The organism is Solidesulfovibrio carbinolicus, from assembly GCF_004135975.1.
GTDB classification, from domain to species: Bacteria; Desulfobacterota; Desulfovibrionia; order Desulfovibrionales; family Desulfovibrionaceae; genus Solidesulfovibrio; species Solidesulfovibrio carbinolicus.
Genome location: NZ_CP026538.1, coordinates 3,978,235 through 4,034,812, shown reverse-complemented (window position 1 = coordinate 4,034,812; position 56,578 = coordinate 3,978,235). Strand labels below are relative to the sequence as shown.

Genomic DNA, 56,578 nt, shown 5'->3' with positions numbered 1-56,578 from the left:
CAGGCGTCGGTGACCTTGGAGAAGGATTCGATGTCGCCGGTGTAGGGCACCTTGACCACGTCCGCGCCGAGTTCGGTGCCGACCCGGGCGCAGTGGGCCACCACGTCCACGTCGTACTCGTTTTTGACCTTGGGGCCTCGGGCATAGACCATGGCCAGCACGGGCATGCCCCAGTCGGCGGCCCGGGAGGTGGTTTCGCCGAGGTGGGCCAGCATGTCGCGCTCGGTCTCGTCGCCGAGGTTGATGTGCAGGGATACGGCGTCGGCTCCGAGCTTGATGGCGTCTTCGACGGTGCCGACCAGGGTCTTGGCGTTGGGGAAGGGCGACAGGCTGGTGGAAGCGGACAGGTGGATGATCAGTCCGACGTCGCGGCCGCGTCCGCGATGGGAGCAGCGCGGCAGGCCCTTGTGCATGAGCACGGCGTTGGCTCCGCCTTCGGCCACCTGGTTGACGGCGTCGCGCATGTCGATGAGGCCCGAGATGGGGCCGACGGTGACGCCGTGGTCCATGGGGACGATGATGGCGCGGTGGGTGTTGCGATTGAAAATGCGTTCGAGGCGGACGGCTTTCCCAAGCAGCATGGCGTATCTCCTTGCGTTTGGCCCAACCGGCCGCGGCCGCCGGCGACTGGTAATAAAAAAGGGCCGCCGGCGTAATGCCCGCGGCCCTGGAGAGGCTCGTTTGCGATTGACCTAGTTCGACCGCAACCCCCCCAGACCACGGGCGTGGCTAAACCAGTACCAAAAGTAAAAGCCGGTGGTGGGGGTGTGGAGGGTCTGCATGGGCAATACGGGTACGTTCCCCTCTTGCTTCCTGTCAAGGACTATTTTCACAAGCCTTGCCCGGCCAGTTGCGCCCGCAGGCGTCGGGCCGCCGCGACCATGTTGGCCAGGGACGGCGTGACCTCGTCCCAGGCGCGGGTTTTGAGGCCGCAGTCCGGGTTGGCCCACAGCCGGGCCGGGTCGATGAGGGCGGCGGCCCGCCGCAGCAGATCTTCCATTTCCTCGGCCGAGGGCACGCGCGGGCTATGTATGTCGTACAGGCCCGGTCCGATGGCGTTGGGGTAGCCGTCCCGGGCAAAGGCGGCCAGGGGGGCCATGCGGCTGCGGCTGGCCTCGACGCTGATCACGTCGGCGTCCATGGCGGCCACCTCGGGCACGATCTCATCGAAGTCGGCGTAGCACATGTGGGTGTGGATCTGGGTTTCGGCCTTGGCCACGGCGGCGGCCAGGCGGAAGTCGTCCACGGCCAGGGCCAGGGAGGTCTCCCAGTCGCGCCGTCGCAGGGGCAGGCCTTCGCGCAGCCCCGGCTCGTCGATCTGGATGACGCGGATGCCCTGGGCCTCCAGATCGGCCACCTCGTCGCGCACGGCCAGGGCGATCTGGCGGCGGGTCACCTCCCGGGGCTGGTCGTCGCGCACAAAGCTCCAGGCCAAAATGGTCGAAGGGCCGGTGAGCATGCCCTTGACCGGCTTGTCGGTGAGGGATTGGGCGAAAACGGCCAGCCCGATGGTCATGGGGCCGGGGCGCGACACGTCGCCGTAGATGACCGGCGGCTTGACGCAGCGCGAGCCGTAGCTTTGCACCCAGCCGTTTCGGGTGAAGCAAAAACCGGCGAGCTTTTCGCCGAAAAACTCCACCATATCGTTGCGCTCAGGCTCCCCGTGGACCAGCACGTCCAGGCCCAGGGCCTCCTGGCGGGCCACGGCCTCGGCCACCTGGCCGCGCACGAAGGCCTCGTAGGCGGCGGCGGCAAGCTCGCCCCGGCGGAACTTGGCCCGGGTCTGGCGGATCTCCGGGGTCTGGGGAAAGGAACCGATGGTGGTGGTCGGGATCAGGGGAAGCTGCAAGGCTTCGGCCTGGAGCGGCGCGCGGGCGGCAAAGGCAGCCGGGCGGTGGAACATGTCCTGGCTGACGGCGGCCGTGCGGCGGCGCACGGCCGCATCGGCCAGCCGGGGGCTGGCCCGGCGCGATTCCCAGGCCCGGCGGTTTTCGGCCAGGGCGTCGGCCACCTCGGGCCGACCGGCCCCGCTCGGGGCGGCGGCGTCGGCCAGCAGGCGGACTTCGCGGCATTTCTGCACGGCAAAGGCCATCCAGGATTGGATTTCCGGGTCGAGGTCCGTTTCGGCCTCAAGGTCCACGGGGCAGTGGAGCAGGGAACACGACGGGGCGAGCATGAGGCGCCGGGGCCCCAGGCGTTCGGCGGCCAGGGCGATGCGGCTTAGCGCCGCGGCGGCGTCCACCCGCCAGATGTTGCGGCCGTCGATCAGACCCAGGGACAGGGCGGTCTCGGGGGCCAGGGCCTTGGCTGCCAGGGCGAGCTGGCTGGGGTCGCGCACGAGATCAATATGAAGCGCCCCCACGGGGAGGTCGCGCACGAAGTCCAGATTGTGGGCCAGACTGCCGTAGGGCGCGGCCAGCAGCAGGCGGGCCGGGGCGGCGGCCTCGGCCAGGGCGGTCCAGGCCGCCCGGCAGGGGGCCAGGGCGTCAGCCGGCAGATCCTGGCACAGGACCGGCTCGTCGAGTTCGATCCAGGGGCAGGTCTCGGCCAGCTTGGCGAGGAGTTGGCTGTAGGCCGGCAGCAGGCGCGGCAGCAGGGCCAGGCGGTCGAAGGGCTCGCCGGCGCAGGCCCCGAGCATCAGGAACGTGACCGGTCCGGGCAGCACGGCCTTGGGCGTGAACCCGGCGGCCCGGGCCTGGGCCGCCTCGTCGAGGATTGTCGTGCCGACCAGGGCAAAGCTCTGGTCCGGTTCGAATTCCGGCACGAGGTAGTGGTAGTTGGTGTCGAACCACTTGGTCATTTCCAGGGCCGTGACGCGGCCATCCGTGCCGGCCTCGCCCCGGGCCATGCGCCAGTAGAGGGCCTCGTCCGCCGGTCCGCCGGCATGGCCGTAGCGGGCGGGCACGACGCCGAAAAGCACGGCCAGATCGAGCATGTGGTCGTAGAGGGAAAAATCGCCGACCGGCACGAGGTCGATCCCGGCCGCGGCCTGGAGCCGCCAGTGGCGCAGGCGCAGGTCGGCCGCCACGCGGGCCAGTCCTGCGGCGTCGAGGGTCCCGGCGAAGCGGGCTTCAAGGGCGGTCTTGAGTTCGCGGGCCAGCCCCATGCGGGGAAAGCCCAGGGAGTGGGTGATCATGCGAGGTCCTCCTGTTTGCCCGAAGGCGTTTGGGGAGGTCGGCATGTCCCCTTGCGGGGAATGGGGAGACGCGAAAAAAACACCCGTTCCCGGCAGAGGGAACGGGCACGGGTGCGAGAAACGGCCCGGACGTCGCCGATTGCCGTCGCTGGTCACTCCGGCCCTTTGCGCGAGGCCCGAATGCCGACCGTTTTCGAGGCGTCTTCTGGCTTACGGGGCGGGTCGTTTCGACCGGCGGCAGCGGCCTTGTCCTTCCCGGGAACACCCAGTGGAGGTCGGCCAATAACCCCGAATACAGCAGCGCGACTGCGACGGATTCCCACCGTCTTCCGTTTCTCGAAAGGTCCGTCTGCCAAGCAGACAGGGGGGGCAATAGCCGGGAGGAGGCAAGGGCGTCAAGGGCCGGGCCGACGCGGGCGTCGCGGCCTGGGGTGGGGACCTGCGTCGCCGGGTTACAAAAGCCGGGACGTTGGTGAAGACGTCCATGACGCGTCCGGCCGGCCAAGAGGCGGAGGTTTGGCCTGGGGTATCATGCCGTTGTCAAAAAAGTCACAAGAGGCAGGGGGGTTGTAAAGAGGAACCGGGGAAAACCGGGAAAAGGTCTTGCGGGGGTGGGTGGGGTCTGCTAGCTTGGACGGTGCAACCACTACCGTGCATCGTCCGTGACCGGGGTCCCGCCGGGGTCTCCGGGGCCGATTTGTCGGCGCTTTTGGACGGACGTGAAAAAAAGAACATTACCCTTGACTGGGGTTGCGGCGCTTGTTAAACCGATCACAAGCTAACCGCAGGCAGTTCACAAACGGAAGCGATTCCGGGGTTTTGTTGTCGAGAGGCGGTGGGGATGACAAAAATCCCCAAGCCCGGCGGTTGCATAGAACGTCGGCACCAAGCGACGCCGACGCATGAGGGCAAGCCGGAGCCAGGCGCACAATGCGCCACATGGCGACGGCGCGCGGATGTCCCAGGCGTCCAGGCGTTCAGCTCTTTAATGGATTGGGCGCTGGGTGTACAACAACTAAACGTTTGGAGGACTACTTATGCCTACCTTTGTGGATCCGAGCAAGTGTGACGGATGCAAAGGCGGTGAGAAGACCGCGTGCATGTACATTTGCCCCAATGACCTGATGATTCTGGATCCTCAGGAAATGAAGGCCTTCAATCAGGAGCCTTCCGCTTGCTGGGAATGCTACTCTTGCGTGAAGATCTGCCCCCAGGGCGCTATCTCCGCTCGCCCCTACGCTGACTTCGCTCCCATGGGCGGCACCTCGATCCCCATGCGTTCCGCCGACTCCATCATGTGGACCGTGAAGTTCCGCAACGGCAACATCAAGCGCTTCAAGTTCCCCATCCGCACCACCCCCGAAGGTTCGATCAAGCCCTTCGAAGGCAAGCCGGAGCCGGGCGATCTGGAAAGCGAACTGCTTTTCACCGAGACCGCCCTGGTCACCCCCAAGGAAGCCCTTGGCAAGAAGTTCGACGTCACCGGCGCCGACACCGTGCAGTGCTGGTTGGACGGCTTCTGCAAGTAGTCCGTTTCGCCAACTGAATAGCCATCCACCCTACGGAGGACATATATTATGCCGACCATTCCCGTGAAGGACGAGCCCAAAGGCGTTGCCCTTGCCGAGCCGGAACTGATTGAAAAAGATGTCGACATCCTCTTTGTCGGCGGCGGCATGGGCTGCTGCGGCGCGGCTTTCGAAGCCGTTCGCTGGGCCGACAAAGTTGGCGGCGATATCAGCATCATGCTGCTGGACAAGGCCTCCCTGGAGCGCTCCGGCGCCGTTGCCCAGGGCCTGTCCGCCATCAACACCTACCTCGGCAAGAACGATGCTGACGACTACGTCCGCATGGTCCGCACCGACCTGATGGGCCTGGTTCGCGAAGACCTGATCTTCGACCTTGGCCGTCACGTCGACGATTCCGTTCACCTGTTCGAAGAGTGGGGCCTGCCCTGCTGGACCAAGGACGCCCACGGTCACAACCTCGACGGCGCCCAGTCCAAGGCCGCCGGCGTCTCCCTGCGCACCGGCGCCGACCCCGTCCGCTCCGGCCGTTGGCAGATCATGATCAACGGCGAGTCCTACAAGTGCATCGTGGCCGAAGCCGCCAAGAACGCCCTGGGCCAGGACCGCTACCTGGAGCGCATCTTCATCGTGAAGCTGCTCCTGGACGCCAAGCAGCCCAACCGCATCGCCGGTGCGGTCGGCTTCTCCACCCGCGAAAACAAAGTCTATGTCTTCAAGGCCAACGCCATCCTGGTGGCCTGCGGCGGCGCGGTCAACGTGTACCGTCCCCGCTCCACTGGTGAAGGCATGGGCCGCGCCTGGTACCCCGTGTGGAACTCCGGCTCCACCTACACCATGTGCGCTCAGGTCGGCGCCGAAATGACCATGATGGAAAACCGCTTCGTCCCCGCCCGCTTCAAGGACGGTTACGGCCCGGTCGGCGCTTGGTTCCTGCTCTTCAAGGCCAAAGCCACCAACGCCAAGGGTGAAGACTACTGCGTCACCAACCGCGCCATGCTGAAGCCCTACGAGGATCGCGGCTACGCCAAGGGTCACATCATCCCGACCTGCCTGCGTAACCACATGATGCTTCGTGAAATGCGCGAAGGCCGCGGCCCCATCTACATGGACACCGCCGGCGCCCTCCAGGCCACCTTCGCCAACCTGAACGCTGAGCAGCAGAAGCACCTCGAGTCCGAAGCTTGGGAAGACTTCCTCGACATGTGCGTCGGCCAGGCCAACCTGTGGGCCTGCACCGACACCGAGCCCGAGAAGAAGGGCTCCGAGATCATGCCGACCGAGCCGTACCTGCTCGGCTCCCACTCCGGCTGCTGCGGCATCTGGGTCTCCGGCCCGGACGAAGCCTGGGTTCCCGAAGAGTACAAGATCAAGGCCGACAACGGCAAAGTCTACAACCGCATGACCACGGTCAACGGCCTGTGGACCTGCGCTGACGGCGTCGGCGCTTCCGGCCACAAGTTCTCCTCCGGCTCCCACGCTGAAGGCCGTATCTGCGGCAAGCAGATGGTCCGTTGGGTTGTCGACCACAAGGACTTCAAGCCCACCCTGTCCGTCACCGCCGCCGAGCTGGCCAAAGAGATCTACCAGCCCTGGCACACCTTCAAGGACAACGTCGGCATCTCCACCGACCCGATTGTCAACCCGAACTTCATCAGCCCGCATAACTTCATGATGCGCCTGGTGAAGTGCACGGACGAGTACGGCGGAGGCTGCGCCACCCTGTACACGACCTCCAAGACCCTGCTCGACACCGGCTTCCAGCTGCTGCAGTACCTGGAAGAGGACAGCAAGAAGCTGGCCGCCCGTGACCTGCACGAGCTTATGCGCTGCTGGGAACAGTACCACCGCCTGTGGACCGTCCGCCTGCACATGACCCACATCATGTTCCGCGAAGAGACCCGTTACCCGGGCTTCTACTACCGCGGCGACTTCCTGGGCCTGGACGACTCCAAATGGAAGTGCTTCGTCAACTCGAAGTACGATCCGGCCACCAAGGAAACCAAGGTCTTCAAGAAGACCTACTACCAGATCATTCCCGACGCTCAGTAGGAATGACCAGAGCGGCCGCCGGGTTAGCCCGGCGGCCGCTTTTTAACGGTCTTACCCGGGCGGATGGACCGTGCTTGTACGCCTACGGCGGGGGCGGTCTATCCTCGCGGATCAGGCCGTTTTCTTGCTGGCCTTAACCATTGCCGGGAGGTTGCGATGTCGAGCAACGCGATACTGGTCGTCGGCGGCGGCTTCAGCGGCATCACCGCCGCGCTGGAAGCCGCGGAGGTCGGCCACGAAGTCTACATCGTCGAGAAAAACCCCTTTCTCGGCGGCCGGGTGATGCAGCTCAACAAATATTTCCCCAAGCTGTGCCCCCCGTCCTGCGGGCTGGAAATTCAGTTCCAGCGCATCAAGAACAATAAAAACGTCAAGTTTTTCACCCTCGCCGAAGTGACCAAGGTCACGGGCAAGGCCGGTGACTACGAAGTCACGGTGAAAATCAAGCCCCGCTTCGTCGAACCCGGCAGCGTCGATCTCTCGGATACCGCGAAAAAGCTGTCCAAGGACGTCAAAAGCGATTTCGAACTGGGCCTGGGCGACCGCAAGGCCCTGTACATGGACGTGCCCTTCGCCTTCCCCAACCGCTACGTTCTCGACAAGGAACGCTGCACCAAGGAAGACCTGGAAGTCCTGTCCGGCTCCGACGTCATCAATCTCGACGACGCCCCCAAGGAAATCGTCCTCAAGGTCGGTTCCATCGTGTACGCCACCGGCTGGAAGCCCTACGACGTCACCCGCCTGACCAACCTCGGCGCGGGCGACATCGCCAACTGCGTGACCAACATGCAGCTGGAGCGGCTTGCCTCCCCCAACGGCCCGACCTGCGGCAATATCGTGCGCCCCTCGGACGGCAAGGCCCCGCGCAGCGTGGCTTTCGTCCAGTGCGCCGGTTCCCGCGACGAGAACCACCTTAACTACTGTTCCTACATCTGCTGCATGGCGTCGCTCAAGCAGGCCGCCTACGTCCGGGAAGCCTTCCCCGATGCGCGCGTGACCATCTACTACATCGATCTGCGCACCCCCGGCCGTTACGACAACTTCGCCAAGCGCATCCTGGATGATGACCGCATAAACGCGGTCAAGGGCAAGGTGGCCGCCGTGGCCGAGGACGCCGGCACCGGCGACGTCATCCTCACCGTGGAAGACGCCGTTACCGGCATCAAGTCCGACAACCGGTTCGAACTGGTCGTCCTGGCCACGGGCATGCAGCCGAGCATTGCCGGCGAACGCCTGCCTGTGGACGTGCCCGTCGATGAGATGGGATTTATCGTGGGCGGCGAGGAGAAGGGCATTTTTGCCGCCGGTTGCGCCGCCACGCCCCTTGACGTCATGAAGTCGGCCCAGTCGGCCACCGGCGCGGCCATGAAAGCAATCGCTTCGGTGCGAGGGAGGTAGCGGCGATGGCCGAAAAAATCGGTGTGTATATCGACGAATCCAGCGTCGCCCCGCTTCTGTCCGCCGAGGAGTTGGTCGCGTTCGTCAAGGCAAAATGCGCTGGGGCCTGCCCCATCGTCAAGTCGCACAAGCGTTTGTCCAGCCCCGACGGCGTGGCCATGATCAAGGCCGACGTCGAGTCCGGCGAGATCGACGCGGTCATGCTGGCCGGCACCTCGCCCCGCGTGGACTGGGAAGTCTTCGACTTCGGCGACAAGGTCATCGTTGACCGTGTCAACCTGCGCGAGTTCGTGACCCTGTCCTATAAAAACCCGGACGGTTCGGCCCCGGTGGCCGGGCAGCCCGTGCCCCGCGAGCTGACTTCCCTGGTGCAGGACTACCTGCGCATGGGCGTGGTCAAGCTCCAGAAGATGGCCAAGCCCAACCCCGAGATTCCCGAGACCAACAAGACCATCCTGGTCCTTGGCGGCGGCTGGACCGGCATCAACGCCGCCCTGGCTGCGGCCGGCGCCGGCTACTCCGTGGTCCTCGTGGAAAAGGAAGCGGCCCTGGGCGGCAAGGCGGCCAACCTCTACAAGACGTTCCCCCTGGCCTATCCTTACCTGGAAGCCACCGACACCGGCATCGACCGCCTCATCGGCCTGGTTGCCGGCAACAGCAAGATCACGGTCAAGCTGTCCACGACGCTTAAGCTCCTGGCCGGCGCGCCGGGCCTCTACGAGGCCACCCTGGCAAGCGGCGGCAAGGAAGAGACCCTGCCCATCGGCTCCGTGGTCCTGGCCGCCGGCTGGCAGCCCATGGACGGCGAGGCCCTGGCTCCCTACGGCTACGGCACGCTCAAAAACGTCGTGACCTCGGCCGAGTTCGAAGCCATGGTCAAGGCCGGCTCCATCAAGCGGCCCTCCGACGGCAAGGCGCCCAAGACCGTGGCCTTTATCGTGGACGTGACCAAGGCTCTGGAAGCCAAGCCGGCCGCCGTCGCCGAGGACGCCCCGGCCGAAGCGGCCAAGCCCGCCGAGGCCAAGGAAGGCGAGGAAGCCGGACCGGTCTTTACGCCCATCAAGACCCCCAAGCACCTGGCCTACTCCTCGGAGCTGACGAGCCTTGTGGCGCTCAAACAGGCCAACTACGTGCGCGAGAAGCTCGACGACGCCGTGGCCATGATCATCTATGACAACATGATGGTCCCCGGCATCAACGAGCGCTACTACCGCGCCGCCCAGGACAACCCCGGCGTCATGCTCACCAAGGGCACGGTCACCGGCGTTGCCGAGGAAGGCGTGAGCCTGGTGGTCTCGGCCAAGGACACGCTGCTTGGCGGCGACATCAGCCTGGCCGCCGATCTGGTCGTCGTGCCCACCGGCATCGTGCCGGCCACGGCCCTGGATCCGACCATCAACCTGCTCTATCGCCAGGGGCCGGCCTTCCCGGATCTGCAGCTCTTCGACGGCTTTGCCGATTCGAACTACATCTGCTTCCCCTACGAGACCCGCCGCACCGGCGTCTATGCCGCCGGCTGTGTGCGCCAGCCCATGACCATGGCCCAGGCCAAGGAAGACGCGGCCGGCGCGGCGCTTAAGGCTATCCAGTGCATCGAATCCGCCAGCCGGGGCGTGGCCGTCCATCCCCGTTCGGGCGATCTGTCCTACCCGGTGTTCAACTTCGTGCGCTGCACCCAGTGCAAACGCTGCACCGAGGAATGTCCGTTTGGCGCCCTGGACGACGACGAAAAGGGAACGCCCAAGCCCAATCCCACGCGTTGCCGCCGCTGCGGCACCTGCATGGGCGCTTGCCCCGAACGCGTCATCTCCTTTGACAACTACAACGTCGACATGATCGGCTCCCAGATCCGCGAATGCGAGATCCCGCCGAAAATCGAAGACGGCGGACCGCGCGTCTTCATCCTGGCCTGCGAAAACGACGCCTATCCGGCCCTGGACATGGCGGCCCTTCGCGGCAAGAAGTGGAGCCCCTACGTGCGCATCATCCCGGTGCGCTGCCTGGGTTCGGTCAACGCCATCTGGGTTGCCGACGCCATGAGCAAGGGTGTTGACGGCGTCATGATGCTTGGCTGCAAGTATGGCGACGACTACCAGTGTCACTTCGTCAAGGGCTCCGAGATCTGCAACCGCCGCAAGGAAAACATCGCCGAGTCGCTCAAGCGTCTGGGCGTGGAACCTGAGCGCGTCGAGCAGTATCAGGTGGCCATCGACGAATACGACAAGATTCCCGACATGATCGACCAGTTCATGGACATGGTCCTCAAGATCGGGCCGAACCCGTTCAAAGGCTATTAGGAGGGAAGGCTCCATGGCAAACGAGCAGCGTATCAAGCCCGATCTGCAGTTCGTCAAGGACGTGCAGGCGGCCGGTGGCGAAGCCGTCAAGAAGTGCTACCAGTGCGCCACCTGCAGCGTGGCCTGCCCTCTGGCTCCGCCCGAGACGCCGTTTCCCCGCAAGGAAATGGTCTGGGCCCAGTGGGGACTCAAGGACCGTTTCGAGGGCGACATCGACATCTGGCTGTGCCACAACTGCCAGACCTGTTCCGACCTGTGCCCCCGGGGCGCGCGTCCCGGCGACCTCGTCTCGGCCATCCGCAACATCACCTACCGGGATCTGGTCACGCCGACCATCATCGGCAAATGGATGAGCTCGCCCAAGTATCTGCCCAAGCTCATCGCCATCCCGGCCGTGCTGTTCATGCTCATTTGGCTCATCACCACCGGGTTCAAGCTGCCCCAGGGCGAGATCGTCTTCGGCAAGCTCTACCCCGGCGATTACACCATCGACCCCATCTTCATGCTGGTCTCGGCTTTCGTGGCCTTCACGTTCTACAAGGGCGTGACGAAGTTGTGGAAGAGCTTTGAGAAGACCACGCCGACGACCTTGCAGATCGGGACCAAGGCCAAAAAGCCGACCCTGATCGAATCGCTCAAGGCCGTCATCGTGGACGAAATCGGCACCCACTCCAAGTTTAACGAGTGCGGCGTCGACAATACCGAGCGATACAAGGGCCACCTGTCGCTGTTCTACGGTTTCGTGGCCCTGGCCATCGTCACCGGCGTCGTGGCCGTTTCTCACTGGGGCGGCAAGATCATCACCTTCATCGCGCCGTTGGGGCACACCCCCATGCCGCTGTGGAGTCCGGTGAAGATTCTCGCCAACGTCGGCGCCGTGGCCCTGATCTACGGCTTGGTCATGCTGACCCGGCGTCGGATCAATGTCGACCCGGCCAAGTCCACGTCGTCCTACTACGACTGGTACCTGCTCGGCGTCATCTGGGCCGTGGCCCTCACCGGCCTTGGGGCGGAAATCTTCCGTCTGGCTGGTGTGCCCTCCCTGGCCTATCCGACCTATTACCTGCATCTGATTTCGGTGTTCATGCTGTTCGCCTATCTGCCCTGGTCCAAGCTCGGGCACTTGGTCTACAGAACCACGGCGTTGGTGTACGCCCATCAGGCTGGGCGTCTCCCCCTCAAACGTGAAGAAGAAAAAACTTTCTTGGTCTAATTTAGGAGGGTACCATGGCTGAAGCGCGCAAAGTGTTCCCCATGAATGCGTTCGTGTCGTATCTCAAGGGCGTCGACAAGGAAGGCAACAAGAAGGGCGTGGCCGAGATGGTCGGTTTCATGACCGGCATGGAAATCGACGCCGAGCTGGCGCCGTTCGCCGCCGCCCTCGCCAAGGCCTGGATCTACGAGCAGCATCCGGAACTCGTCCGGATGAGCTCGGGCGAGCTGGGCGCCACCGCCCAGAACGTCTCCGTGGCCGTGCTGCCCCCGGATGTCGTGGCCGAGGTCAACGCGATTTTCGCCAAGCTGACCGATTCCAAGAAGACCATCGACGAGCAGGCCGCCAAGCTCGCCAAGGTCGAAGCGGAACTGGCCGAGAAGACCGCCATCTTGAAGGACGTCGAAGTCCGCATGAAGGCCGCCGAAGACAAGGCCAAGCGCCTTGAAGAGTCCGCCAAGGACGCCGGCGAGAAGGTCATCGTGGCTTCCGAGGCCAAGGTTGTCGAGTACATCGGCAAGGTCGACGAGCTGCTCAAGATGATCGAGGACGTCAAGAAGCACGGCGTGGTCACCGTTTCCGGCGGCGGCGCTGCTCCGGCGGCTGCCGGCGCTTCCGGCGGAACCGGCGAGCCGGTCGTGGGCGGCGAGCCCGCTGCCGACTTCGGCTTCGGTTCCGACGCCTTTGCCACCGACAAGTGGTAGAAAATCGGCTCCGGTCGATTGACAGGGAGGCCCTTTGGGGCCTCCCTTTTTTTGCGCTTGTAGTCTAGTTCAACACATGTCGGTGAACCGTCGGCAAAATGGCTGTCAGCTATATCGCACCATTTAGGCTAAAGACCGGACAACTGGTTTCCTGACGGTCAAGCGCTCCCGTCGCTCACAACCGCCGCCTCCCGCCGCGCCGCCGCCTCCTCGCGCAACCGCGCCAGGATCTCGTCATACCCCTCGGGCCGATGCGGCCGCAGGCAGGGCGTACAGTCCTTTATCCCTTTGATCATCTCATGGTCGCCGCCGCAGTTTTCCAAGAAATACAGCGGACAAAAACAGAACAGACAGTTGAAGGCCTCGGGATCGGCCCCGGGGTGGCAGGGGAAATACCGGCAGGCGGCGTTGCGAAAGAAACGGTGGCTGTTTTCCACGAGGGCTCCGGTTCGTCGGCACAAGGGTTGCAATAACCCGATCGCGTCAACGGATTGATCGAACCACGGGATAGCGCCATGGCCATAGCGACAACCAACACTACCGCTCAGGATTTCCTGAAGAAAGCGGCTGCAAGTACGCCGGGATCGGGCAAGGCCAGGCTTGATCCCAAACTTTTCCAAAATATGCTGCAAAGCGGGTACGGGATCAACGGGGAAGTCGGCAAGAACAGCAAGTTGTCGATTCCCAAGGAAAATATGATCACCGGCCTGGAGATGTTGTCCTCGGGCGAAGGCACGGGTCGGGACGCGGCGTTGTCCATGCTGGGCTACCAGACTGACGCCAAGGCTTTGACGGCCATGGAGCAGGGCATGAACCCGGGCAAAAACCCGGGACTCAGTCCGGGATTGAGCCAGGGCATGGCCAGCTTCCAGGGCAGCGCCCTGGCCACGCTGTCGCGCATGGCCATGGAACAGGCCTCCGCTGGCCAGACGTCCGCGCCGACCTCTTCTTCGGGAGCGTCGGCCGCCGCTGGGGCCGATGCCGGCGGATCAAGCATCCGTCGGGCCGTTGACAAGTCGGCCGTGCGCATGGCCGTCAGCGCTGCGGCCCGCCACCCCGACGACCTCGGCCACCTGGGCCGGGTCAACCAGGCTTCGGGGCGGGGCGGTTTCACCAAGCGCGAGGAAGAGCTGCTGCTGGCTGTTGCCGGCGCGGAAAACATCCTGGCCGAGACGACCCGGGTGGAACAGGCCAAGGAAACGGCCGCCGTCTCCCGCAAGGTGCTGCCCTCGACCCTGGAGCACAAGGCCGGCCGGCTGTCCGCCCAGTACGAATCCAATTCCGAGATCGACTACATCGGCTACGACAGCCGGGGCGGCACCTCCTACGGCCAGTACCAGATTGCTTCCAAGACCGGCACCATGGACTATTTCCTGCGCTTCCTCGACGACAAGGCTCCGGACATCGCGGGCAAGCTGCGGTCGGCCGGTCCGGCCGACACCGGCGGGCGTTCCGGGCGGATGCCGGCCGCCTGGAAGACCGTGGCCGCCTCGGACCCCAGGCGTTTCGAGGCCTTGCAGCATGAGTTTATCCGCTCCAACAATTACTCGCCGGCCGCCAAGTCCATTGTGCTGACCACGGGCGTGGATGTCACCAAGCGCTCCTACGCCCTGCGCGAAGTCTTGTGGAGCACGGCCGTGCAGCACGGCCCGGGCGGAGCCGAGCGCATTTTTACCCAGGCCATCGAAAAAGCCGAGGCCATGCCGCCGGGTCAGGATTTTGACAAGGCGGTCATCGAAGAGGTCTACCGCGTCCGGGGGCAACAGTTTTTCCGCCACAACAAGCGTATCCGTGAAGCCGTCTTGTCGCGGTTCCAGGACGAAAAGACCACGGCCATAGCACTGCTGGACAGCCCCTCGGTCTAGTTTTTCCCAGGAAGCAGCTATTTCCCACGACCTCTCGCCGCGCGGCTTTGCCCTCGCGGCGATTTGTTGTAGCATGGGGCCATGACATCGACGGACGCCATGCCCGCCGAGGCCGGGGACGCTGTCAGCCTGTCGCGCAAGATCGATGGGCTGCGGCGGTGTTTCGCCCTGTCGCGGCTCGTGGCCGAATCCCTGGATCTTTCCGAAGTGCTTGAGCGCATCATGACCACCTCGCGCCAGGCCCTATGCGCCGAGGCGGCCAGCCTGCTCTTGGTGGACGACACGCCAGGCCCTGGTCAGGGCGAGCTGGTCTTCACCGTGGCCCAGGGCCCGGCCTGCCTGCCGCTTCGGTCCGGGTTCCGCCTGGCTCCGGGCCAGGGCGTGGCCGGCTGGGTGGCCGCGTCCGGCGAGCCCGTGCTGTTGGCCGACGCCTATGCCGATCCACGCTTTAACCGCGAGGTGGACCGCCAAACCGGCTATCGCACCCGCTCCATGCTGTGCGTGCCGCTGACGTACCGCGAACGGGTCATCGGCGTGGTGCAGTGCATCAACAAGGCCGGCGGCGGGGAGTTTGGCCCCGACGATCTGGAGACCTTTTCCCTGCTGGCCGCCCAGGCCGCCGTGGCCATTGTCAACGCGCGCCTGCACGGCGAGGCCCTGGCCAAACAGCGCATGGATTTCGACATGGAGGTGGCGGCCAGCGTCCAGCAAGGCTTTTGGCCCAAGGGCGCGCCGGCCCTGGCCGGCTTCGACGTGGCCGGGGTGAGCCGGCCCTGCGACGCCACCGGCGGCGATTATTACGACTACCTCATGCGCCCAGGCGAACATGGGGAGCGGCATTTTCTGGTGGCCGTGGGCGACGTCACCGGCCATGGCATCCAGGCCGCCCTGCTCATGGCCAGCGTACGGGCCTTTTTGCGCTCGCGCCTGCTGTCCCCGGGCGGTCCGGCCGCCATCGTCGGCGACGTCAACCGGTTGCTGGCCGAGGACATGGGCGTCTCCGGCCGGTTCATTACCCTGTTTCTGCTGGAGCTGTGCCCGGAAACCGGCGCGTTGCGCTATGTGCGGGCCGGCCACGATCCGGCTTTGCTCTACGATCCGGCCACGGACGAGTTTCAGGAACTCGGCGGCCGGGGTATCCCCCTGGGCATCGACGGCGACTGGCGCTATGAAGAGAATCTGGTCAAGGGCCTGCCGCCAGGGGCCGTGCTGGCCCTGGGCACCGACGGCATCTGGGAGGCCCGGGGCGCGAACGGCGAGATGTACGGCAAAACCCGGTTGCGCCACGCCCTGCGCCGGGCTGCGTCCCTGGACGCGGCCGGCGTCGCCCGCGAGGCGCTGGCCGATCTGGAAGCCTTCCGCCAGGGCGAACCCAGCCGCGACGACGTGACGTTGGTTGTGGTCAAGGCCTGGGCGAAGACGAAACACACGGAGGCGGCATGAAGTCGCGTATTGCCACGACGATGGTTCTGGCGGCCGGGCTTGCCCTGGCCGGCTGCAGCAAGGAAGATCCCACGGGATTTCCCAAAGTGGATTACAACAAGGACGGCCGGGTCATCTTCGAAGAGTTGATCGTCGTCTTCCCGGATCTTACCGTCGAGGAGTTCCTGGCCGCCGACGCCGACGGCAACGGAACGCTCAGCGACCAGGAGTACGGTCGATTCCGCGAAGCCCGGGCAAGCGGCAAGAAGCTTGATGCCACTACCGCTCCGGCTGCCCCGGCGGCCAAACCAGCCGATGCCCAGACGTCCAAACCGGCCGCTCCGGCCAAGGCCGCCGAGCCTGCCCCGACCGCTCCAGCGGTCGAACCGGCCCCGGCCGCGCCGCCGGCCGCTTCGGCTCCTGCGGCTGCCGAAACCGTGGAGACCGTGGTGGCCGAACCGCCGGCTCCGGTCTCCGCGCCCTCGGCCGCCCCGGCGGCCAAGCCGGCCGTTGGTGCAGATAAGCCGGTCGCAGCCGGCGGCGCGACCCACACCGTGGTGCGCGGCGATACCCTCACGCGCCTGGCCAAGAAGTATGGCGTTTCGGCCCAAGCCATCATGGAGGCCAACGCCATGAAAAACGCCGATCAACTGCAGCTCGGCAAGACGCTGACCATTCCGGCTCCGGCCCAGTAGGCCACCCCGGGTTTCGATCCTTCCTCCGCCCCGTCGTCCTCTCGGCGGGGCGGCCTTTCCCCTTTGACTGCTCTTTTGAGAGACTTGTCTTTTGCAAATGTTTATTGCATGACTATATTGGAATTGTCGGCGAAGTTCGTTTGCGGGCGGCGTCTGGCATCTCAAGTGAAATGGCCTGTAGGAACAGCATAGTCTATAGGTGTTGGTCGCTTTCCTAGGGTCGTGTTAAGGATACGTATCGGCCAATCCTTTGCTCTCTGTGTATTAACGGCATTCTTAGCACCGGCAGCGGCGTAAAGCAGCACGGCGAATGTCTTCGCCACCGCGCGTTGCCTGTAGTGGACGGTCATGCTGCGGAAAATATCCGTCGCCGAGCTTTCGCCCGGCATGTTTGTCGTCGATTCCGGCCTGTCCTGGTTGGAACATCCCTATCTTTTTGGTCAAGAAGGTGAAATCAAGAGTCTGGCCGCCGTGCGCGAGATCGCCGAAGCCGGCTACACCGAAGCCTTCATCGACACCGAACGCGGGACCTATGCCCAGGGGCGGTCGGCCGAACCGACCCTGGCCGAGCTGCTGGCCCGGGAGACCGACCGTGCGGCCGAGCCGGCCGTGCCCCTGGAAGAGGAGCTTGTGGCGGCCACGGCCGTCTACCAGGACTGCCTGTGCATCGCCCGCAACGTGTTGGAGACGGTTAAGGCCGGCGGCGAACTGGACATGGACGAACCGACGAGTCTCGTCGATGACGTCATCGCCAGCGCCGTGCGCAATCCCGACGCGCTTGTCGCCCTGTGCAAGCTGCGCCGGCATGACGCCTACACCTTCACCCACGGGGTCAACGTGGCCGCGCTGTCCGTGGCCTTCGGCACGGCCCTTGGCCTCGACACCCTGGGGCTGCGCGACCTGGGGCTGGCCGGGCTTTTTCACGACATCGGCAAGACCGGCGTGCCCGACGCCATTCTCAACAAGCCGGCCCGGCTCTCGCCCGGGGAATTCGAGCAAGTCAAAAACCATCCAGGCTACGGCCGCCAGATTCTTGAGGGCCGGGGACTGCCCGAGGCGGTGCTGCGCGGCGTGGCCGAACACCATGAGAAGTGGGGCGGCACGGGTTACCCTCACGGCCTTGCCGGCGAGGACGTGCATCCATACGGCCGCATCATCGGCGTGGCCGACGTGTTCGACGCCCTGACCTCCAGGCGGGCCTACAAGGACGGCATCCTGCCCACCAAGGCCCTGGGCGTGCTCTACGGGATGCGGGAGCGCGACTATCCGCCGGGGCTTGTCGAGCGTTTCATCAAGTTCATGGGACCCTATCCGGTTGGCAGCTTCGTACGCCTGGCCAGCGGCCACCATGCCTTTGTCAGCAAGTCCAATCCCGGCCGGCCGCTTTTTCCGGAGCTACTCCTGGTCTTCGGTCCGGCCATGGCGCGCCTGACGCCCCGCAAGATCGTGGCCAAGCCTGACGCCGCCGGCAAATCACCCATTATCGAGGTGGTGGACCCGGCCCGCCACGGCATTGATCCGTTGGAATTCCTCTGCCCGACGGCGGGTTGAGTCGGCAAGCCTTGCCGGGCATCGTCCTTGCATGAACTCCCGGGGGAACAGTCCCCCGGGAGCGTGCCATGGACATCAACACCACTTACGACAAGCTCAGCGGACAGCTGACCATCCGGTCAGGCTTAAGCGACGGCCAGGCCAAAACCGCCGGCACGACCACGGCCACAAGCGCCAAGACATCGACAACCGGCCAATCCGCCACGCAAAATCTCAATCTCGACAGCGCCTATATCAGCCCCGTGCTCCAGGCCAAGCTGCAAACCGAGGCGCTGCAGACCCAGTTCACCAAGACCCTGGCCGCCAAGTTCGAGGAACTGGACATCGACGTCAGCCGCCCCATCACCCTGACCCAGGGGGCCGACGGAAAGGTGACGGTCTCCGGCGACCACCCGGACAAGGCCGCCATCGAAAAGCTGTTCACCGACGTGCCGACCCTGACCGAAGCCTTCACCGCCCTGTCCAAGACCAGCTCGGATCTGGCGTCCATGACCTCAAGCCAGTCGGCGTCCCTGGTGCGCACCAACGGCTACGCCGCCTACCTCAAGCAGATCCAAAGCTCCGCCTCTTCCGGCGAGTTCTTCTACAGCTACATGAACGGCGCGGCTTCGACGTATTTCGGGTAACGGGGGCGAGGGAAAAGAAAGATGCCTTGGCGGCCGGGAGGGGGTAACCCCCTCCCGGACCCTCCCTATTTTGGGGCGCTTCGTGCTGCAGGCAGAGCCTGCGGCACGAAGCGCCCCAAAATAGCGTGGTTTCGTGAAGCGCGAACGAACATCCAAAGCCCCCACTCCCTTTCCCCAATTGGGGGGTCCGGGGGCCTCAGGCCCCCGGCCGCCGGAGGCATCTTCTCTTCTCTTCTTTCTCTTCTCCTATCCCTCGGCCACGAACCAATCGACGCCGTTTTCCGGCTGCACCAGCGAGGCCGGCACGGTCGGGTCCGGGCCGGCCAGGGCTTGGGCCAGGGGCGTTTCCTTGCCTTTGGCCGCGACCAGGAAGGCCACCCGGCGGGCGGCGTTTATAAGCGGCAGGGTGAACGTCAGGCGGGCCACGGCCGGCTTGGCCGTGGTCGGCGGCGGCGCGGCGGCCACCAGCCGTTTGGTTTCGCCAAGGACGGGGCTGCCTGGAAAGAGCGAGGCGGTATGGCCGTCGGGTCCCATGCCGAGCAGGATCAGATCGAAGCGGGGCACGGCCTCGTTTGGCCGGCCGAGGGCGGCGCGCAGCTCGGCCTCGTAGACGGCGGCCGCCGCCTCGGGGGGTGTGAGCTGCACGGGCATGGGCCGGATATTGGCGGCCGGCGCGGTGATCTTGTCAAAGAGTACGCGACGCACCACGCCAAAGGTGTTTTCGGGGTCGTCCCAGGGAACAAGGCGCTCGTCGCCGAAAAAAAGGAGCGCGTCGTTCCAGGCGATGCCCAGGCCCCGCTCGGCCAGGGCGGCGTACAGCGGCAGCGGCGTGCTCCCGCCGGACAGGGCCAGGGAGAACTGTCCCCGGGCGGCCACCGCCTCCATGGCCCGTTCGGCCACGAAGGCGAAGGCCGCCTCGGTCAGGGCGGCGACGTCGGTGAAGCGGCGCACCCGGGCGTTCATGGCACAAGTCCGTGGGCCGAGAAGAACCGGCCGGCCTCCTGCGGTCCCCAGGTGCCGGATTTGTAGAGGAACAGGCGCTCGGCCGAGGGTTTTTCCAGTAGGGGGGTGAGGAACTTCCAGCACAGTTCCACCCCGTCCTGGCGCCAGAACAGCGTCTGGTCGCCGAGCATGCAGTCGAGCAGCACCTTGGCGTAGGCAGTGAGCGCCGCGCCGGTGTAGCCCTGGTAGTAGTTGAAGTTCATGGTCACCGAGCGCAGGCACATGGGGCCGGGGGCCTTGGCCTGGAAGGTCAGGCTGACCTGCTCGTCGGGCTGGATGCGCAGGATGAGCCGGTTGGCCTCGATGTGATCGCCAAAAATGCCCCGGAACATGGAAAAGGGCACGGGCTTGAACTGCACGGCGATTTCGGTGCGTTTTTCCGGCAGCCGCTTGCCCGAGATGAGGTAGAAGGGCACGCCCTGCCAGCGCCAGTTGTCGAGATGGACGCGCATGGCGGCAAAGGTCGGGGTGGTGGAGTCGCCGGGCACGCCTTCCTCGTCGAGGTAGGACGGGGCGCGTTTGCCGTCCACCATGCCCGAGGCGTACTGGCCGAGAATGCAGTGCTCGGCCACATCGTTGTCGCTAAACGGCCGCAGCGCTCGGAACACCTTGGTTTTTTCGTCGCGCACCAGATCGGCTTCGAACAATGACGGGGCCTCGATGGCGCACAGCGACAGCAGCTGCATCATGTGGTTCTGGAACATGTCGCGCAACACGCCGAAGTGGTCGTAGTAGGAGGCCCGGTGGCCGACGCCGATGGATTCGGCGGCCAGGATGCTCACGTAATTGACGTAGCGCCGGTTCCACAACGGCTCGAAGATGGCGTTGGCGAACCGCAGCATGAGGATGTTCTGCACGGTTTCCTTGGCCAGATAGTGGTCGATGCGGAATATCTGGTGCTCGGCGAACCGGGTGTGCAGGGCTTTTTCCAGCACCCTGGCCGTTTCCAGGTCGCGGCCGAAGGGCTTTTCGATGACCAGCCGGGCATAGCCGCCGGTTTCCTCGGCCAGGCCGGCCCCGGCCAGGTTGACGGCGATGTCCTCGTAGACCGTGGGCGGCACGGCCAGATAGAAAATGCGGTTGGGACCGAGGTTGCGCTCCTTGGCCAGGTCGTCGAGGAAGCCGGCCAGGGCGGTGAACGAGGCCGGATCGTCGTAGTGGACCTGTTTGTAGGTAAACCGCGAGGCCATGGCGGCCCAGGCTGCTGCGTCGCAGTCGCCGAATTCCTTGGCGGCCTGGCCCATGCGTTCCCGGAAGGCCTCTTCGGTGAGTTCCGTGCGGCTGGCCCCGACCACGGCGAAGTTGTCGGGCAGATGGCCGCCGGCGCATAGCGCGGTCAGGGCCGGCAGGAGCATCCGGGCGGTAAGGTCGCCGGTGGCCCCGAAGATGACCAGGGTAAAAGGCTCGCCCACCGCGTCGAAGCGGCAGGCGTCGGCCGAGGGGGTGGAGGTGGTGCGGCCCAGGACCACCTCGGCCTGGACCGCGTCGCGGTCGCTAGTCATGGCCGTCCTTCCTTTTGACGGCGTGGCCGCCGAACTGGTTGCGCAGGGCGGCCAGCACCCGGTCCTGGAAGGCGTTGGGCTGGCGGGAGCGGAAGCGCTCGAAAAGCGAGGCGGTGATGACCGGGGCGGACACGGCGTTTTCCACGGCCTGGTTGACGGTCCAGCGGCCCTCGCCGGAATCGTCCACGTAGGCTTCCAGGGACTCCAGGCGCGGGTCGGCGGCAAAGGCGCGCTGGGCCAGTTCGAGCAGCCACGAGCGCACCACCGAGCCATGGTTCCACAGGTCGCAGATGGCCGTGAAGTCGAGCTTTTCCCCGAACTGCGAGGCGGCCAGGATCTCGAATCCCTCGGCATAGGCCTGCATCATGCCGTACTCGATGCCGTTGTGGACCATCTTGACGTAATGCCCGGAACCCACCGGGCCGGTGTGCAGGTTGCCGCCGGGGCCGGTCAGCACGTCCAGGTAGGGTTTGAGCACGGCGGCCACGTCGGGTTCGGCCCCGATCATGATGCAGTAGCCCTCGGCCAGGCCCCAGATGCCGCCGGACACGCCGGCGTCGCAGTAGCGCACGCCCACCTGGGCGGCGGCTTCGTGGCGGCGCAGGTCGTCGCGGAAAAAGGTGTTGCCGCCGTCCACCAGGATGTCGCCCGGGGAGAGCAGGGGCAAAAGTTCGTCGATGTGTTCGTCGGTGGCGGTTCCAGCCGGCAGCATGAGCCAGACGAGGCGGGGCGTGGGCAGGGCGGCCACGAGATCGGGGATGGAATCCACGGCCCGGGCGGCCCCGCCTTCCTCGGCGGCGAAGTCATGGGCTTTTTGCACGGTGCGGTTGTAGGCGGTCACGGCGACGCCGCCCCGGGCCAGCCGTCTGGCCATGTTGAGGCCCATGCGTCCAAGGCCGACCATCGCGATGTTCATGGCGTGACTCCTTACGGGTGGTTTGGCCCGGATGGGGCCGGTTGCGCGCTTTTCTCGGCGCGTTTTCGCCGCACGGCCTCCACGGCGCGCCGGGCGGCCAGGGGAAAGACGCCCAGCAGGGCAAAGGACACGAGAAGCCCTGGCGAGACGATGCCCGACAACGAGGTCAGCTCGCCGAGCCGGGTTCCGGCGTTGACGTAGACCGCCGTGCCCGGGAGCATACCGATCTGGGAGACGAGGTAGAAGGTGGACAAGGGCACGGCGGTGAGTCCCATGACGGCGTTGACCACGAAAAAGGGAAAAAGGGGCACCAGCCGCAGGGTGAAGAGGTAAAAGGCCCCTTCCCGGGCCAGTCCCGCGTCCACGGCGGCCAGCCTTGGCCCCAGGCGTTTGGTGACGGCCTCGCGAAAGAGCGTGCGCGACAGGGCGCAGGCCAGGGTCGCGCCGATGGTGCTGGCAAAGGAGACCAGGACAAGCGTTGTCCAGAAGCCGAAGACCGCCGCGCCGCCCAGGGTCAGCACCGTGGCCCCGGGCAGGCTCAGGGCGGCCATCAGCACGTAGAGCAGGAAATAGCCGGCGGCAAAGGTCAACGGCGCGGCGGCCCGGGCCTCGGTCAGGGCCTGCCGGGAGGCCTTGAGCGCTTCCAGGGTGAGATGCTTGTGCAGCCCCAGGCCGAAAAAGGCGGCGACCAGGGCCACGGCCAGGGCGGCCAGGAGCAGTTTGCGGGTACGTCCGGACATGATGCTTCCTTACAAGTGGCGGGCGATGTAGGCGTCGGCGTCGAATTTGCGGCGACAGCCCCGTTCGTTCATGTAGCGGATCTGGCCGAAAACCGGCCGCGTGGCCCAGGGCCGGTCGTGGAGGCCGCCCACGGACCACAGCACGCCGACCACGCCGTTGGGGTCGCGCCCGTCCAGGGCATAGCGGTCGTTGAGGGACAGGGCCGTGTCCAGGGCCTGGCGCGGCGAGGGCGACCATTCCAGGATTTTTTTCGCCCAGTACATGCGCATGTAGCCGTGGATGCGGCCCGTGGCGACCAGTTCGCGCTGGGCGGCGTTCCACAGGGCTTCATGGCTGGCGGCGGCCTCGAACTGGGCCGGGGTGTAGAGGTGTTCCCGCTCGTCGCCGGCATGTTCGTCCAGGGTCTTGCGCGCCCAGTCGGGCAGGGCGTCGTAGCGGTCGTAGTGGGGCGCATAGTGGCAGTAGTTGTCGGACAGCTCGCGGCGCACGAGGAGTTCTTCGAGATAGGCGTCGGCGTCATCGGCATGGCGTGCCCGGGCGGCCAGCACCTCCAGGGCGGCGCGTTGGGGGGCAAGCTGGCCGAAGTGGAAATAGGGCGACAGGCCCGAGACGGCCCCGGCGTTGGGGTCGTTGCGGCGCGCGGCGTAGCCGGGCAGGCGCTCGGCCGTAAACGCGTCCAGGGCGGCCCGGGCCGCAGCCGGGCCGGGGACGATGTCCGGGACCGGGCCGGGGAAGGCGTCCACGGAGAGGCTGGCCCGGGCCGCGCCCCAGTCCACGGCGGGGGTGGCGACCAGGGCGGCGTCGGGAAAGGCCGGCAGCTCGGGGAAGGGTTCCAGGAATTCCTGGAGCCGCTTGTGGATTTTCGGGCGAAAGGTGGCGGCTGCGTATTCCCGGCGCGGCGAGGCCACGACGCAGGGGACGACGTTGTGGGCGTCGGCTTCGAGGAGTGGGCCGGCGTAAGCCTCGGCCACGGCGCGTTTCCATAGGGTCTTGACGCGCATGGGGTCGAAGTCGGTGACGCAGGTTCCGGCCCCGATGTCGTGCAGGAATTGCGGCAAGGTCACGGCCGGATCGCCCGGCAGCAGGTGGAAGGGGATGCCGCGCGCCCGAAGCGCGGCCTCGGTTTCGGCCAGGCCGCGCAACATGAAGTCGTAGTGGCGAAGGCTGGCTCCTGGAAAGCCCGGAGCCAGGGCAAAGGCGACATGGAGCAGCGCGCCGGTTTCCCGGGCCAGATCGGCGGCGGCGAGCAGGGCCCAGTTGTCTTCGGCCCGCTGGTCGCGGCTCATCCAATAGACGACCGGCCCGGCGCGGCGGGGTTTTTCGGCGAGTGGTCGGACGCGGGCGGGATGGACCAGCATCCTTCACTTGTAGGCGGTCAGGGGGGCGCTTGCAAGCTAAGAGCCGATCTTCACCTCGTCCCACAGGGCGTTCTTGGCGGCCATGTCCAGCTTGTCGAGGTCCAGCCCCCGGGCGGCGGCCAGCTTTTCCATGGCCTTGTAGCGGGACAGGAATTTGGAGACCGCCCCGTCCAGGCAGGCGTTGGCCTTAAGGCCCAGGCGGCGGCCGTATTCGGTGAGCGAAAAGAGGTAGTCGCCGAATTCCTCTTCCATGGCCGTCTGGTCCCCGGCGGCCACGGCCGCCTCGAACTCGGCCCGCTCGGCGGCAAGGGCCGCGGCCATGGCTTCGTCGGACTCCCAGGTGAACCCGGCCCGGGCGGCCTTGGAATGGACGCGGTAGGCCTTTAAAAGCGGCGGCAGACCCTTGGGCAGGCTGGCGTAAAGGCCGGTTTTCTCGGCTTTCTCGGCCCGCTTGATGCGCTCCCAGTTGCGCAGCAGTTCCTCGCGGTCCTTGATGTCGCAGTCGGCGAACACATGGGGATGGCGGCGGATCATCTTGGCGGCGGCTCCGTCAAAGGCCTGGGCCAGATCGAAGTCCCCGCGCCGTTCGTGGAGGGTGGCGACAAAGAGCAGCAAAAAGAGCACGTCGCCCAGTTCCTCGCCAACGCCGGCCACGTCCCCCGAGCGGATGCAGTCCACCAGTTCGAAGGATTCCTCGATGATGTAGTCGCACAGCGTTTCCGGGGTCTGCGCCTTGTCCCAGGGGCAGCCGTCCGGGCCGAGCAGGGAATCAATCACGTCTTGAAGGCCGGCCAGGGCGGCGGCGTTTTTCCGGGTATCTTGTTCGGTCATGAGGGCTTGTCCGTGGCGGCCGCCTGGAGGGCTTTGTCTGGGGCGGCGGGCCGGGGTTTGGCCGTGGGGGCCGTTTTGTCGGCGGCAGCGGCCGGCGAGGGGGCGCTCTCCGGGGCCTTGGCGGCCTCGGCGCGCCTGGCCGGCGTCTGGCCCGGCGTGGCGGCTTGGGTTGACCGCATTTCGACCTTGAGTCCGGGCGAGACCGGCTTGAGGCTGGATTCGGGCTTGGCCGGCTCGGCCTTTTTGGCCGGTTCAGTCGGCTTGGCGTCGGGCTTTTTGGCTGGTTCGGCCGGCGTGCTCTGGGGCTTCTTGGCCGGCTCGGCCGGCTTGGCCTCAGCCTTGGGGGCCGGGGCGGCCGGTTTTTTGTCGGCTTCCGGCTTGGCCGGTTCGGCCTTTTTGGCCGGCTCGGCCGGTTTGGCCTCGGGTTTGGCCTCAGGTTTGGTTTCGGGCTTCTTGGCCGGTTCAGCTTTCTTCTCCGGCTCAGGCGGCTTTTTGTCGGCCTCGGCCGGTTTCTTGTCGCCAATGGCCGCGGCGGCGGCGGCAGCGGCGGCGGCCGCTTTTTTCTCCAGGGCCGCGTTTATGGGATCGGGCAGTTCTTTCTTGCTGAACTTGCGCAGCTTCTCATTGATGTCGGGTGGGATGTAATTGACAAGCCGAGTGCTCATCTTGTCCAGGACCGGCACCAACAGCGAACCTTTGAGGAAATCCGGGTCCGGCGCGGCCAGGCGCAGGAGAAACAGCAGCACGGCCGTCAAAATGACGCCCTTGGCCAACCCGAAGCCGCCGCCAAAAAACCGGTCGGCCCACTGGGTCATGGTGATTTTCACGATGCCCGAGATGGTCAGGGCCACGAACCACACGCCCAAAAGCGTCACCGTGAAAATGAGCAGATACGCGGCCGTGCCGGCGTAGTTGCCGGAAATGTATTCGGTGAGGTTGGGGGCGAGCTGCTTGTGGTAAGCCCCGGCCAGATAAAAGGCCGTGACGATGGCGGCCAGGGAGCCGGCCTCCTTGACCAGACCGCGCATATAGCCGCGCACGGCAAAAAAGAGCCACAAAATGGCCAGGGAGAGGTCGGCGATATTGAGTGTCGGCGTCATGGCGTGTGGCGGCGGTGGTTTGCCGTCGCGACCGCATCGGTAGCAGATGCCGCCGCAAAAACCAAGCTATCGGGGATGAGGGGGAGCGAAAGGCTGCCTCCGGCGGCCGGGGGCCTGAGGCCCCCGGACCCCCCGCATGGAGAAAAGGGTTAAAGGGGAGGCGGCGTGGCTTGGTTCTCTGGCCGGTTGGGAAACCAACGGACCCGGCATGGCGACTGGCAGGAAACGCCGTCGTTCCGGCGGCCGTCGTCGGGACGGCTTGTCCGGGGCCGGGGGACGCGGTAAGCATAAGGAAATCGCCCAAGGACGTGCCCATGGAAAACCGGATACTGCCCACGGAAATAAACGCCTTCCTCGCCGCCCGGGTGCTCGGCCAGCAGGAGCTCCTGCGCCGCATCAGCGTGTCGCTGTACAAGCACATCCATGGCCTGCCGGCCCCCAACGTGCTCCTTATCGGCAACTCCGGCACGGGCAAGACCACCCTCATGCAGGCCGTGGCCGCCTTTTACGAAGCCCATCCCGAGCTGGACCGCTTCCGCCTCATGCTCATCATCAACGCCAACACCCTGTCCCCCGAGATCGAGGGCGAGGACCGCACCACCCGGCTTTTCAAAAAGCTCGAAGCCCGGGCCAGGGTGACCTTCGGCGGGGCCATGACCGCCGCGCAGCTCAAGGACTATCTGGAAAACGCCACGGTGTGCGTGGACGAAGTGGACAAGATTTCGGCCCGGGTGTCGGGCAAGCCCAATGTCGAGGGCATCACCACCCAGTACGCGCTCTTGACGCTCCTGGAAGGCGAGGAGTTTCTCTACCGGGCCACGGTCCTGGAAGACGGCCAGGAGGTCACCCGCGAGATTCCCCTGGAGACGGGCAAGCTGCTGTTCATCTGCGGCGGGGCCTTCGAGGAACTCTACGACCAAGTCTACAACTGCATCGTCAACCGGCGCGACGACCGGCGGCTCAAGGAAGTCTCGGAAGTGGAGCGCCGGCCCGACGGCACCATGAACGTGCGCACCGTGACCCGGTTCCGGCTGCGGGAATACCTGCGCCTGGCCGACATGTTCGCCTTCGGCATGATGCCGCAGTTTATTGCCCGGTTCGGCGCGGTGGCCATGTTGGAGGAACTGGGGCGCGACGAGCTGCGCCAGATTCTTATCGGTTCGCCCAATTCGCCCCTGCGCCTGTGCCTGGAATATTTCCGCCACATGGGCATCCGGCTGCTCGTCACGGACCAAGCCATCACGGCCATCGCCGACGCGGCGGCCAAAAACGCCCGCATCGGCGCGCGCGCCCTGCGCGAAATATTCAACGGCCTGATCGCGCCCTACGAATACGACCCCTACGGCTCGGCCCGCTATGCCGAGACGGACAAGGGGCCGACCCTGACCATCGATCTGGAGGCGGTCATGGAATACCTGGGGCAGACGGGATGACGTATTGCACGGATTGAGTATGGGGATGGTTTGTGATTAGTGCTTCATGCGCATTGAACGTAGGAATTTAAATCCAGGTCTAATGACCAGATATAGACGTTAGACATTGGATGTTTCTCGCAAGTTCTGTAAAATTCATTGATGATTGAACAGTCGCTGAGGCTGATGCCCTCCGTGGTCTTGGCCGGTGTTTTGTTTCGCATGGCATAGTCAGGAAATGTACCAAGCCATCGTTGAAATTCGTCACGGTTTGGGAAATGGGTGGGGCGATAAGGATGCTGGCCAGTGATCGCTAGCTGAACGTCTTTCACCAAGAGGTCGGCATACTTTCTTCTCGTCGCTCCGTCAGCGAGACGGGCGATATGATTGCCTGTTTCCCATATGGCCGCCATGGGGAGCAAGAAAATGTCGCTATTGTCGATTTTTGTGCCGAAATCAGCAAGGACAATTTCCCGGTGCTGGTTCCATCCCGGTATGTCCAGCACATTCATGTAGATGGAAGTGTCGAGGAGGACTATCGCGCTCATTGTTCAGCCTTGCTCCGTATTTTGTCCAACCAGGCATGGGCAAGGGCTTTGCGTTCTTCAGGGCTGCGATGTTGTTTGACGAATCGTTCGAGAATGCCGGCGGTCATGAGTTGGCCAAGCGGGCCTTGGGCGACGAGTTCCGGGAAGTCCGGCAAGTCCTTGAGTTGAACAAGCTTGCTGGCCCCGTCCGCTGGCGAGCGGTAGCAGTAGACAACATCTTGAATGGATGCGTCTGGTAGCGCGTCGGTCATCGCCGGGTTGTGCGTTGACAGGAGTACCCGGAGACGGCGTCTGTCAGCGATTTTTCGGATGCCTTCCAGAAGATGGCGGGCGCGGCTTGGGTGGACGCCATTGTCGATTTCTTCGATGACCACAAGACTGCCTTCGTCCGCGGAGAGCATGGCGGCAACGATTGCCAGAACGCGCAGGGTTCCGTCAGAGAGCAACGAGGCGTCGTATCCTCTTTTGTCGCCGCCGAAAGTTTCTTTGAGCCGCACCATGACGCCGCCTCTTGGCTCAATAAGGAAGTCAATCTCTTCGATGTCTTGTTCTGGGAGGCTCTTGATAAAATTCAATATTTCAAATCGTTGCGTTGCGTAAGGCTCGACGACGGCCTCGCTGTCGTTTCCCCAGAGGTTGTAAAGCACCCCTGAGAGGTTTGAGCCGTCACCCTGGAGGCGTTTTTCCGACGGGAAAGCATAATCTCGCATTTTGGCTGGTGCGGGGTCGAGGAACAACATAGCGCTGAGCCATTGTTCGTAGGCCCGTGCGATCTGCGGAATGATCTCCTGGGATTGCTTGTGTTGCGCGTTGAGCGTGGCGGCGCTGGTGAGTTGTGTAAAGATGGCGAACTGGTCGCTGCATCTTATGTGCGGCTTGTTGCGACCTCGTGAAAAATTATTGTAGGCTACACTAACGTCTGTGTTGTTTCCTGTTGATTGCTGGTCTATGGTGTAGAGTGGAATGTTTGATTCGTGACTAGATATGTGTTCCTTGGTGATGTGCAGTCCGTCTTCGCGCAAGGATATTTCCATGAAAAGATTGTTCCAGTCTGGTGTGCTGGTTTCGCAGCCGAGACCAAATTGTCCAGTTCTGCAAAATGACAGGTCAATCGTTCTGCCTCGAACAATTCTGTCCGTATTTTCGACGAGATATTGTATTGAAGAGAGTTTTTGCCCTTGAGCCAGCCAGGCCAAGAGTCGCATGGCCTCTATGGCGTTGCTTTTTCCCGCAGCGTTGGCACCAATCAACACCGTGAGCGGCGAAAGCGGGAGCCGTGCGCTTTGGTAGCTCTTGAAATTGGCAAAGGTAATGGCGTTAAGCATCACGTAGGGTCCTTTTGCCCTTCAAGTCGGCTGCGGCGCACTGTGCTGTGCCGGCCGGGCCGTCACCAAAATATCCTCGCCCACCTGCCGCAGGCCGCAGAAGCGAAAGCCGGCCGCGTCGGCCATGCGCGGGATGATGCGGCCCGAAAAGCCCGGCACGGCTTCGGCGTCGGCCAGCACCTTGGGCGCGTAGAAGATCGCCAGTTCGTCGGCCAGCCCCTGGGCCACGAGCTGGCCGGCCAGGCCGCCGCCGCCTTCGCATAAAAGCGTGAACACCCTGGCCTCGTCGCGAAGGCGCTTGAGCCCCGGCAACAAATCCAGCTCGCCCTCGTCACGCAGCGGCAGGCCGTAGACCCGCGCTCCGCGCTTGCTCAGGGCCAGTCCGGCCGCGCCTTTGGCCTCGGCCTCGCCGGTCAAAAAAACCAAGAATGTGGAACGCTCCCGCACCAGGGCGAACCGGGCGTCGGCCGGGGGCAGCGAGCGCGTGACCACCACGGCCAGGGGCTGGGGATTGCCCGAAAGCGGGTCCACCACCTCCAGACGGTGGGTCAGGCGCGGGTCGTCGGCCCGAAAGGTGCCGCCGCCGACCATCACCGCCTGGGACGCCGCCCGCATCCGGTGCACCCGGCGGCGCGATTCCGGGCCGCTCACCCAGGCCGAATCCCCGGTGCGGGCGGCGATGCGTCCGTCCAGGGTCATGGCCAGCTTGAGCGTCACATAGGGCCGGCCCATGGTCTTGTAGACCACGAAATCGGCCACGGCGTCGCGGCACTGCTGCCCAAGGACGCCGACGTCCACGGTGACGCCTCCCTGCCGCAGGGTCTCGGCCCCGCCGCCGGCCACGGGATTGGGGTCCAGGCAGCCGATGACCACCCGGGAAACGCCCGCCTCCAGCACCGTGCGCGAACACGGCGGGGTCTTGCCGAAATGGTTGCACGGCTCCAGGGTCACGTACATCGTGGCCCCGGCCGGATCGATGCCCCGTTCCTCGGCCTCGCGCAGGCATTCCACCTCGGCGTGGGGGCCGCCGAACACCTTGTGCCAGCCTTCGGCCACAATTTGGCCGTCACGCGCCAGCACCGCGCCCACGCGGGGGTTGGGCGTGACAAATCCCCGGCCGCGCTCGGCCAGTTCCAAGGCCCGGGCCATGAACACCGCGTCGTTGTCAGGAGCCATGGTCGCCCTCCAGCACGTCAAAGCCGATGCCGGCCTCGGCGATCATCTCGGCCGAGAGCGGGTCGGGATAGCCCTGGGAAAAATAGATGTGGTTGACCTGGCAGTTGATGAGCATCTTCGTGCAGATCAGGCAGGGCTGGGTGGTGCAGTAGATGTCCGCCCCGGCGATGGGCACCCCGTGCAGGGCGCACTGGATGATGACGTTTTGTTCGGCGTGCAGCCCCCGGCACAGCTCGTGGCGCTCGCCCGAGGGGATGCCGAGCTTTTCGCGCAGGCAGCCGATGTCCAGGCAATGGGCCGTGCCGGCCGGGGAGCCGTTGTAGCCCGTGGCCAGGATGCGGCGGTCGCGCACGGCCACGGCCCCGACCTTGCGGCGCAGGCAGGTGCTGCGTTCGGCCACCAGATAGGCGATGCGCATGAAATAGTCGGGCCAGGGAAGGCGTTTGTCCATGGTCGGGCGGCTCCGGTTGGAATGCGCCGCGCCGGGCGGGAAGGGGCGGGCCGAAGGGGAGCGGCCCCAGCGCGGCAGGCGGCTTCCTTAAGTGGACCACGGCAGGGCCGGGCGTCAAGTACGGCCGGCGGCGCGGGGCAGGGGAGGCGGCCCGTCGCGGCGATAGGCCGTGCCGTCGTGGTGGATGTCGAGCTCGACCTGGCGTCCATCGGGCATGACGCCTCGCACCCGGTAGCGCAAGCCGGCCTCGCCGTTCATGCTCACCCAGGCGTCGGTCACCGTGATGCCCTGGGCGGCGCGGCGCAGGGCGCGCCAGGCCGACTCGGGCAGTTCATCGGGGGCAATGGCGGCCGGGTCCTTCTCCAGGCTCGAACGGGCGGCCCGGGCCAAGCAGAAGATGAGCAGGATAAACGACAGGTACAGGGCTGCGCCCATGGCGTGGCTCCCAGGGCCGGGCCGGCCCTTACGGGTCGAGGCCGGTTCCCGCCGCCGCACCGGGCGGCGGGAACCGGTTGACCGGGTTACTTCTTGGGAATGGCCCAGTCGGGCAGCACCGTCAGATCGATGCCCCAGACCCAGGGCATCAGGAAATAGACCACCAGGGTGATCTGGATGATGCCGAGGATGTTGAGCCACAGGCCGGTGCGGGCCATCTGGCGGATGGTCACCGCGCCGGAACCGAAGACCACGGCGTTTGGCGGCGTGGCCACGGGCAGCATGAAGGCGTAGGAGCAGGCGATGCAGGCGGCCACGATGGGGCCGAAGGGGTTGATCTTCATGCCCACGGCGATGGCTCCCATGACCGGGATCATGAGTGTGGCCACGGCGGTGTTGGAGGTCACTTCCGTGAGGAAGATGTTGAGCGCCACGATGCAGGCGATGATCCAGATGAGCTGCATGCCTTCGAGATCAACCAAAAGCCCGGCGATGTACTTGGTCAGCCCGGTGTCCTGGAAGCCGTCGGCCAGGCACAGGCCGCCGCCAAAAAGCAGGATCACGTCCCAGGGAATCTTGACCGCCGTTTTCCAGTCCAGGAGAAACACGCCCTTGTTGAGATCCGAGGGAATGATGAACAGGAGCAGGGCGCCGGCGATGGCCACCGAGGCGTCGGACACGCCCTTGAAGATGGGCCATTTGACCAGGCCCATGAGGATCCACAAAGTCGCCACCACGGCAAAGACGGCCACGATGAGCTTTTCTTCCTTTTTCATGGCCCCGAGCTTGGCAAGCTCGGCCTGGATGAGCTGCTCGCCCTTGCCCTGGAGGATGTCGCCCTTGACCGGGAAGAGCACCTTGGTCAGCAGCAGCCAGGTGAGGATAAGGAAGGTGGCGGCCAGGGGCACGCCCACCTTCATCCAGTCGAGGAAGCTGATGGTCTGGCCGTAGAGCTTGTCGATCTGGGCCACCATGATGGTGTTGGGCGGGGTGCCGATGATGGTGCCCAGGCCGCCGATGGAGGCGGCGTAGGCCAGGGCCAGCATGAGGCTGACGGCAAAGGGATTGTGCCTCAGGTCATGGTCGCCGGTGATGTCGGCGCAGGCCTTGATGATGGCCAGGCCGATGGGCATCATCATGACCGTGGTGGCGGTGTTGGACACCCACATGGACAAAAAGCCGGCCGCCACCATGAAGCCGAGCACGATGCGCGAGGGGCTTGTGCCCACGAGCCGGATGGTGTGCATGGCGATGCGGTAGTGGAGATTCCAGCGTTCCATGCACACGGCAATGAAAAAGCCGCCCATGAAAAGATAAATGAGATGGTTGGCGTAGGGCAGGGTGGCCTTGGCGCTGGGCATGATTTTGAGAAACGGAAACAGCACGATGGGGATCATGGACGTGGCCGGAATGGGAATGGCTTCGGTGATCCACCAGGTGGCCATCAGCGCGGTGACCGCCGCGCAATAAACGGCCTGCTGGGACAGACCGTCATGGGGCGGGATGAGGCATACGAGCAGGAACAGGGCTGGACCCAGGGGCAGGCCGACTTTTCGCATGGTGTCGATCATCAACAATCTCCTTGGTGCATGGCCGTGGTGTTGCGTCGCATGAAAAAAGCGCCGTGATTGCGGCGGTGGGCGCGGGTAAAGACACCTCCTTGCTTCGGGCATAGAGCCGCCGCAACCGGCCGGCACGTGGCCGGCTGGGACGGTGCGGGCAATCCGCATGGCATTCTTGACAATTTACCGCTTGTTCATGCTATCAGGCGAGGCGGAGTTAGATGCAAGGGTGTTATAATCTAAGAGGCACTTTATAATGTCGTCGGACATTCGTGGCGTGATTTTGGACATGGTCCGCAACAGCGACAGGCCCGTCAAGGACATCGCCGATGCGGTGGGAAAGCCCTATTCAACCCTCATGCGGGAGCTTGATCCAGGCGACGCCCGGGCCAAGCTCGGCGTGGAACTGCTGCTGCCGCTGATGCAGGCCTGCGATTCCACGGCCCCGCTGCGCTGCCTGGCCGACGCCCTGGATTGCCGGCTGGTCTCCAACCGGGGCATCATCCCGGACAAGCCGACTTTTCACGAGGAACTCCTCGACACCTACCAGGCCCTGGTGGACTACCACCGGGCCATGCTGGAAGGGCTGCCGCCGGACGTGGTGGGCAAAAAACGCGAGACGCTCATCCGCCAGCTCAAGGAGGACTTCGCCTTCTACGTGGCCCGCGTCGGCGGCGGGGACGGCTGACCGGCCGTTTCTGGCGTTGGTGCGCCAACGCCGCGCCACAGGGCTGCCGCAACCCGGCCCGGCCATGGCTTTTTGCCTCCGGCTGTCTTATCGTGCGGATTCACGCCCCCGGCCGGGGGCGGTCAAACCGGCTGCGGCCGGAGCAAGGAGTGTTGTCATGAGCGCGAAAACCGCGTCGTTTGCCGCTGTCTGCCCCCATTGCGGCCAGGCCGTCACGGCCACGGCCTCCTCGGCCGACGTCACGGCCGGGTCGGTGTCGGTCAAGGAAAAATGCCAGCGTTGCCTGGGCGAGTTCGACGCCATCGCCGAGGCCGACTGCCTGGAATGGGACGACCAGTGCAAGGTCGAGATGAGCCGGTTGGGCTGAGGCCCTGCGGTCAAACAGGGAGGCGGCCGTGGCCTACTGGCTGATCAAGTCCGAACCGGGCTGTTTTTCCATCGACGACCTGGCCGCCGCCCCGGACCGCACCACGGGCTGGGACGGGGTGCGCAACTTCCAGGCCCGCAACTTCCTGCGGGCCATGCGCCTGGGCGACGGCCTGCTTTTTTACCACAGCGTCACCAACCCGGGCGTGGTCGGGCTGGCCGAGGTGGCCCGGGAGGCCTATCCCGACGCCACCGCCCAGGACCCGGACTCGGGCCATTTCGATCCCCGGGCCAGCCCGGACAAGCCGCTGTGGGACATGGTGGACGTGCGCTTTGTGGCCAAGTTCCCCCAGCCCGTGCCCTTGGCCGCCCTGCGCGGCGTGCCGGAGCTGGCCGGTATGGAAGTGCTGCGCAAGGGTTCGCGCCTTTCCGTGACGCCGGTGACCGACCGGGAGTTCGCCGTCATCCGGGCCATGGGCCTGGGCGAGGGCTGAGCCGCCGTCCGCCCGGCCGGGAAGGGCGGGCGGACGGCGGGACGCGGCCTCGTCCCCTGGCCTGAGCCGGTCGGACGATTCCAGTCAATGCCGGTCCGCCGAGCGCGCTGCCGCCCCTGGCTCCAGCGGGGGTGGACCGGCGCAAGTGACGTTTTGCCGACAAATGCGTTTCGCCCCTGCCGTCAGGTTTTTTTCGTATACAGGGAAACTCCATGCGGACGGTTTTCCCTGCCTGCCTGCTCGTGGTCGTGTTGCTGAGCGCGCTTTTATCCCCGCCTCTTCGGGCGCAATCCCAGGACCCCTTGGTCTTCGGGCTTATCGCCACGGCCTCGCCCAAAACCGTCCTGGCCCAGTGGGCGCCGCTATTGGCCGATCTGGCCCAGTCCCTTGGCCGTCCGGTGCGGCCCCAGGTTTTTACGGATTACGCCGGCGTGGTCTGGGCCATGGCCGCCGGCCACGTCCACATGGCCTGGCTTGGCAACAAGTCGGCCATCGAGGCCGTGGACCGGGCCGGCGGGGAAGTGGCGCTCCAGGCCCTGGGCAACGACGGCCAGGCCGCCTACCATTCGGTGCTCCTGGCCCGGGTCGGTTCGGGCATCGCCACGGCCGAGGACATGTTCGCCCGGGCATCGGAGCTGGCCTACGGCGACGGCGACGTCAATTCCACCTCCGGCCACGTGATTCCGGATTTTTACCTGTTCTCCCGGCGCGGCCTGGAACCTCGGGCGATGTTTCGGCGGGTGGCGCAAAACAACCACGAAGACAATTTCCTGGCCGTGGCCGACGGCCGCCTGGACGTGGCCACGGGCAACACCGTCAACTTGGCCCGGTCCACGGCCCTGCACCCCGAGGCCGCCAGCCGGGTGGCCGTCATCTGGACCTCGCCGCCCATACCCGGCGACCCGCTCGTCTGGCGGGCCGCTCTTGACGCCCCGACCAAGGCGTCGGTCAGGGGCTTTTTCACCGGGTACGGTCGCGCCGCGCCGGGCAAGGCCCAGGACGCCCTGGCCCGGGAACAGGCGGTGCTGGCCGCCATGGAACGCGGCGGGTTCAAGGCTTCGGACAACGGCCAACTGCGGGAAGTGCGGCGCATCGAGCTCCACCAGCGCCGCGACCGCCTGCTCTCCGATCTCGGCCTGCCCCAGGAAGAACGCCTGCGTCGCCTGGAGGACATCGACGCGGCCATGCACGCCTTGGGCGGCGACGCGCCATGAGGGAGCGTTTAGCCCGGGCGGCCCGGGAAGTCCGCTTCCGGCGAGGGCTGGCCTCCAAGATCCTGCTGCCGGCCCTGGCCCTGTCCCTGGGCGTGGGCACGATGTTGTTCCTCTTTTTTTCCGCCAAGTTCGCCCGCCAGGCCGAGGAAGACCTGCGCAACCGCCTGGAGACCTTCCTGACCACCCAGGCGGCCGAACTCGAAGGCCCGGTATGGGAATTCGACCAGGCCGCCATCGACCGGCTCTTTCGCAGCTATGCCCTGGCCCCGGACCTGCAGACCGCCCGCCTCGTCGATGCCCGGGGCCAGGTGCTGGCCCGCGTCGGCGAGGCCGCTCCGGCCGGGGAACGGGTCTTTACCGACAGCCGCGGGCTGTCGCGCCAGGCCGGCGGGCAGACCTACGACCTGGGACGGCTGGAGGTGGCCTTCAGCGATTTTCGCCTGCGTCAGGCCCTGGCCGCCGGCCGGGCCGTGGAACTGCCCGCCGCCGTGGGGCTCACCGCCATTTTCGTCGGGGTCCTCGCCCTGACCGTCCATTGGAGCGTGGGCAGACCCCTGCGTCGGCTGCGCGAATCCCTGGAACGCAACGCCGCGCCGGGTACCCGGATGCCCCTGTCCTGGGGCAGCGCCGACGAACTCGGCCAGGTCGTGGCCGCCTACAACGCCATGCTGGCCGAGGTGAACCAGCACACCGGCAACCTCGAACGGGCCAATGCCGGTCTGCGGGTCGAAAACGCCCAGCGCCGCCGGGCCGAGAAACGTCTGGCCCTGTACAAGGCCATGGTCGAGGCCACCGACGCCGCCATGGCCATCGCCGACCGCGATCTGCGCATCCTGGAAACCAACGCCGCCTGTCTGCGGATCACCGGATTCGCCGCCGACGAACTGGCCGGCCGCCAGGTCTGGGACACGTTTTTGGCCGGCCAGGAGCCGGACCAGATCGCCGCCATCGGCCGCAGCCTGGAAACCCATGCGGCCTGGTCCGGCGAGTGTCGGGGCGTTGTCCGGGAAGGGCGGCGGATCCCGTTTCGGGTCACCATCAACGCGCTGTCCTTCGACGACGACGCCCCCAGCCATCATGTCATCGTATTCGCCGACATCAGCGAGCAAAAGGCCACCCAGAAGCTGCTCAAGACCCTGGCCTACACCGACAGCCTGACGGGCCTGCCCAACCGGGCCTTGTTCATGGACCGGCTGGAGCGGGAGATCTGCATCGAATCCCGCCACGGCCGGGGTTTTGCCTTGCTGTTTATCGATCTCGACAATTTCAAATGGATCAATGACTCCCTAAGCCACGACGTGGGCGATCAGGTGCTTGGCGTCATGGCCGGCCGGATGCAGGAATGCTTGCGGGCCGAGGACACGTTGGCCCGCATGGGCGGCGACGAGTTCACGGTGATCCTGCGCGAGACGGCGTCCCCCCCGGCCATCGTCCGGGTGGTCGAAAAGCTCCTGGCCCGGCTGGCCGAGCCCTTGTCCATCGACGGCCATCGCCTGGAAGTCGGCGGGAGCGTGGGGGTCGCCTTGTATCCGGCCGACGGCCTCGACTCCGAGACCCTGATGAAAAACGCCGACACCGCCATGTACGCGGCCAAGGCCGACGGCGGAGGGCAGTTGCGGTTTTTCAAGCCGTCCATCGCCGAGGCGGCCAAGGCGCGCATGGAACTGCGGGCCCAGCTGCGCCAGGCCGTGGCGGGAAGCGAGTTTGTCCTGCACTACCAGCCCATCGTGGACATGGTCGGCGGCGGGGCGGTCCACTATGAGGCCCTGGTGCGTTGGAACAGGTCCGGGGGGCTTGTCTATCCAAACGACTTCATTGCGTTCGCCGAGTCGGAGGGACTTGTCGGCGCCATTGGCCGGCAGGTGTTGGACATGGCTTTCGCCCAATTGCGGGCCTGGGAGGAAGATGACGAGGAGGCGACTCTGGCCGTCAACATCTCCCGGAATCAGTTTTTGGAAGAGGGCTTTGTGCCCGATCTGGTCAGACGAGCCCAGTACCATGGCGTGGCCCCGACCCGCATGGTCCTGGAGCTGACCGAATCCCTGATCATTTCCGATCCGGCAGCGGTGCGGGCGGTGATGGCCCGACTTATCGACCATGGCTTTCGCATTGCCGTGGACGACTTCGGGGTGGGCTATTCCTCCTTAAGCGTCCTGCTGGAATACCCGGTGCATATCGTCAAGCTCGACAAGTCGTTGGTTGCCTCCCTGGGACGCGATCTGCGGGCTCAGGCCATGGTGTCGGGCTTTATCTCGTTGTTTCAAGGTATTGGCCTGGAGGTCGTGGCCGAGGGCGTGGAACAGCCGGCCCAGCATGAATTCTTGCTGGCAGCGGGCTGCGACATGGCCCAGGGCTGGCTTTACGGCAAACCCTTGCCCGCCCCGTTCGCCGTGACCGCGGCCCGGTCCTTGGAGCAACGCCTGTTCGCCCTGCGGCTGCGCGACAAAGCCTTGCCTCCGACCCAATGACGCGCAGCCGTCGGACCAACGGCAATCCCTGCCCTGGTCATTGACGGCTCCAGGCGGTGGCCGTATCAGAAAGCATGGGAAACCTTCTCCTTCGTGATCGGCCTAGGGCGGCGTGCCCTGCCCGGCGACTCCGACAGTTCCGTTGGCTCCTTGGCGCAGCCTTGCCGCTGTGTCCCGGGAAGGCCCTGGCCGAGGCTTCGGGCCAAGGGCCGGCCGTTTTGTCCGGTTTGGAGTCCTTCTTCCCCCAACTGGCCGCCTTGTGGGCTTCCCTGGCCCTGGCCGGGGTCATGGCCGGAGTCATCGTGGCCTTGCTGGTCGCCTTGGCCTCGCGCAAGCAGGCCCTGGCCGCCCTTGGCGAGAGCCAGGCGCGCTACCAGGGCGTGGTGGAAAACGCCCCGGCCGCCATATTCATCGTCAACGCCGCCGGCCGGTTTCTCGACGTCAATCCCAAGGCCTGCCGTCTGACCGGCTATGACCGGGAAACCCTGCTTGGTCTGACCATCGGCGAGGTTCTGGACCAGGACAGCTGGCAGGCCGTGGCCACCTACCTGGCCGATTTCAAGGAAGGAGCCCGCATTGCCGAGGTTTCGGGGCGGCGGCGCGACGGAGCCAAACGCTGGTGGTCGGTTTCGGCCGTGCGCCTGGACGGGGAGCGCGTCCTCGGTTTCGCCGCCGACGTCACCGAGCGCCGCCGCCGCGACGACGCCCGGTCGGTCTTTTACGAGCTGGTGCAAAACGCCGAGCACGTGGTGGTCTTCAAGGACCGGGACTTGCGCTACGTCATGGTCAATCGGGCTTACCAGAATCTCACCGGCCGCCCTCTGGAAAACGTCGTCGGCAAGACCGACTCCGAAGCCTTCGAAGGCCTTTCCTCTCCCGAAGATATCGCGCGGTATGTGGAAAACGACCGCCGCGCCCTGGCCCTGCCCCGAGGCCGCACCCTGACCAGCGAGGAGCATATGCGCGGCGAGGGGGGCGGTTCGCGGACGTTTCTCACCAAGAAATTTCCGGTCTATGCCGAGGACGGCCGGCTGCTTGGCGTGGCCACCATGGCCTCGGAGATCACCGAGCGCAAAAAGGCCGAGGCCCGGCTTCGCGAAAGCGAAGGCCGTTACCGGCTTTTGGCCGAGCTGGCCCCGGTCTCCATCATGGCCTTTGACGCGGCCGGCCGCATCACCTTCGTCAACCGGCGGCATCTGGACACCTTTGCCGCCGGCCGGCGGGACCGCGACTATTTCCTGGGTCGGCGGCTCACCGACCTGCCGGGGGTCGTGCGGGCCGGCATCGCCGGAAAGCTGGCCCCGCTGCTGGAGGGGCGCGAGGTCGATCTGGAGGCCGTGCATTTTCCCGAATTCACCGGCGGCCACTCCGGCTACGTCAACCTGCGCGGCGTGCCGCTTGTTCGCGACGACGGCTCCCTGGCCGGCGGCATCCTCATCCGCGAGGACGTCACGGCCCGCATCGAGATGGAGCGCACCCTCACCGCCGCACGCAACGAGGCCCAGGCCGCCAATCAGACCAAATCGGAATTCCTGGCCAACATGAGCCACGAGATACGCACGCCCTTAAACGGCGTCCTGGGGATGCTCCAGCTCCTGCGCGACACGCCGCTTACCGCCGAGCAGGCCGAGTACGCCGAGCTGGCCATCCAGTCGAGCCGGCGGCTCACCCGCCTTTTGGCCGACATCCTGGATCTGTCCAGGGTAGAGGCCGGCAAAATGGCCATTTTATGCGAGTCCTTCGAACTGGCCCGGGCCGTGAACGAGGCCGTGGAGCTGTTTAAGCCCTCCGCCCGCCAAGCCGGCGTGGAATTGCGCGTCTACGTCGATGCGGCCCTGCCGGCCCGGGTGGCTGGAGACGCCGCCCGGTTCCAGCAGGTGCTGGCCAACCTCGTGGGCAATGCCTTGAAATTCACCGCCAAAGGGTCGGTGGCCGTGGAGGCCTATCCCCTGCCGCCGCGTCGGGAGGGCGAGACGCGGGCGCTTTTCTCCGTGGCCGACACCGGCTGCGGCATCGCCGACGTCGATCTCACCCGCCTGTTCGAACCCTTTGTCCAGGGCAGCCGGGGCTACAGCCGCAATGCCCAGGGCGCGGGGCTGGGGCTTTCCATCTGCAAAAGCCTGGTCGAACTCATGGGCGGGACCATTGCCGTGGACAGTGAGGTGGGACGGGGCACGACCATTTTTTTCTGCTGCTCCTTTAACGTGTGCGAGCCGGCCGGGCAGGCCGCCGCCCCCGTGGCCGCTCCGGCCGCGCCAGGCGGTTTGCGGGTGCTTGTGGCCGAGGACGACCGCATCACCCGGCTGGCCGTGCGCCGGCTCCTGGAAAAGGAAGGCCATGCCGTGGCCGAGGCCATCGACGGCGTCCAGGCCCTGGAGGCCCTGCTCCGGCAACCCTTTGACCTCGTGCTCATGGATATCCAGATGCCCGGCCTCGACGGCGTCCAGGCCGTTCGGGTCATGCGCGACGACCCCCGTTACGCCGTCGTGGCCGGCTTGCCCGTGGTGGCCCTGACCGCCTTCGCCATGGCCGGCGACCGGGAAGCCTTCCTGACCGCCGGCATGGACGCCTATGTGCCCAAGCCCGTGTTTCGCGACGAGCTGCGCCGGGCCATGGAAGACGCCCTGGCCGCCGGGCGGGCCAGAAACGGCTGATATTCTGCCGCTGACCGGTCTGCCGCGCTGCAAAACGCCGGCACGGTGGTCGAAGCCGGCGCATTCTGCCCCGGGCGTCGCGGCGATGCCCCATGATGGGGGCCGGCCCGGCTTGGCAGGGCGGCGCTTTTTCCGTACCGTTTCCCCGTGCGTCCGCCAGGAACCGTCCTTTTCGCCATGCCCCGCCTTGCCGGCCTGCGCGCCGTCCTGGCCGTCCTGTGCGTGGCGGCTGCGCTGGCCGCCGCGACCGTGGGGCATTGCGCCGAATTCGTGCCCGGCGTCACCCGGCCGGTGGTGGTGGGCGGCGACCGCGACTATCCGCCCTATGAATTCCTCGACAAAAATGGCCAGCCGGCCGGCTTCAACGTGGACATCTCCCGGGCCATCGGCGAGGTCATGGGCATGCGCATGGAGTTTCGGCTCGGTGACTGGGCCAGCCAGCGCGAGGGGCTCATGGAGGGCCGGCGCGACGTGCTTCAGGGCATGTCCTATTCCGACGACCGCTCCCAGACCGTCGATTTTGCCCCCCACACCATCGTCAACCACGGCATCTTCGCCCGCCGCGACGCCCTGGCCGTGGACAATCTCGACCAGCTGGCCGGCAAGAAGGTCATTGTTCACCGGGGCGGCATCATGCACGACACGCTCTCCGCCAAGGGCTTTGCCGACGATCTCGTGCTGGTGGACACCCCGGCCGACGGCCTGCGCCTTCTGGCCTCGGGCCAGGGCGACTACGCCGTGGTGGCCATGCTGCCCGGCATCTACATCATGCACGAGTTCGGGCTGGACAATATCCAGCCCGTGGCCCGGGGCGTTTTCACCGTGCGCTACGGCTACGCCGTGAAAAAAGGCGACGAGGCCTTGCTCGCCCGCTTCAGCGAGGGCCTGGCCATCCTGCGCGAGACCGGCCGCTATCAGGCCATCCACGACAAATGGCTGGGGGTGCTGGAAAACGGCCGGCTGCGCTGGCAAACCATCGCCCTGTACGTCGGGGCCATCGCCACGCCGCTTCTGGCGCTGCTTGGCGGCTCCATGCTGTGGACCCATTTTTTGCGCAAGCAGGTGGCCCAGCGCACCAAGTCCCTGACCAAGGCCATGGAGGAACTCTCCCGCAACCAGCGCCAGCTCGTCCAGGCCGATAAGATGGCCGCCCTGGGCATCCTTGTCTCCGGCGTGGCCCATGAGATCAACAATCCCAACGGCTTGATCCTGCTCAACATCCCCATCCTGCGCAAGGCCCAGGCCGACGCCGTGCGGCTGCTTGCGCGCCGTTACGAGGAGGAGGGCGATTTCCTCCTGGGCGGCATTCCCTTTTCGCGCATGAAAAACGAATTGCCCAGGCTATTGGAGGAAATGCAGGAAGGGGCTCAGCGCATCAAGCGCATCGTCAACGACCTCAAGGACTTCGCCCGGCGCGAGGAAGGCTCCGGCCGCTCGCTCATCGATGTCGGCGACGCGGCCAGGAAGGCCGTGCGCCTCCTCGACGCCGCCATCCGCAAGGCCACCGATCATTTTTCCGCCGTCTACGAACCGGATATCCCCCTGGTCTGGGGCCATTCCCAGCGTGTGGAACAGGTCCTCGTCAACCTCGTGCTCAACGCCTGCCAGGCCCTGCCCGACCGCGACCGGGCCATTGTCCTTGCCGTCAGCCACGACGCGGACAAAAAACAAGTGGTCCTGACCGTGCGCGACGAGGGCGCGGGCATCGCCCCCGAGCACCTGCCCCACCTGACCGACCCTTTTTTCACCACCAAGCGCGAGACCGGCGGCACCGGCCTTGGCCTGTCCGTCTCCGCCGGCATCCTCAAGGAATACGGCGCGACCCTGTCCTTTCACTCCGTCCCGGGCCAGGGAACCACCGCTGTTGTCGCCTTTCCGGTTCCGGCCCAGGAGCAGGCTTCATGAGCACCTTTCCCGCCTTCGGCATCCTGCTGGTGGACGACGAGCCGGCCTGGCTGCGTTCCCTGTCCCTGACGCTGGAGTCCTCGGCCGGCGTCACCAACCTCTTTCTGTGCCAGGACAGCCGCGACGTGCTGCCGTTGTTGGACAAGGGCGGCATCCGCCTGGCCCTGCTCGACCTGACCATGCCCGGGCTGTCCGGCGAGGAACTGCTGGCCCGCATCGGCGAGGAGCACCCGGAAGTGGCCGTCATCATCGTCAGCGGCGTCAACCAGCTCGACACCGCCGTGCGCTGCATGAAGCTTGGGGCCTTTGATTACTACGTCAAGACCGACGATGAGGATCGGCTGGTGAGCGGCGTGCTGCGGGCCATCCGCATGATCGAGCTGCGTGACGAAAACCGCGCCGTCTCCGACAGCCTGGTGGCCGGAACCCTGTCCCGCCCCGAAGCTTTTGCCGCCATCGTCACCCGCTCCCGGGCCATGTTCCAGGTGTTTGCCTACATCGAGGCCGTGGCCAAAAGCAGCCAGCCCTTGCTCGTCACCGGCGAATCGGGGGTGGGCAAGGAAAACGTGGTCCGGGCCGTGCACGGCTTAAGCGGCCGGCCCGGCCCCCTGGTCGCGGTCAACGTGGCCGGCCTGGACGACGCGGTTTTTGCCGACACCCTTTTCGGCCACGTGCGAGGGGCCTACACCGGGGCCGAGGCCGCCCGCAAGGGCATGATCGAGGAAGCGGCCGCGGGCACGCTTTTCCTCGACGAAATCGGCGACCTGTCCATCGCCTCCCAGGTCAAGCTCCTGCGCCTGCTCCAGGAGGGCGAATACTTCGCCCTGGGCAGCGACGTGCCCAAGCGCCTGCGGGCCCGGGTGGTGGTGGCCACCCACCGCGACCTGGCTGCCGAGGAAGCGGCCGGCCGGTTGCGCCGCGACCTCTACTACCGCCTGCGCACCCACCACGCTCACATTCCGCCCCTGCGCGAGCGTCCCGAGGACATCGAGCCGCTGCTGCGCCATTTCCTGGCCGAGGCCGCCGCCTGCCTGGGCAAGCCCGTGCCTACGCCGCCGCGCGAACTGGCCGGCTGCCTGGCCGCCTACGCCTTTCCCGGCAACGTCCGCGAACTGCGGGCCATGGTCTACGACGCCGTGAGCCTGCACGCCGGCCGGATGCTGTCCATGCACAGTTTCCTGGCCGCTGTCGCCCGGGCCGAACCCTGCCGGGCGACGCCGCCGCCCAATCCCTTCACGCCCTTTGAACCGCTGCCCACCTTTGCCGAGGCCGCCGGATTCCTGGTGGACGAGGCCATGCGCCGCTCCGGCGGCAACCAGACCATGGCCGCCCGGCTCCTTGGTATCTCCCAGCCGGCGCTGAGCAAGCGCCTCAAGCACGCCGTCCGCCAAACCCCCATAACCTAGGGCATGGGCATAACCCGGGTGATTTGAACCAACAGCCCTGTTTTGTTGGCGAAGTTTTGCTGGCGTCGGAATCCTCATAACTTCGGTTATGGGGGTTTTCGCTGCGCATCCAGATAAAATCAGCTGTAAAATAAATAAATTCATAGCCTTATCTCGCTTGTTCGGTGCTGGCATTGTCCGTGCTTGGGGCAGGGCAGACTGCTGCCATAGCCTCGCGGCGGCCGGGCGCGACATCCCCCTCTTCGCGCCCGGCCTGCGGCGGGGCCGCCGGGCGGACCGGCTCCATGGCGGCCCGCTTCGCCACTTCCCAACGCAAAGGAGACGCCATGCAACGCGCCGCCAAGATGCTCGCCCCGATCCTGCTGGGTTTGGCGGTCTGGCTGCTGCCCGCCCCCCAGGGACTTTCGGCCGCCGCCTGGGCCTATTTCGCCCTGTTTGCCGCCGTGGTCCTGGCCCTGGTCCTGGAACCCGTTCCCCCGGCCCTGGCCGGACTCATCGGCGTGGCCCTGGCCGCCATGTTCCGGCTGGTGCCGGTGGCCCCGGGCAAGGTCCCTTCGCCTGGCGACGCGCTCAAGTGGGCGCTGTCGGGCTTTTCCAACGGCACGGTCTGGCTCATTTTCGCTGCCTTCATGTTTGCCCTGGGCTATGAAAAGACGGGCCTGGGCAAGCGGTTGGGACTCACGCTGATTAAGCGCATGGGCCGCAAGACCCTGGGCCTGGGCTACGCCGTGGCCCTGGCCGATTTGGTGCTGGCCCCCTTCATGCCGTCCAACACGGCCCGCAGCGGCGGCACCATCTTTCCCATCATCAAGAACATTCCGCCCCTGTACGGCTCCACCCCGGACAACAACCCCCGGGGCATGGGGGCCTATCTCATGTGGACGGCCCTGGCCACCACCTGCGTCACCTCGTCCATGTTCTTGACAAGCCTTGCCCCCAACGTCCTGGCTCATTCGCTCGTGGAAAAGGCCACCGGCGTTAACATCGCCTGGGGCCAGTGGTTTATAAGCGTCCTGCCCGTGGGCGTGATCCTGTTTTTGGCCACGCCGCTTCTGGCCTACATCATCTATCCGCCGACCCAGAAGACGTCCGAGAACGCGCCCATCTGGGCCGGCGAGGAGCTGGTCAAGCTCGGACCGCTGACCGGGCGCGAGATCGTCATGGCCCTTTTGGCCGCCGGCGCGCTCATTGGCTGGATCTTTTTCAAGGACTTGATCGACTCCACCCTGGTGGCCCTGGTCGCCATCTGCATCATGGTCCTGGCCAGGGTCGTGGATTGGGACGACATCCTGGGCTACAAGCAGGCCTGGAACGTGCTGGCCTGGTTCGCCACCCTGGTCACCCTGGCCGACGGCCTGGGCAAGGTGGGCTTTCTCACCTGGTTCGCCGACGCCGCCTCGGCCCACATGCAGGGCATGACCCCCACGGCCACGCTGCTGGGCCTGACCATCCTGTTTTTCGTCAGCCACTACATGTTCGCCAGCGTCACCGCCCACGTGGCCGCCCTGCTGCCGGTCATGCTGGCCGCGGCCAAGGCGGTGCCGGGCCTGGACATCGGCCTGGCCGCCATGGTCCTTTGTGGGACGCTTGGCATCATGGGCGTCATCACCCCCTACGGCACCGGCCCCTCGCCGATTTATTACGGCTCCGGCTACGTCAAGGGGAAGGAGTTCTGGATTCTTGGCCTGATCTTCGGCGCGATTTATCTTGGCGTATACCTGCTGGTCGGGTTCCCCTGGATGGTCATGCGCGGCTAGGGTCGCGACCGCGAAAAGCACAGACCCCCTTTCAAAGGCCATGGACTGAAACAAGGCATTTTTACACATACTCCCATCGTCTTGGTTAAGGGAGGCGCGGCGTGCCGCGACGCCCCTCGCCTCTGGCGAAACGCCCCGGACGCGGCCGCGTCCGGGGCGTTTGACGTTCTTGTGGACAGGCCGCCGGTCTTGGACCATCCCTGGCGGGGAGCGGCGCGAAAATCGGCCTCCCGCGCCGTTTTTCGGCCCGCGGCACTTGACACGGCCGCCGCCATTGCCCAAGAGACATTTTTCACCTTTGACGTGATCGGCATCGTGCCGCCAACTTTCCCCCGCCCGGAGGCTCCATGAAGCGTATCGTCATCGCCCTGGCCCTGGTCCTGTGCGCCGCCCAGCCGGCCCTGGCCGACAAGGTCGCAACGCCCATCCCCATCGGCATCGCCGTGGCCCAGACCAGCAACGTGGCGCTTTTCGGCCAGGAGCAGGTCAACGGCGCCAAACTCGCCGAGGAACGCCTGAATGCCGCCGGCGGCGTGAACGGCACGAAAATCGCCCTGGTCTTCCAGGACACCGCCGGCGACGAAGCCGGGGCCGTCAACGCCTTCCAGAACCTGCTCAACCGCGACAAGGTCGTGGCCATCATCGGACCCACGCTCTCCCAGCAGGCTTTCGCCGCCAACCCCATCGCCGACCGGGCCAAGACCCCGGTGGTCGGCCCCTCCAACACCGCCAAGGGCATTCCCGAGATCGGCGAGTTCGTCGGCCGCATCTCCGCTCCCATGACCCAGGTCGCGCCCAACTCCCTCAAGCAGGCCATGAAGATCAAGCCCGACCTCAAGCGGGTGGCCGTGCTCTACGCCCAAAACGACGCCTTTTCCTCTTCCGAGACCACGACCTTCCAGGACGCCATCAAGGAGCTTGGCCTGGAGACCGTCACCGTCCAGAAGTTCCAGACCACCGACACCGACTTCACCACCCAGGTCACGGCCGTGCTCGGGGCCAATGCCGATCTGGTCGTCATCTCGGGCCTTGCCGCCGATTCCGGCAACCTCGTCAAACAATTGCGCCAGCTCGGCTACAAGGGCCTCATCGTCGGCGGCAATGGGCTCAATTCGCCCAACATGTTCCCGGTGTGCGGCGCGCTGTGCAACGACGTGCTGGTGGCCCAGGCCTACAGCCCCGGCGCGGTGGACAAAAACCCGGTCAACAAGGACTTCGCCGCCGCCTTCGAGGCCGCCTACAAGAAAGGCCCGGCCCAGTTCTCGGCCCAGGCCTACGCCGCCGTCCAGGTGGTGGTCGAGGCCCTGGCCAAGATCGAAAAAGAGACCGGCAAGAAGATCGCCGACTTCGAGCTGGCCGATCTGCGCGCCGCCCTCAATAAGTCCCTGCGCACCGGCACGTACCTGACGCCCATGGGCGAGATCAGCATGGCCCCCTCCGGCGAAGTGCAGCAAAAGGACTTCTACGTCTCCAAGATCGTCATGAATCCCGACGGCAAGACCGGCGCTTTCGTGCTTGTCTCCGAATAGCAACCGTCCCATCACGGCTGCGGCCGGGACGCCCAGGCATGGGCGTCCCGGCCGCTAAAAAAGCGTTCCCATGGATTTCGCCTGGCTCCTGCAAAGTCTCCTCAACGGCCTGAGCATCGGGTCGGTCTACGCCGTCTTCGCCCTGGGCTACACCCTGGTCTTCTCCATCCTCGGCATCATCAATTTCGCCCATGGCGCGGTCTTTACCCTGGGCGCGTACCTCACCTACGCCCTGGCCGTGGGCCATTTCGGCATAAACGGCCTTTTGGCCGACTGGACCATGCCCGTGACCCTGCCCTTCGTGCCGGCGCTGATTCTCGGCGCGCTGCTGTCGGGTCTGGCCGGCATGGCCGTGGAACGGCTGGCGTTTAAGCCCCTGCGCAAGCGCGGGGCCGATCCGCTCCTGGCCCTGGTCAGCAGCCTGGGCGTGGCCCTTATTGTCGTCAACCTGATCCAGTATCTCGTTGGCGCGGAGATCTATTCCTTCCCCGCCGACATCTTCGGCGACCTGCCCATGGCCGTCATCTTCAAGATCGGCGGCAAGCCCGTGGCCGTGCGCACCATCCAGATCATCCTTTTTGGCGCAAGCCTCGTCATGCTGGCCGGCCTGGGCTGGTTCATCGGCCGCACCCGCGGCGGCAAGGCGCTTAGGGCCACGGCCGAGAACGCCGACACGGCAAGCCTGCTTGGCATCAGCGTCAACCGCTTTATCCTGGGCACCTTTTTCATCTCCGGTCTGCTTGGCGGCCTGTCCGGCACGCTGATTGGCGTCTCCTTTGGCGTGGCCGGGCCGTATTTCGGCGTGTCCTACGGCTTAAAAGGCCTGGCGGTCATCGTGCTCGGCGGCCTTGGCAGCATTCCCGGCGCGGTGCTTGGCGGGCTGGTCATTGGCCTGGGCGAGGCCTTTTTGCCCTCGGACATGAGTTCCTACAAAGAGGCCGTGGCCTTTGTGCTGTTGTTCGCCATCCTGCTGATTCGGCCCCAGGGCCTGCTCGGCGGCCGTCTGGAGCAGAAGGTGTAATCATGTCGGGCTTTTTTGAAAATTACGGGTTTCTGCTCGTCACCATCGTGCAGCAGGCGCTGTTGGGACTGAGCATCTATTTCCCGCTCATGGCCGGCCAGCTGTCCCTGGCCAGCATCGGGTTTTATTCCCTGGGCGGCTACGTGGCCGCCATCATGGGCACCCATCCGGCCCTGGCCCCCCTGCGCGAGGCCCTGGGCTTTTGGATGTTCCCCCTGGAGTGGCTGGGGGCGCTGGTCCTGTCCGTGATCCTGGGCATCGCCGTAGGCTATCCGGCCCTGCGCCTGCGCGGCATCTATCTGGCCCTGGCCACCGTGGCCTTTGTCCAGGTGGTCAACGTGGCCGTGCTCAACATGCCCATCGCCGGCGGCGCGGTCGGCATCTTCGGCATCCCCCAGGCCTTTGAGTCGCGCCTGGACTACATCTGGTTTTTCGGGCCGCTGTTTCTTTTCGCCCTGTTTCTGGTCTGGCGCATCGGCAACATGGGCCGGGGCCTGGCCTTTTTCGCCGTGCGCGAGGACGAGCTGGCCGCCGGGGCCATGGGCGTGGCCACCACCGGCAACAAGGTCACGGCCTTTGTCCTGGGCTGCGCCCTGGCCGGCGTCACCGGAGCCATGTCCGCGCCGTTCCTCAATACCTGGAACGCCCGGCAGGGCACCTTCGACGCCTCGGTCACCTGTCTGGCCTACGTGCTCATCGGCGGTTCGCGCTCCATCTGGGGGCCGCTGTGCGGCGCGGCGCTGTTGGTCAGCCTGCCGGAGCTTTTGCGTCCGCTCAAGGACTCGCGTATGATCTTAAACGGCGTGGTGCTGGTCGCCGCCTGCGTCTATCTGCCCCAGGGCATCATGGGCGGCCTGGCCGCCTTGCGGTCGCGGCTGGCCGGCCGGGGAGGGGCGGCATGAGCGCGCTGCTGCAAGCCACCGACCTGCGCCGCCGCTTCGGCGGGCTCATGGCCGTGTGCGACGTCTCCATCGAGGTGCGGCGTGGCGAGATCATGGGGCTCATCGGCCCCAACGGCGCGGGCAAGACCACCTTTTTCAATCTGCTCACCGGCATGACCCGGGCCGATTCCGGCACGGTGGTCTTTGACGGCCACGACGTGACCCGGGCCAAGCCCGAGGCCATCGCCCGGCTGGGACTGGCCCGCACCTTCCAGAACATCCGCCTGTTTGGCGGGCTGACGCTTATGGACAACGTGCGCGTGGCCGGCCGGGTCCAGGCCCGCCACGGGCTGCTCTCCGGCCTGTGCTTCACCCCGGGCAGCCGCCGCGAGGACGAGGCCGTCACCGAGCGCGCCTACGATCTGCTGCGTCTGGTCGGCCTGGAGGACCGGGCCGATCATCTGGCCGCTTCGCTGCCCTACGGCGACCGCCGCCGGCTGGAGATCGCCCGGGCCTTGGCGTTAACGCCCAAGCTGTTGCTCCTCGACGAGCCGGCTGCCGGCCTTAATCCTTCGGAGAAGCTCGGGCTGGCCGATTTCATTCGCGACATCAAGGAACGCTTCGACCTCACGGTGCTCCTCATCGAACACAACGTGCCCATGGTCATGGGGCTGTGCGACCGGGTGATGGTGCTCAATTTCGGCCAGACCATCGCCGTGGGCGCGCCCGAGGATGTGCAGCGCGACCCGGGCGTCATCGAAGCCTATCTCGGAGGGGACGCCCATGGCGCTGCTTGAGGTCGAGGCGCTTTGCGTCAATTACGGGGCCGTCTCGGCCGTGCGCGACGTGTCGTTGTCCGTGGAGCAGGGCGAGATCGTCACGCTCATTGGGGCCAACGGCGCGGGCAAAACGTCCATTTTGCGCGCCATCTCCAAGCTCGTCGCGCCGCGTTCGGGCGTGGTGCGCTTCGACGGCCGCGACGTGACCTCCCTGCCGCCCGAGGCGCTGGTACGCCTGGGCATGGCCCATTCCCCGGAGGGCCGGCAGGTGTTGGCCAAGCAGAGCGTTGGCGACAACCTGGAGCTTGGGGCCTACGTGCGTAAGGACCGGGCGGAAATCGCCAAGGACATGGCCCGCATGTACGAGCTGTTCCCCAGGCTCTCCGAGCGGCGCAACCAATCGGCCGGAACGCTGTCCGGCGGCGAGCAGCAAATGCTGGCCATCGCCAGGGCGCTCATGAGCCGGCCGCGTTTGCTGTTGCTCGACGAACCGAGCCTGGGACTCGCGCCGCTGCTGGTTTCCGAAATTTTCGAGATCATCATGGGCCTTGGGGCCATGGGCACGACGATCCTGCTGGTGGAGCAAAACGCCCGCCTGGCCATGCGGGCCGCCGCCCGCACCTACGTGGTGGAGTCCGGCGGCATCGTGCTGGAAGGCCCGTCGGCCGAGTTGGCGGCCGACGAGCGGGTGACCAAGGCGTATTTGGGCTGATTGCGACGCCAGTTCGGCAGAGGAATTTTCGCGCGCGGCGGGGAGGTTTCCCCGCCGCGCTTTTTGGCGGGGCGTCAATCCGGTTGCAATCCCATTGTCACCCGCCGACCTGCTTTCTTCCCAACCCTTCGGCCAGCAACGCCACGGCCAGCGTGTTCATGCTGACCCCCTCAGCTTCCGCCTGCCGGGCCAATTTGGCATGGAGACTCTTGGGCGCGCGCAGGTTGAACTTGCCCGATGCCGGGCCGCCGCTGCCCGGGGCCGGAATTTCCCTGCCTTCCTCCACATGGACCGCCATCCAGCTGGCAAACGCATCCCTTCCCATTTCCATGGCCTCTTCCGGGGTGTCCCCGTCGCTCATACAGCCGGGCAAATCGGGAAACGTGATCAGATACCCGCCGCCTTCTTCGTCGGAAAGGGGAGTGATCTGAAATGGGTAGTCTTCGAATCGGAGTATTTTGCTGGCCATGGTCTCGTCCTGATATTTTATATCTATCCACAAATATAGGCCCTGTGTCAAATGCTCTTCTTCGACACCGCCCGCCGCCTATTTTGTGGCCCGTCCCCGCCCCCTCCGAAGGATCGCCACTATTGTGCCCTGTTTCCCGAACACGTCACGAAATTCTTCCCCCAGCCTTTGACAGCCGGGCGGTCGCCGTGTATCACTCAGCGGGCCGGTCGTTCCGGCTGCCGGAACGGTAGTTCACATTTTCAGCAAATGGAGCCGATTTCGTGTCGGGAAAGGCCAATATATCCGAATCCCTGGCCAAGGGGCTGGCCATCCTCGACCTGTTCGGCGTCGAGGACGCCGGCTTCACTTTAAGCGAAATCGCCGCCCGTGTGGGCATAAGCAAAACTTCCGCCCACCGTTACGTCACCACCTACTGCGAACAGGACTACCTGGCCCGCGACCCCCGTTCCGGGCTTTACCGTCTGGGCGTGCGCACCCTGGCCCTGGCCCAGTCCATGATCGAGACCAGCGAGCTGGTGCGCGGCCTGCGCCCCTTTGTGGACGAAGCCGCCGCCCGCCACGGCATCCACATCGACGTGGCCCTGCTCTCCCGGGATGCCGTCTATCTCGTCTATCGCCGCGACTCGGCCGACACCCGGGTCTTCCGGTCGTTCAGCTACGCCTCGTCCCTGCACTATCTGGCCGCCGGCAAGGCCGCCATGGCCTTCATGGAGCCGCGCGCCCTGGCCGGCGTCATGTCGCGCCTGACGCTTTCCGCCAAGACCGACCGCACCATCACCGACAAGGCCGTGCTTGAAGCCGAGCTGGCCGAGGCCCGGGAACTGGGCTACGCGAAAAATAATGAAGAATCGCTGCCGGGGCTCATCGCCATCGGCGCGCCGCTGTTTTCCCTGCGCACCGGCGAGGTGGTCGGCGCGGTCAGCTTCGACTCGTCCACCGCCACCTATTCCATGCAGGAGTTCGAGCGCCTCTTCGCCGGCTATCTGGTGGAGTTGGCCAAGAAAATATCGGCCGTGGTCTCGCTGTAACCGCCGGGCCGCATCGGCCGCCGGCGAAAACCGCAACGTGGAGGACTTCTCATGCGCAAAATGCTTCTTTTGTGCCTGGCTTTGGTGCTCGGTTTCGCCAACGCGGCCCTGGCCGCCGACGACACCGTCAAGATCGGCGTCTTTTTGCCCCTGACCGGCCAGAACGCCTTCGGCGGACAGCTGGAACTCGAAGGCGTGCAGCTCGCCGCCAAGGAGAACCCCACGGTTCTCGGCAAAAAGGTCGAACTGTTCGTCGTGGACAACAAGTCCGATAAGGTCGAAGCGGCCAACGCCGTCAAACGCCTGATCGAAAAGGAAAAAGTCCAGGCCATCATCGGCACCTACGGCTCCTCCCTGGCCATGGCCGGCGGCGAAGTCTCGGAAAAGGCCGGCATCCCCCAGGTCGGCACCAGCTGCACCAACCCGCTGGTCACCCAGGGCAAGAAGTACATCTTCCGCGTGTGCTTCATCGACCCCTACCAGGGCGCCGGCGCGGCCACCTACGCGTATAAGACCCTGGGCCTGAAAAAGGCCGCCATGCTCGTCGACCTGGCCAGCGACTACTCGGTCGGCCTGTCCAAGTTCTTCAGCAAGTCCTTCACCAAGCTCGGCGGCCAGGTCGTGGCCACGCTCAACTACCAGTCCGGCGACCAGGACTTCACCGCCCAGCTGACCAAGATCATTTCCGAAAAGCCCGACGTTCTGTTCATCCCCTCCTACTTCGCCGAGGGCGCCATCATCATGAAGCAGGCCAAGGAGCTCGGCGCCACCTTCAAGATCATGGGCGGCGACGCCATGGACAACCCCAAGATCACCGACATCGGCGGCGCCGCCGTGGAAGGGTTCGTCCACACCACCTTCCCCTATGATCCGTCCATGAAGAACATGACCGAGATGGCCAAGAAGTTCACCGCCGCCTGGAAGGCCCAGTATCCCGGCAAGGAACTCAACGTGAACGCCGCCCTGGGCTACGACGCCTACATGATCATCCTCGACGCCATCACCCGCGCCGGCAAGGCCGACCCCGAGTCCATCGCCAAGGCCCTGGCCGCCACCAAGGGATTCCAGGGCGTCACCGGCGCCACCACCATCAACGAAACCCACGACGCCGAAAAGCCCGTGGGCCTCGTGGTGATCAAGGACGGCAAGAAGATCTACGAAGGCGAAATCACCCCCGAACTCTAAACCGTACGACGCGTTTCGCCAGCGGCGGGACGGCCCCTTAAAGGGGCCGTCCCGCCAAACCGACCGGGCGGCGAAACCGCAGGCAAGGACCCCCGCATGAACTCGGCGACGTTCATCCAGCACATGCTCAACAGCCTGACCCTGGGCAGCCTCTACGCCCTGGTCGCCATCGGCTACACGATGGTCTACGGCATCCTGCGCCTGATCAATTTCGCCCACAGCGAAATGTTCATGCTCGGGGCGTATTTCGTTTTCTGGGGCATCACTCTGGCCAATCTCCCCTGGCCCGTGGCCATGGTCATCGCCATCGTCGTCACGGCGACGCTCGGCATCGTGGTCGATCAGGTGGCCTACCGGCCGCTGCGCGACGCTCCCCGAATTTCGGCGCTCATCAGCTCCATCGGCGTCTCCTTTTTTCTCCAAAACGTGGCCATCGTCTTTTTCCAGGCCATCCCCCGCGAGGTCTACCGGCCCCAATGGCTGGAAGACCCCATCATCATGGGCGGGGTGCGGGTGCTGCCGCTGACGCTGTTCGTGCCGCTGCTGTCCCTGGCGCTGATGCTCGGGCTTATCTGGATCGTCTACCGCACCAAGGCCGGCCTTGGCATGCGGGCCATCAGCAAGGACATTGAGACGAGCTACCTCATGGGCGTGCCGGTCAACCGCATCATCGCCCTGACCTTTGGCATCGGCTCGGCCCTGGCCGCCGCCAGCGGCATCATGTGGGCCCTGCGCTATCCCCAGCTCCAGCCCATCATGGGCACCATCCCCGGATTCAAGGCCTTCATCGCCGCCGTCTTCGGCGGCATCGGCTCCATCCAGGGCGCGGTCATCGGCGGTCTGGCCCTGGGATTCATTGAGATCATGACCGTGGCGTTCTTCCCCGATCTGGCCGGCTATCGGGACGCGTTTGCCTTCGTGCTGCTCATCGCCGTCCTGATGTTCAAGCCGACAGGCCTTTTAGGCGAACGTCTGGAGGATAAAGTCTGATGCGACGCGGACAAACCGTCATCCTCAATCTCGTGGCCGTGCTGGCCCTGGGCGGATTTCTGTGGCTGGCCGAAGGCAACTTCGACGGCTACAAGATCCAGATCTTGAACCTTATCGCCATCAACATCATCCTGGCCCTGTCGCTGAACCTCATCTACGGCTTCACCGGGCTGTTCAGCCTCGGCCATGCCGGGTTCATGGCCATCGGGGCCTATGTCTGCTCCATCCTGATCATGACCCCGGACCAGAAGGACATGCTCTTTTTGCTGGAGCCGGCCTATGACTGGGTGCAAAACACCCATGCCCCGTTTTTGGCCGCCGTCCTGGCCGGCGGCATTGTGGCCGCCGCCATCGGCGCGCTGGTGGGCTTTCCGCTCCTGCGCCTGGGCGACGACTACCTCGGCATCGCCACCCTGGGCTTTGCCGAGATCATCCGCGTGCTGGCCAACAACTTCCCCCGCCTGACCAACGGCGCGCTGGGGTTCAAGGGCATTCCCGACTACGCCAACCTGTGGTGGAACTTCGGCTGGTGCCTGGTCACCCTCTACGTCATCGTGCGGCTGCTCAAAAGCAACACCGGCAACGTGCTCAAGGCCATCCGCGATGACGAAGCCGCCGCCCGGGCCATGGGCGTCAACGTCTTTCGCTACAAGCTGTTGTCCTTTACCGTGGGCGCGTTTTTCGCCGGCGTCGGCGGCGCGCTCCTGGCCAGCCTGCTCACCACCATCGACCCCAAGATGTTCCTGTTCACCCTCACCTTCAACATCCTCATGATCGTGGTGGCCGGCGGCCTTGGTTCCCTAAGCGGCACGGTCATGGCCGGCATCGGCATCACCGTGCTCCTCGAATGGCTGCGGGTGGTGGAAAATCCGGTGGATATCTTCGGCTTCGAGCTGCCGGGCGTGCCGGGGATGCGCATGGTGGTGTTTTCCCTGGCGCTCATCATGATCATCCTCTTCCGGCGCGAGGGCCTCATGGGTATGCGCGAACTGCACTGGCAATCGCTGTCCAAAGTGTTTTCCCGGGGGAGGGCGTGATGTCCGGCGACGTGATTTTAGCCACAAACGACGTGACCATGCGCTTTGGCGGTTTGGCCGCGGTGACGGACCTGTCCCTGGCCGTGCGCCGGGGAACCATCGCCGGGCTCATTGGCCCCAACGGCGCGGGCAAGACCACCTGCTTCAACATGATCACCGGCTTCTACAAGCCGACCACCGGCTCCATCGTCTTTGACGGCCAGGAGGTCACGGGGCTGCCGCCGCACAAGGTCTGCAAGGCCGGCATCGCCCGCACCTTCCAGAACATCCGGCTGTTCGGCAACGAGACCGTGCTCGAAAACGTCATGATCGGCCGCCACCTGCGCCAGAAGACCAGCTGGATCGACGCGGTGCTGTTTACCCCGGGCTACCTGCGCGAGGACAAAGCCATGCGCGCCCACTGCCTGGAGCTGCTGGCCGCCGTGGGCTTGGCCGATTTGGCCGATGAACAGGCCTCCAGCCTGGCCTACGGCGCGCAAAGACGCCTGGAAATCGCCCGGGCCCTGGCCACCGAGCCGTCGTTTCTGCTCCTGGACGAACCCGCCGCCGGCATGAATCCCCAGGAGTCCGAAGACCTCATGGGTTTCGTGCGCACCATCCGCCAGGACTTTGACCTGACCATCCTGCTCATCGAACACGACATGAAAGTCGTCATGGGCATCTGCGAACACATCTGGGTGCTCGATTACGGCGTCACCATCGCCGAGGGCGCTCCCGAGGCCATCCGCCGCGATCCCAAGGTGATCCTGGCCTACCTCGGCGAGGAAGGGGGACTCCATGCTTGAGATCCGCGATCTCCACGTCCACTACGGCGGCATCCATGCCTTAAAGGGCGTCTCCCTCGATGTGCCCAAAGGCTCCATCGTGACGCTCATTGGCGCTAACGGCGCTGGCAAGTCGAGCACGCTGCGGGCCATCTCGGGCCTCGTCAAGAACAAGCGCGGCCGCATCAGCTGGAACGGCACGGACATCTCCACCAAGAATCCGGTGGACATCGTCAAGTCCGGCATCGTCATGTCCCCCGAGGGCCGGCGCATCTTCGCCCACCTGAGCGTGCTGGAAAACCTGCGCCTGGGAGCCTACAGCCGCAGCGACGAGGCCGGCATCGCCAAGGACATCGACTGGGTTTTCGAACTCTTTCCGCGCCT

Annotated in this window: 49 protein-coding genes and 1 riboswitch (2 of these 50 running past the window's edge); of the genes, 32 read left to right on the top strand and 17 right to left on the bottom strand. The window is 65.5% G+C overall.

Features of this window, described 5'->3' with window-relative positions; all coding sequences use genetic code 11:
- Together C3Y92_RS18000 and metE are read right to left on the bottom strand one after the other, a co-directional pair.
- Nucleotides 1-581 carry the 5' portion of a 2-amino-3,7-dideoxy-D-threo-hept-6-ulosonate synthase gene (locus C3Y92_RS18000; RefSeq protein WP_012750109.1) on the bottom strand. Its footprint begins 217 nt before the window's first position, so 581 of the gene's 798 nt are visible here — the first part of the coding sequence; its start codon is at nucleotides 579-581; the stop codon falls past the left edge of the window.
- Between the two features lie 248 nt (nucleotides 582-829).
- Nucleotides 830-3,136 (bottom strand): 5-methyltetrahydropteroyltriglutamate--homocysteine S-methyltransferase, encoded by a 2,307-nt coding sequence (gene metE, locus C3Y92_RS17995; protein ID WP_129354920.1) that lies wholly within the window; start codon nucleotides 3,134-3,136, stop codon nucleotides 830-832.
- A 180-nt stretch (nucleotides 3,137-3,316) separates the two neighbouring features.
- Nucleotides 3,317-3,508, bottom strand: a riboswitch (cobalamin riboswitch).
- Between the two features lie 665 nt (nucleotides 3,509-4,173).
- Between metE and aprB the strand changes: the two genes are divergently transcribed.
- From aprB to C3Y92_RS17965, 6 genes are all read left to right on the top strand, one after another.
- Entirely contained in the window at nucleotides 4,174-4,665 is a 492-nt protein-coding gene (gene aprB, locus C3Y92_RS17990) for an adenylyl-sulfate reductase subunit beta (protein ID WP_129354918.1), read from the top strand.
- Between the two features lie 48 nt (nucleotides 4,666-4,713).
- Nucleotides 4,714-6,714 carry an adenylyl-sulfate reductase subunit alpha gene (gene aprA, locus C3Y92_RS17985; RefSeq protein WP_129354916.1) on the top strand — a complete coding sequence of 667 codons (2,001 nt, stop codon included), beginning with the start codon at nucleotides 4,714-4,716 and terminating at the stop codon, nucleotides 6,712-6,714.
- A 156-nt stretch (nucleotides 6,715-6,870) separates the two neighbouring features.
- Complete coding sequence (locus C3Y92_RS17980) at nucleotides 6,871-8,112, top strand: CoB--CoM heterodisulfide reductase iron-sulfur subunit A family protein (protein ID WP_129354914.1); 1,242 nt, start codon at nucleotides 6,871-6,873, stop codon at nucleotides 8,110-8,112.
- Between the two features lie 5 nt (nucleotides 8,113-8,117).
- A complete protein-coding gene (locus tag C3Y92_RS17975) occupies nucleotides 8,118-10,409 on the top strand; it encodes a hydrogenase iron-sulfur subunit (RefSeq protein WP_129354912.1) in 2,292 nt (763 codons plus the stop codon).
- A 13-nt stretch (nucleotides 10,410-10,422) separates the two neighbouring features.
- Nucleotides 10,423-11,622: a quinone-interacting membrane-bound oxidoreductase complex subunit QmoC gene (gene qmoC / locus C3Y92_RS17970; protein ID WP_129354910.1), complete on the top strand. Its 1,200-nt coding sequence runs from the start codon at nucleotides 10,423-10,425 to the stop codon at nucleotides 11,620-11,622.
- A 14-nt stretch (nucleotides 11,623-11,636) separates the two neighbouring features.
- The gene (locus C3Y92_RS17965) at nucleotides 11,637-12,326 is read left to right on the top strand and encodes a hypothetical protein (RefSeq protein ID WP_129354908.1); all 690 of its coding nucleotides are present in this window, start codon (nucleotides 11,637-11,639) and stop codon (nucleotides 12,324-12,326) included.
- 158 nt (nucleotides 12,327-12,484) lie between these two features.
- Here C3Y92_RS17965 and C3Y92_RS17960 read toward each other — a convergent pair whose 3' ends face one another.
- Nucleotides 12,485-12,763, bottom strand: coding sequence for a cysteine-rich small domain-containing protein (locus tag C3Y92_RS17960; protein WP_129354906.1), 279 nt, complete (start codon nucleotides 12,761-12,763; stop codon nucleotides 12,485-12,487).
- A gap of 78 nt (nucleotides 12,764-12,841) precedes the next feature.
- On the opposite strand from C3Y92_RS17960, the gene C3Y92_RS17955 reads away from it, so the two are divergent.
- From C3Y92_RS17955 to C3Y92_RS17935, 5 genes are all read left to right on the top strand, one after another.
- The gene (locus C3Y92_RS17955; protein ID WP_129354904.1) at nucleotides 12,842-14,191 is read left to right on the top strand and encodes a VgrG-related protein; all 1,350 of its coding nucleotides are present in this window, start codon (nucleotides 12,842-12,844) and stop codon (nucleotides 14,189-14,191) included.
- A gap of 81 nt (nucleotides 14,192-14,272) precedes the next feature.
- Nucleotides 14,273-15,634, top strand: coding sequence for a PP2C family protein-serine/threonine phosphatase (locus C3Y92_RS17950; protein ID WP_129354902.1), 1,362 nt, complete (start codon nucleotides 14,273-14,275; stop codon nucleotides 15,632-15,634).
- Nucleotides 15,631-16,308, top strand: coding sequence for a LysM peptidoglycan-binding domain-containing protein (locus C3Y92_RS21770; protein WP_129354900.1), 678 nt, complete (start codon nucleotides 15,631-15,633; stop codon nucleotides 16,306-16,308). Before C3Y92_RS17950 ends, C3Y92_RS21770 begins: the two co-directional genes overlap by 4 nt.
- A 348-nt stretch (nucleotides 16,309-16,656) precedes the next feature.
- Nucleotides 16,657-17,859, top strand: a complete 1,203-nt coding sequence (locus tag C3Y92_RS17940) for an HD-GYP domain-containing protein (protein WP_129354898.1) — start codon at nucleotides 16,657-16,659, stop codon at nucleotides 17,857-17,859.
- A gap of 68 nt (nucleotides 17,860-17,927) precedes the next feature.
- A complete protein-coding gene (locus C3Y92_RS17935) occupies nucleotides 17,928-18,485 on the top strand; it encodes a hypothetical protein (protein ID WP_129354896.1) in 558 nt (185 codons plus the stop codon).
- Between the two features lie 246 nt (nucleotides 18,486-18,731).
- On the opposite strand, the gene pgl is transcribed toward C3Y92_RS17935, so the two are convergent.
- From pgl to C3Y92_RS21720, 7 genes are read right to left on the bottom strand one after another with little or no spacing between them, the layout of a single operon-like run.
- Nucleotides 18,732-19,448, bottom strand: a complete 717-nt coding sequence (gene pgl / locus C3Y92_RS17930; RefSeq protein ID WP_129354894.1) for a 6-phosphogluconolactonase — start codon at nucleotides 19,446-19,448, stop codon at nucleotides 18,732-18,734.
- Complete coding sequence (gene zwf / locus C3Y92_RS17925; protein WP_129354892.1) at nucleotides 19,445-20,989, bottom strand: glucose-6-phosphate dehydrogenase; 1,545 nt, start codon at nucleotides 20,987-20,989, stop codon at nucleotides 19,445-19,447. The genes pgl and zwf overlap by 4 nt, the downstream gene beginning before the upstream one ends.
- On the bottom strand, nucleotides 20,982-21,905 hold the full coding sequence (gnd, locus tag C3Y92_RS17920; RefSeq protein ID WP_129354890.1) for a phosphogluconate dehydrogenase (NAD(+)-dependent, decarboxylating): 924 nt from the start codon (nucleotides 21,903-21,905) through the stop codon (nucleotides 20,982-20,984). Before gnd ends, zwf begins: the two co-directional genes overlap by 8 nt.
- An 11-nt stretch (nucleotides 21,906-21,916) precedes the next feature.
- Nucleotides 21,917-22,645, bottom strand: a complete 729-nt coding sequence (locus C3Y92_RS17915; protein ID WP_129354888.1) for a TVP38/TMEM64 family protein — start codon at nucleotides 22,643-22,645, stop codon at nucleotides 21,917-21,919.
- 9 nt (nucleotides 22,646-22,654) lie between these two features.
- Nucleotides 22,655-24,004, bottom strand: a complete 1,350-nt coding sequence (gene phrB / locus C3Y92_RS17910) for a deoxyribodipyrimidine photo-lyase (RefSeq protein ID WP_129354886.1) — start codon at nucleotides 24,002-24,004, stop codon at nucleotides 22,655-22,657.
- A 36-nt stretch (nucleotides 24,005-24,040) separates the two neighbouring features.
- A complete protein-coding gene (gene mazG, locus C3Y92_RS17905) occupies nucleotides 24,041-24,835 on the bottom strand; it encodes a nucleoside triphosphate pyrophosphohydrolase (protein WP_129354884.1) in 795 nt (264 codons plus the stop codon).
- Nucleotides 24,832-25,935 carry a CvpA family protein gene (locus tag C3Y92_RS21720; RefSeq protein ID WP_129354882.1) on the bottom strand — a complete coding sequence of 368 codons (1,104 nt, stop codon included), beginning with the start codon at nucleotides 25,933-25,935 and terminating at the stop codon, nucleotides 24,832-24,834. Before C3Y92_RS21720 ends, mazG begins: the two co-directional genes overlap by 4 nt.
- Nucleotides 25,936-26,249: 314 nt before the next feature.
- Between C3Y92_RS21720 and C3Y92_RS17895 the strand changes: the two genes are divergently transcribed.
- Complete coding sequence (locus C3Y92_RS17895) at nucleotides 26,250-27,368, top strand: AAA family ATPase (RefSeq protein ID WP_129354881.1); 1,119 nt, start codon at nucleotides 26,250-26,252, stop codon at nucleotides 27,366-27,368.
- Nucleotides 27,369-27,412: 44 nt separating this feature from the next.
- Here the strand turns inward: C3Y92_RS17895 and C3Y92_RS17890 are convergent, their stop codons facing one another.
- From C3Y92_RS17890 to C3Y92_RS17865, 6 genes are all read right to left on the bottom strand, one after another.
- Nucleotides 27,413-27,895, bottom strand: coding sequence for a hypothetical protein (locus C3Y92_RS17890; RefSeq protein WP_129354879.1), 483 nt, complete (start codon nucleotides 27,893-27,895; stop codon nucleotides 27,413-27,415).
- Nucleotides 27,892-29,220: an AAA family ATPase gene (locus C3Y92_RS17885; protein ID WP_129354877.1), complete on the bottom strand. Its 1,329-nt coding sequence runs from the start codon at nucleotides 29,218-29,220 to the stop codon at nucleotides 27,892-27,894. Before C3Y92_RS17885 ends, C3Y92_RS17890 begins: the two co-directional genes overlap by 4 nt.
- Nucleotides 29,221-29,241: 21 nt before the next feature.
- Nucleotides 29,242-30,396: a bifunctional diaminohydroxyphosphoribosylaminopyrimidine deaminase/5-amino-6-(5-phosphoribosylamino)uracil reductase RibD gene (ribD, locus tag C3Y92_RS17880; protein ID WP_129354875.1), complete on the bottom strand. Its 1,155-nt coding sequence runs from the start codon at nucleotides 30,394-30,396 to the stop codon at nucleotides 29,242-29,244.
- The gene (locus tag C3Y92_RS17875) at nucleotides 30,386-30,847 is read right to left on the bottom strand and encodes a deoxycytidylate deaminase (RefSeq protein ID WP_006920387.1); all 462 of its coding nucleotides are present in this window, start codon (nucleotides 30,845-30,847) and stop codon (nucleotides 30,386-30,388) included. Before C3Y92_RS17875 ends, ribD begins: the two co-directional genes overlap by 11 nt.
- Nucleotides 30,848-30,961: 114 nt before the next feature.
- Nucleotides 30,962-31,282, bottom strand: a complete 321-nt coding sequence (locus C3Y92_RS17870) for a hypothetical protein (protein ID WP_129354873.1) — start codon at nucleotides 31,280-31,282, stop codon at nucleotides 30,962-30,964.
- Between the two features lie 86 nt (nucleotides 31,283-31,368).
- The gene (locus C3Y92_RS17865) at nucleotides 31,369-32,853 is read right to left on the bottom strand and encodes an SLC13 family permease (RefSeq protein ID WP_129354871.1); all 1,485 of its coding nucleotides are present in this window, start codon (nucleotides 32,851-32,853) and stop codon (nucleotides 31,369-31,371) included.
- Nucleotides 32,854-33,100: 247 nt separating this feature from the next.
- On the opposite strand from C3Y92_RS17865, the gene C3Y92_RS17860 reads away from it, so the two are divergent.
- The 14 genes from C3Y92_RS17860 (at nucleotide 33,101) to C3Y92_RS17795 (ending at nucleotide 50,718) form a co-directional block, all read left to right on the top strand.
- Nucleotides 33,101-33,532 carry a phage regulatory CII family protein gene (locus C3Y92_RS17860; RefSeq protein WP_129354869.1) on the top strand — a complete coding sequence of 144 codons (432 nt, stop codon included), beginning with the start codon at nucleotides 33,101-33,103 and terminating at the stop codon, nucleotides 33,530-33,532.
- 157 nt (nucleotides 33,533-33,689) lie between these two features.
- Complete coding sequence (locus tag C3Y92_RS17855; protein WP_043599912.1) at nucleotides 33,690-33,899, top strand: hypothetical protein; 210 nt, start codon at nucleotides 33,690-33,692, stop codon at nucleotides 33,897-33,899.
- A 28-nt stretch (nucleotides 33,900-33,927) separates the two neighbouring features.
- Nucleotides 33,928-34,392 (top strand): EVE domain-containing protein, encoded by a 465-nt coding sequence (locus tag C3Y92_RS17850; RefSeq protein ID WP_129354867.1) that lies wholly within the window; start codon nucleotides 33,928-33,930, stop codon nucleotides 34,390-34,392.
- Nucleotides 34,393-34,604: 212 nt separating this feature from the next.
- Nucleotides 34,605-35,606 carry a phosphate/phosphite/phosphonate ABC transporter substrate-binding protein gene (gene phnD, locus C3Y92_RS17845; protein WP_129354865.1) on the top strand — a complete coding sequence of 334 codons (1,002 nt, stop codon included), beginning with the start codon at nucleotides 34,605-34,607 and terminating at the stop codon, nucleotides 35,604-35,606.
- A complete protein-coding gene (locus C3Y92_RS17840) occupies nucleotides 35,603-38,074 on the top strand; it encodes an EAL domain-containing protein (protein WP_129354863.1) in 2,472 nt (823 codons plus the stop codon). Before phnD ends, C3Y92_RS17840 begins: the two co-directional genes overlap by 4 nt.
- A 161-nt stretch (nucleotides 38,075-38,235) precedes the next feature.
- The gene (locus C3Y92_RS17835) at nucleotides 38,236-40,728 is read left to right on the top strand and encodes a PAS domain-containing hybrid sensor histidine kinase/response regulator (protein ID WP_235669535.1); all 2,493 of its coding nucleotides are present in this window, start codon (nucleotides 38,236-38,238) and stop codon (nucleotides 40,726-40,728) included.
- Between the two features lie 177 nt (nucleotides 40,729-40,905).
- A complete protein-coding gene (locus tag C3Y92_RS17830) occupies nucleotides 40,906-42,633 on the top strand; it encodes a transporter substrate-binding domain-containing protein (RefSeq protein WP_129354861.1) in 1,728 nt (575 codons plus the stop codon).
- Entirely contained in the window at nucleotides 42,630-44,039 is a 1,410-nt protein-coding gene (locus C3Y92_RS17825) for a sigma-54-dependent transcriptional regulator (protein ID WP_129354859.1), read from the top strand. Before C3Y92_RS17830 ends, C3Y92_RS17825 begins: the two co-directional genes overlap by 4 nt.
- Before the next feature lie 326 nt (nucleotides 44,040-44,365).
- On the top strand, nucleotides 44,366-45,796 hold the full coding sequence (locus C3Y92_RS17820) for an anion permease (RefSeq protein WP_129354857.1): 1,431 nt from the start codon (nucleotides 44,366-44,368) through the stop codon (nucleotides 45,794-45,796).
- Between the two features lie 347 nt (nucleotides 45,797-46,143).
- Nucleotides 46,144-47,325: an ABC transporter substrate-binding protein gene (locus tag C3Y92_RS17815; protein ID WP_129354855.1), complete on the top strand. Its 1,182-nt coding sequence runs from the start codon at nucleotides 46,144-46,146 to the stop codon at nucleotides 47,323-47,325.
- 70 nt (nucleotides 47,326-47,395) lie between these two features.
- A complete protein-coding gene (locus C3Y92_RS17810) occupies nucleotides 47,396-48,346 on the top strand; it encodes a branched-chain amino acid ABC transporter permease (RefSeq protein ID WP_012750152.1) in 951 nt (316 codons plus the stop codon).
- Nucleotides 48,347-48,348: 2 nt separating this feature from the next.
- Nucleotides 48,349-49,248, top strand: a complete 900-nt coding sequence (locus C3Y92_RS17805; RefSeq protein WP_129354853.1) for a branched-chain amino acid ABC transporter permease — start codon at nucleotides 48,349-48,351, stop codon at nucleotides 49,246-49,248.
- Nucleotides 49,245-50,024, top strand: a complete 780-nt coding sequence (locus tag C3Y92_RS17800; RefSeq protein WP_129354851.1) for an ABC transporter ATP-binding protein — start codon at nucleotides 49,245-49,247, stop codon at nucleotides 50,022-50,024. The genes C3Y92_RS17805 and C3Y92_RS17800 overlap by 4 nt, the downstream gene beginning before the upstream one ends.
- Nucleotides 50,011-50,718: an ABC transporter ATP-binding protein gene (locus C3Y92_RS17795; protein ID WP_129354849.1), complete on the top strand. Its 708-nt coding sequence runs from the start codon at nucleotides 50,011-50,013 to the stop codon at nucleotides 50,716-50,718. Before C3Y92_RS17800 ends, C3Y92_RS17795 begins: the two co-directional genes overlap by 14 nt.
- Before the next feature lie 97 nt (nucleotides 50,719-50,815).
- Here C3Y92_RS17795 and C3Y92_RS17790 read toward each other — a convergent pair whose 3' ends face one another.
- A complete protein-coding gene (locus C3Y92_RS17790) occupies nucleotides 50,816-51,187 on the bottom strand; it encodes a type II toxin-antitoxin system HicB family antitoxin (protein ID WP_129354847.1) in 372 nt (123 codons plus the stop codon).
- A 263-nt stretch (nucleotides 51,188-51,450) separates the two neighbouring features.
- On the opposite strand from C3Y92_RS17790, the gene C3Y92_RS17785 reads away from it, so the two are divergent.
- From C3Y92_RS17785 to C3Y92_RS17760, 6 genes are all read left to right on the top strand, one after another.
- The gene (locus C3Y92_RS17785; protein ID WP_129354845.1) at nucleotides 51,451-52,218 is read left to right on the top strand and encodes an IclR family transcriptional regulator; all 768 of its coding nucleotides are present in this window, start codon (nucleotides 51,451-51,453) and stop codon (nucleotides 52,216-52,218) included.
- Between the two features lie 51 nt (nucleotides 52,219-52,269).
- On the top strand, nucleotides 52,270-53,403 hold the full coding sequence (locus C3Y92_RS17780; RefSeq protein WP_012750158.1) for an ABC transporter substrate-binding protein: 1,134 nt from the start codon (nucleotides 52,270-52,272) through the stop codon (nucleotides 53,401-53,403).
- 96 nt (nucleotides 53,404-53,499) lie between these two features.
- Nucleotides 53,500-54,393 (top strand): branched-chain amino acid ABC transporter permease, encoded by an 894-nt coding sequence (locus tag C3Y92_RS17775; RefSeq protein WP_006920683.1) that lies wholly within the window; start codon nucleotides 53,500-53,502, stop codon nucleotides 54,391-54,393.
- Entirely contained in the window at nucleotides 54,393-55,430 is a 1,038-nt protein-coding gene (locus C3Y92_RS17770; protein ID WP_129354843.1) for a branched-chain amino acid ABC transporter permease, read from the top strand. Before C3Y92_RS17775 ends, C3Y92_RS17770 begins: the two co-directional genes overlap by 1 nt.
- A complete protein-coding gene (locus tag C3Y92_RS17765; RefSeq protein WP_129354841.1) occupies nucleotides 55,430-56,215 on the top strand; it encodes an ABC transporter ATP-binding protein in 786 nt (261 codons plus the stop codon). The genes C3Y92_RS17770 and C3Y92_RS17765 overlap by 1 nt, the downstream gene beginning before the upstream one ends.
- Nucleotides 56,208-56,578, top strand: partial view of an ABC transporter ATP-binding protein gene (locus C3Y92_RS17760; protein ID WP_129354839.1) — the 5' portion only. The gene runs 334 nt beyond the window's last position; only the first 371 of its 705 coding nucleotides appear in the window; the start codon lies at nucleotides 56,208-56,210; its stop codon lies off the right edge, out of view. Before C3Y92_RS17765 ends, C3Y92_RS17760 begins: the two co-directional genes overlap by 8 nt.

Coding starts and splice junctions, on each gene's coding strand:
- metE (WP_129354920.1), bottom strand. CDS start 3,136: ATGATCACCCACTCCCTGGGCTTTCCCCGCATGGGGCTGGCCCGCGAA.
- aprB (WP_129354918.1), top strand. CDS start 4,174: ATGCCTACCTTTGTGGATCCGAGCAAGTGTGACGGATGCAAAGGCGGT.
- aprA (WP_129354916.1), top strand. CDS start 4,714: ATGCCGACCATTCCCGTGAAGGACGAGCCCAAAGGCGTTGCCCTTGCC.
- C3Y92_RS17980 (WP_129354914.1), top strand. CDS start 6,871: ATGTCGAGCAACGCGATACTGGTCGTCGGCGGCGGCTTCAGCGGCATC.
- C3Y92_RS17975 (WP_129354912.1), top strand. CDS start 8,118: ATGGCCGAAAAAATCGGTGTGTATATCGACGAATCCAGCGTCGCCCCG.
- qmoC (WP_129354910.1), top strand. CDS start 10,423: ATGGCAAACGAGCAGCGTATCAAGCCCGATCTGCAGTTCGTCAAGGAC.
- C3Y92_RS17965 (WP_129354908.1), top strand. CDS start 11,637: ATGGCTGAAGCGCGCAAAGTGTTCCCCATGAATGCGTTCGTGTCGTAT.
- C3Y92_RS17955 (WP_129354904.1), top strand. CDS start 12,842: ATGGCCATAGCGACAACCAACACTACCGCTCAGGATTTCCTGAAGAAA.
- C3Y92_RS17950 (WP_129354902.1), top strand. CDS start 14,273: ATGACATCGACGGACGCCATGCCCGCCGAGGCCGGGGACGCTGTCAGC.
- C3Y92_RS21770 (WP_129354900.1), top strand. CDS start 15,631: ATGAAGTCGCGTATTGCCACGACGATGGTTCTGGCGGCCGGGCTTGCC.
- C3Y92_RS17940 (WP_129354898.1), top strand. CDS start 16,657: ATGCTGCGGAAAATATCCGTCGCCGAGCTTTCGCCCGGCATGTTTGTC.
- C3Y92_RS17935 (WP_129354896.1), top strand. CDS start 17,928: ATGGACATCAACACCACTTACGACAAGCTCAGCGGACAGCTGACCATC.
- pgl (WP_129354894.1), bottom strand. CDS start 19,448: ATGAACGCCCGGGTGCGCCGCTTCACCGACGTCGCCGCCCTGACCGAG.
- zwf (WP_129354892.1), bottom strand. CDS start 20,989: ATGACTAGCGACCGCGACGCGGTCCAGGCCGAGGTGGTCCTGGGCCGC.
- gnd (WP_129354890.1), bottom strand. CDS start 21,905: ATGAACATCGCGATGGTCGGCCTTGGACGCATGGGCCTCAACATGGCC.
- C3Y92_RS17915 (WP_129354888.1), bottom strand. CDS start 22,645: ATGTCCGGACGTACCCGCAAACTGCTCCTGGCCGCCCTGGCCGTGGCC.
- phrB (WP_129354886.1), bottom strand. CDS start 24,004: ATGCTGGTCCATCCCGCCCGCGTCCGACCACTCGCCGAAAAACCCCGC.
- mazG (WP_129354884.1), bottom strand. CDS start 24,835: ATGACCGAACAAGATACCCGGAAAAACGCCGCCGCCCTGGCCGGCCTT.
- C3Y92_RS21720 (WP_129354882.1), bottom strand. CDS start 25,935: ATGACGCCGACACTCAATATCGCCGACCTCTCCCTGGCCATTTTGTGG.
- C3Y92_RS17895 (WP_129354881.1), top strand. CDS start 26,250: ATGGAAAACCGGATACTGCCCACGGAAATAAACGCCTTCCTCGCCGCC.
- C3Y92_RS17890 (WP_129354879.1), bottom strand. CDS start 27,895: ATGAGCGCGATAGTCCTCCTCGACACTTCCATCTACATGAATGTGCTG.
- C3Y92_RS17885 (WP_129354877.1), bottom strand. CDS start 29,220: ATGCTTAACGCCATTACCTTTGCCAATTTCAAGAGCTACCAAAGCGCA.
- ribD (WP_129354875.1), bottom strand. CDS start 30,396: ATGGCTCCTGACAACGACGCGGTGTTCATGGCCCGGGCCTTGGAACTG.
- C3Y92_RS17875 (WP_006920387.1), bottom strand. CDS start 30,847: ATGGACAAACGCCTTCCCTGGCCCGACTATTTCATGCGCATCGCCTAT.
- C3Y92_RS17870 (WP_129354873.1), bottom strand. CDS start 31,282: ATGGGCGCAGCCCTGTACCTGTCGTTTATCCTGCTCATCTTCTGCTTG.
- C3Y92_RS17865 (WP_129354871.1), bottom strand. CDS start 32,853: ATGATCGACACCATGCGAAAAGTCGGCCTGCCCCTGGGTCCAGCCCTG.
- C3Y92_RS17860 (WP_129354869.1), top strand. CDS start 33,101: ATGTCGTCGGACATTCGTGGCGTGATTTTGGACATGGTCCGCAACAGC.
- C3Y92_RS17855 (WP_043599912.1), top strand. CDS start 33,690: ATGAGCGCGAAAACCGCGTCGTTTGCCGCTGTCTGCCCCCATTGCGGC.
- phnD (WP_129354865.1), top strand. CDS start 34,605: ATGCGGACGGTTTTCCCTGCCTGCCTGCTCGTGGTCGTGTTGCTGAGC.
- C3Y92_RS17840 (WP_129354863.1), top strand. CDS start 35,603: ATGAGGGAGCGTTTAGCCCGGGCGGCCCGGGAAGTCCGCTTCCGGCGA.
- C3Y92_RS17830 (WP_129354861.1), top strand. CDS start 40,906: ATGCCCCGCCTTGCCGGCCTGCGCGCCGTCCTGGCCGTCCTGTGCGTG.
- C3Y92_RS17825 (WP_129354859.1), top strand. CDS start 42,630: ATGAGCACCTTTCCCGCCTTCGGCATCCTGCTGGTGGACGACGAGCCG.
- C3Y92_RS17820 (WP_129354857.1), top strand. CDS start 44,366: ATGCAACGCGCCGCCAAGATGCTCGCCCCGATCCTGCTGGGTTTGGCG.
- C3Y92_RS17815 (WP_129354855.1), top strand. CDS start 46,144: ATGAAGCGTATCGTCATCGCCCTGGCCCTGGTCCTGTGCGCCGCCCAG.
- C3Y92_RS17810 (WP_012750152.1), top strand. CDS start 47,396: ATGGATTTCGCCTGGCTCCTGCAAAGTCTCCTCAACGGCCTGAGCATC.
- C3Y92_RS17805 (WP_129354853.1), top strand. CDS start 48,349: ATGTCGGGCTTTTTTGAAAATTACGGGTTTCTGCTCGTCACCATCGTG.
- C3Y92_RS17800 (WP_129354851.1), top strand. CDS start 49,245: ATGAGCGCGCTGCTGCAAGCCACCGACCTGCGCCGCCGCTTCGGCGGG.
- C3Y92_RS17795 (WP_129354849.1), top strand. CDS start 50,011: ATGGCGCTGCTTGAGGTCGAGGCGCTTTGCGTCAATTACGGGGCCGTC.
- C3Y92_RS17790 (WP_129354847.1), bottom strand. CDS start 51,187: ATGGCCAGCAAAATACTCCGATTCGAAGACTACCCATTTCAGATCACT.
- C3Y92_RS17780 (WP_012750158.1), top strand. CDS start 52,270: ATGCGCAAAATGCTTCTTTTGTGCCTGGCTTTGGTGCTCGGTTTCGCC.
- C3Y92_RS17775 (WP_006920683.1), top strand. CDS start 53,500: ATGAACTCGGCGACGTTCATCCAGCACATGCTCAACAGCCTGACCCTG.
- C3Y92_RS17770 (WP_129354843.1), top strand. CDS start 54,393: ATGCGACGCGGACAAACCGTCATCCTCAATCTCGTGGCCGTGCTGGCC.
- C3Y92_RS17765 (WP_129354841.1), top strand. CDS start 55,430: ATGTCCGGCGACGTGATTTTAGCCACAAACGACGTGACCATGCGCTTT.